The following is a 57,671-nucleotide window of genomic DNA, read 5'->3' as shown; positions in this document are numbered from 1 at the left end:
AGACGATTCCTAATGGGAATGGGCGTGTCGGCATAGGTGTTTCTATCGTTACGGAAAGAGAATTAGTGGTCGATCCGAAAGTGAAAATTAATTCTCATGAAATTGGTGGACCATCCGCAGGTTTAATGTTCACATTAGAAATATATAATCAACTTGTGGAAGAAGACTTAACGAAAGGACATGAAATAGCTGGAACAGGTACAATTAATGAAAAAGGAGAAGTGGGCCCAATTGGTGGTATAAATCAAAAAGTGGTGGCTGCTAGCGATGCCGGGGCTGAAGTGTTCTTTGCGCCAAATGAAAAAGGTGCGGAGAAATCGAACTATAAAGATGCACTTGAGACTGCAAAGGATATTAAAACAAAAATGAAAATTGTACCAGTAGATACGCTGGATGATGCGTTAACATATTTAGAAAAGATGGATAAGGAAAAAACCTCTCTGAAATAGAGAGGTTTTTTTATAGGAATTTTGTAGTTGTTTCATCATAGCGAACAGGATGGTGTGTTATATCCTGTTTTAATAGTTGTGTGCGTAACGGTTCGTGCATGATGGAGAAATATACAGAGTTTGCTTTTTTCTCTATATCTAAAGCGGCATGGTCGAATGTTTTTGTATGAGTAAGGATTGGAAGTTCGATTTTTTTCTTGTTTTTTGAAAGGTAAGTTTGTCCTTTTTGTGACATACCTAGCAGGCGAATATATGGTGCGTGTTGTTCTATATTTGCGCTACGTATTTCCTCTTTTGTTGTGTTTGTTAAAATGTGTGTACAAGCTCTTTGTAATCTAGTCCATGTATAACGTTTTGTTTTTAATGCTTCCATGAATGAATAGAAGGAGGAACTGTTTTGTATTTTTGATAAAATACGATGCTCTAAACCTTCTTCTATTTCATATATATGTCGTAAGTCCCCTGGAGACATCGTCATGAGTCTATATTTAAAAAATGAAAAGTATTGTTCCCAATTATGTAATATCCCGTAATTTTGTTTGTAATTTGCTAAAAGCGAAGTGGTTGCCTGTGGGAGAAAAGGTTCAATTGTTGTAAATGATCCTTCTTCGCTAAAGAGTTGTTTTCGGATGCTTGTCGCGCTTGCAATATGTTGGTCATTAAATGTTTCATCATGATAATGAGAGGCAAATCTTTTTATAGTTTGAGCTTGTATAGAGCTATTTTGTGACAGAATTGCTTTCATATATTGGAAGCCTAAAATATTATTTGGTTGTGACATATCTATGTTTTTTTCAGATGTTAAAATGTGTGAGAAAGCATCCGATGTTGCTTTTGCATAACTATTACCAGCGTCCATGAATTGTTTTACAAGGTAGTTAAAAGTCTCTTCTTCGTTTTTTTGTACGGAGATGGTATTATAAAAATTTTCGATTTGTCCATCCTCACTACCGAAACAAATTTCAGAAACACGTAGGGCATTTAAAATGGAAATAGCACCATTTGCGAAGGTTTCAGCCTTTTGTGTTGCAAAGATGTATGGAAGCTCTACAACAAGGTCTACGCCGTTTGCTAAGGCCATTTTAGTGCGATACCATTTGGAAATGAGTGCGGGCTCACCACGCTGTAAAAAAGGACCACTCATAACGGCAATTATTATATCAGATTGTGTTAACTTTTTTGTCTGTTGCACATGATAAAGATGACCGTTATGAAAAGGGTTATATTCAACAACAATACCACCAGCTTTTATGGTAATCTCTCCTTTCGATGTAGCATCTTTTTGAAAAACGTGATACTCTATATATTATTTACTATGATGACTTCATTATAGTGTAAAGAAAAAACATTGACAAATATAAAATGGCTAGCTATAATTTTGTTTGTTGCCTTGAGGTGATATGATATGAAATGGTCCATCCATCAATTGAATAAATTGAGAAATAAAGGATTGACATTGGATGAGATGGTAGATGTAAGTGAGCTAAAAGAGGTCGAGAAAGATATTCGTGAAATTAATCCTGTTCATGTAACGGGAAGAGTTGATTTTGGCTCCGGTAAGTTTACGTTTCATCTACATATAACTGGAAGCATGGTTTTACCATGTTCTCGCTCTTTAGTAGATGTGACATTACCATTTGACATTAAAACAACTGAGGTGTTCCAAACTTCACAAGAAGAATTTGAAACTGAAGCTGAAATTCATTCTTTAGAAGGAGAAGTACTTGACTTACTGCCCGTAATCAAGGAAAATATACTTTTGGAGATTCCAATGCAAATTTTCAGTGATGATGTTTCTGGTGGAGCACCGACGCAAGGTCAAGACTGGCAAGTGATTTCGGAAGAAGACAAAGAAAAGACTGTTGATCCAAGATTGGCAGGACTTGCAAAGTTTTTTGACAAATAATCGGAAGACTGGTTCAGGCCTTCATATGAAAATAACTATTTCTTTTAAGGAGGTGGGAAGAATGGCTGTACCTTTTAGAAGAACTTCTAAAACAGTAAAAAGAAAGCGTCGTACGCATTTCAAATTATCAGTACCTGGTATGGTAGAGTGCCCAAGCTGTGGTGAAGCGAAATTAGCTCACCGTGTATGTAAAGCATGCGGTACTTACAAAGGTAAAGAAGTAATCAGCAAGTAATTGCGGGAAAATAAACGCAGAAGATATCTTCTGCGTTTATTTTTTTTGTCTTAATCTTTAGTTGTTGTATTCTATCTTTTCTAGTAACTGCATATGCTTAATAAAAAATGCATAGGGAGGACTAGAGAGATGGCGACAACAAGACAAGATGCTTGGACTGATGATGAAGATTTGCTTCTGGCAGAAGTAGTACTCCGGCATATTCGAGAAGGTGGAACACAACTTTCTGCCTTTAAGGAAGTGGGGAAAAATTTATCTCGTACACCAGCAGCATGTGGGTTTAGATGGAATTCTTACGTAAGAAAGCAATATAAAGAACGTATTGAGGAAGCAAAGCAACTTCGTAAAGTAGAAAATTATGAAGTGAAAGAGACAAAGGTGTTAGAACCTACGTCAATTACGTTGAATGATGTTATTGATTTCTTGCAAAATTATAAAGATGAAAACTCTTTAACGGTGTTGCAACAACAAGTTGAATCATTACAAACAGAAAGAGAGCGTCTTCTGGAGCGATTATCAGTATATGAAGAAGAGTATAGAACACTACTTGATTATATCGATCAAAAAAGAAGTGTAATGGTAGCGGAAAGAAACAATGCTCGCTCGAATGAGAAGTTAGAGAAGCTTAAGAAATAAAAAACAGCTGTTATACAGCTGTTTTTTTATTTCTTAAGCCGATTCTTCGTTTGTAACCGTATTCAAATTTGCTTCTGGATGCCAAATATAAAAATCTCCATCAGTTACTGATACGGGGTTGAAATTTAATTTATCCCAAAAACCAGCTGAATGAATACGTGCTATCGTTTTAATAGGAAATTGCATTTGTTTCGCATGATTTACAAGCATTTGCCCGAATCCTTGTTTTTGAAAAGTTGGTAATACTTCAAGTTTATAAAGTTCTAGGTAGGGACCTGTAATTTCGAATGGTTCTCCGCCGTTTCTTTTCATATATAGACTCATACGTGCGATTAGTGATCCGCCATAATAAATACCGTAAAATGGAGATTCACTGTCGTTTTCAATAATGTTTGCTTGTAATTCTTCCAGCATAGATAGTTCCTGGGCTCCGCACCCTTTAAATTTTTTGAATTCATCTAACGTTTTATAATTGATGAGCAAGCGCTCAACTTTTGGGAATCCCATTACATCACATCCTTTTCTTGTCTCGTTGAATGCAGAAAAGTAAAAATATTTATAATAATAGTATAACTCATTTTTTTATTTTTATGAAGAAGATAGTATATTTCTTTTTTTATTTTTTTGAGGATTTGCTAAACTAAGAGTAGAAGCGTATTAATAGGTGGTACATACATAGTGAAAAATGAGAGTATATTTGTTGGGCAGAGGACAGCGGAATTATAGGGCGTGCTCAGGTGCTTTAAAAAGATATAAAGGGGGGAAGGCAAGGGCACTTAGTGTGAATTCCTTGTGTGAAAATGAAAATTGGAATTGTCGGACCAGGTGCTATTGGTCTATTGTATACATTTTATTTACAAAAAAATAACCAAGATGTTACGTTGTTTACAAGAACAGCTAAGCAAGCTGAAGAATTAAATGAAACAGGTGTAACTTGTATTAGAGATGGAAGATGTGAAACAGTATATCCATCTGTTTTACCGATAGAAAGTATGGTAGCGCAAAATTTAGATTATATATTTATTGCTGTGAAGCAATATCATATAGATGACGTACTACCGTTTGTGGAAGGGGCATCATCATTAATCTTTTTGCAAAACGGAATGTCGCATCTTCAAAAGATGCTGAACATAGGGAGTAAAAATATAGCTGTTGGTATTGTAGAACATGGTGCGAAAAAAGAGGGAGGGCATATCGTTCATCATACTGGGATAGGGGTAACAAAATTTGGAGTGGTTTGTGGTCAATCTATACATTTTAAAAAAATATTCAATTATTTTCCTGTTGCTTATTTTCCAGTTCAAATAGAAACGGATTGGGAAGAGATTATGCATAAAAAATTAGTAGTAAATGTATGTATCAATCCGTTGACAGCACTATTGGGAGTTAAGAATGGTGAATTAATCACGAATCGTTTTTTTTATCAAATGATGGAGCAAGTGTTTCAGGAGGCAGCATTTCTTATTAGAGGAGAAAAAGAAATGGTATGGCAAATGGTACGAAATGTGTGTGAAGGAACGTCTCGTAATACATCTTCTATGCTAGCGGATGTAAGAGCGAGTAGAAAGACGGAAATTAATGCGATTGTTGGATATGTATTAGAAGAAGCTAAGAAACAGCAACGACCAGTTCCGACACTTCAATTTTTGTTCGATGCAATAAAAGGTTTAGAAACAAGAGTATAAGTGTTATTCTTTGCTTTTACGTGAAACATTGACTACAATGTGGATTGGTGAGAGAACTGGATACGAAAGGAAGAATTATATGGAGATAAAAGAAATCTCTGTTCCGCAACAAGGTATTGTAGCGGACTATATGAACGGTAAAAAAGAGATACAGTCATGTTTTGATTATATGTTAACAGAAGATGCTTTTAAACAACGTTTACATGATTTGCGTGAAAGGGAGTTTTTCCGCCAAGATTTAGTAGCGCATTTATTAGAATATAATACAAAATTACAAGCGGGAGAATCTACACTTCAAAATGTAAAAGCGCTTGGAGATGAAAATACATATGTTGTTATAGCTGGACAACAAGCGGGGTTATTAACTGGACCGCTTTATACAATTCATAAAGTTATTTCAATTTTACAGCTTGCAAAGGAAAAGGAAGAAAGTTTAGGAGTTAAAGTTGTCCCTGTCTTCTGGATTGCGGGTGAAGACCATGATATGGATGAGATTAATCATACTTTTGTAGCGAAAAATAAAAAGATGAAAAAAACTATTTTTTATGACCGTAATCCGAAAAAGGCAAGTGCTTCTGAGTCTGAACTTTCTGTTGAAGATTGTAGAAATTGGATTGAAGAGATTTTTAAAACATACCCAGAAACAAATTTTACAAAAGATGTATTAAAATTTGTTGATGATGCTTTGAAAAAATCGAATACGTATGTAGATTTCTTTGCTCATCTTATTACGAAAATCTTTGCTAATTCTGGTTTAATCCTTGTTGATTCACATCATCCTGAATTAAGAAAGTTAGAAATTCCATTTTTCAAGCGAATTATAAGTAAGTATAAAGAGGTACAAGAGGGCCTTCGTAATCAGCAGGAAGTAATTAAAGAACTAGGATACAAACCGATTATTGAAACGAAGTCTCATGCAGTGCATATATTCATGGAAATAGATAATGAACGAGTATTGCTTGAAGAGCATCAAGGTAAGTTTGTTGGAAAGGATGGGGCGCATTCCTTTTCATACGAAGAGTTGATTGAAGAGATGGAGAGAAATCCGGCACGTTTTAGTAATAATGTTGTAACACGTCCTCTTATGCAAGAGTATGTATTTCCTACGCTCGCATTTATTGGAGGTCCAGGGGAATTAGCTTATTGGAGTGAATTACAACAAGTATTCCATACTGTCGGTTTTCAAATGCCACCTGTCGTTCCTCGTCTTACAATTACTTATGTGGAGAGAGATATAGCGACAGATTTATTCGATCTGCAATTGAGAGAAATTGATCCGTTTTTAAATGATGTCGATAAACTGCGTGAAAACTGGTTGTCTAATCAAATAGAGGAACCGATTGATGATCATTTTGAAAAGGCGAAAAAAGAAATTGCCGATATTCATACATCTTTACAGCAATTTGTAAAGAAAATAGAGCCAGGGTTAGGTGCGTTTGCAGGGAAAAACGAATTGAAAATTAATGAACAAATTGAACTGTTGGAAAGAATGTTGAAAAGAAATGTTGAGAAAAAGTATGAGGTTCAGCTAAATAAATTCCGCCGTATACAATTCGCACTTCGTCCATTAGGTGCGCCGCAAGAACGTGTGTGGAATGTATGTTATTATTTAAATCAGTTTGGTTTGGATTTCGTTGATCGTGTAATGGAAAACCCTTTTTCTTGGGACGGAAAACATCATGTTATAAAACTATAAAATCTTGCTCTTTGGAGCAGGATTTTATTTTTATTCCGTTGAATTTACTGTGAAGTGATTTTTTTTCTGAATTATCAATCAAAAAATGTTAGATATGGCAATTGTGTTGGATACTTAAATATATGACAAAATAGCACAAAATGTAAACGTATTATTCGCTTTTTCGACAGTTTTTTATTTAAATTCCCGCAAAAGATGATAAAATTTAGTATATAATAAAAGAAAATAGCGATTTGTATAGTATGTTGCCTTTGTTGGTAAGTTAAATGAGTCGTTCTTTCGTATTATTTCATTCTCTAAGCGTGAAATATGTGTTTAGAGGAAGGGATACATTCAACATAATTAATTGGAAAAAGAGTAGGTGCAACAATGTTTAAACACGTAACAGTGCTTTTAAAGGAAACAGTAGACGGCTTAGATATAAAGCCAGATGGTACATATGTAGATTGTACACTGGGGGGAGGAGGACATAGTTCTTATTTATTATCCCAATTAACTGAAGGTGGAAAATTAATAGCGTTTGATCAAGATGAGATAGCGATTCAAAACGCGAAAGAAAAGTTCTCTTCATACGGTGAACAGTTTATAACAGTAAAGAGTAACTTCCGTTATTTAGCTGAAAAACTGCAGGAAATAGGTATAACAGAAGTAGATGGTATTTTATTTGATTTAGGTGTTTCATCCCCACAATTAGATACACCAGAACGAGGCTTTAGTTATCATCATGATGCACCGCTAGATATGCGGATGGATCAAGATGCCCCATTAACAGCGTATGATGTTGTAAATAGCTGGTCATATGAACAACTTGTAAGGATTTTCTTCCAATACGGTGAAGAGAAATTTTCAAAACAAATTGCAAGAAAAATTGAAGCTTATCGTGAGAATAAAGCTATTGAAACGACAGGAGAATTAGTAGAGCTAATTAAAGAAGGTATTCCGGCTCCAGCTCGTAGAACGGGTGGGCATCCTGCTAAGCGAGTGTTTCAGGCAATTCGTATAGCTGTAAATGATGAATTAAAAGTATTTGAAGAAGCATTGGAATCTGCTATTGAGATGGTTAAGCCAGGTGGAAGAGTTAGTGTTATAACATTCCATTCATTAGAAGATCGTATTTGTAAAACAACGTTTAAGCGAAATAGTACAACGCCACAATTGCCGCCAGGATTACCGATTATTCCTGATGAATTTAAGCCGAAATTAAAGCTTATTACAAGAAAACCGATTTTACCTTCTGATATAGAGCTAGAAGAAAATAATCGTGCGCGTTCTGCGAAGTTGAGAATCGCTGAAAAACGATAAAAGGGAGAGAGAGGTATGACTAATTTAGCTGTAAAGTACAAACAACAAGCGCAAGAAGAGGTGCAAATTCAAACGCCCCCACAGCAGATGGCTAAGCCGAAGGTTAAAGCGAAAATTACAAGAATCGAAAAACTGTTGTATGTAGCGTTTATTGGCTTTTTATTGTATGCCTGTGTCGCGTTTATTGGAAATAAAGCAGGCCTTTATCAAGTTAATGTAGAAGCAGCGACGATAGAAGAAAAAATTGTACAGCAGCAAAAAGAAAATCAAGAATTACAAGCTGAAGTAGAGAAGTTAAGTCGCTATGAACGAATCGCTGAAGTTGCAAAAAAACACGGGCTAGAAATTAATGCGAATAATGTGAAAGGCCTCAAATAAGGCAATAGGTGTGAAGGAACGATGAAGAAGAATATGACTAAATTTCATACCAATAAGGGAGCAGGTTATTTTATGATATTTTTCCTCCTGCTCTTTTTGCTGTTATTAGCCCGATTTTTTTACATACAATCAACAGGAACAGTTCATAATCAGGATTTAGATGCACTTGCTAAACAAAAGCATAGTAAAAAAGGAGTTCTTGAAGCGAACCGAGGAACCATTTATGATCAAAACGGTCATGTGTTAGCGCAAGACGCAAACTCTTACAAAATGGTAGCTGCACTAAAAGGTGCTAACTCAGTTGAGAATAAAGAAGATACTGCAAAGAAAATTGCAGGAGTACTTGGAAAAGGCGAAGAGGATATTTTAGCGACGTTAAATAAAGATAAAAGTCAAGTGGAATTTGGGAAGATAGGTAAGGGCTTGACGAAAGAAAAGAAAGAACAAATAGAAGCATTGAAATTGCCAGGGGTTTCTTTTATTACGGAAAATGCGAGAGTTTATCCAAATGGTGATTTCGCATCTTATGTTATAGGGCATGCGAAACCGAATGAAGATGGAATTGCAGTAGGTCAATTTGGATTAGAAAAAAGTTTGGATAAATATTTAGGAGCTTCAAATGGAGAGGTAGCTTATACAGGTGATCGTAGGGGGGTATCTCTTGACGGTGGGAAAGTGAATGTGAAGGCACCTAAAAATGGAGATAATGTATATTTGACAATGGATCAACGTATTCAAAGTTATTTAGAAGACGCGATGAAATCGGCGAGTCAACATTATGAGCCGGAAAGTTTAATTGGAATTGTGGCGGATCCGAAAACGGGGAAAATATTAGCAATGTCTAGTAAACCTAGTTATGATCCGAACATAGAGAATAATAAATACTTTTATAATGACGCAATTGCCAATGCATTTGAACCTGGATCAACAATGAAAATTTTCACGTTAGCGGCAGCTATTAATGAAGGTGTGTACAAAGGCCAAGATTATTATCAGTCCGGGACATATCAAGTCGGAAATAGGAAAATAAAAGATCATAACGGTGGTGCTGGTTGGGGCTCTATCACGTTTGATGAAGGGGTAGAGCGTTCTTCAAACGTAGCGTTTGCAATTTTAGGAGATCAAAAACTTGGTCCAGAACGTTTCCGAAAATATATTCATAGTTTTGGATTAGATGAAAAAACGAACATTGATTTATCAGGTGAAGGATCGAATACAATTTTATTTGATCAGCAAATACAACAAGTGACAACAGCTTTTGGACAAGGTTCCACTGTAACACCAATTCAGCTTGTACAAGCTGCAACGGCCATTGCAAATGATGGGAAAATGATGAAACCTTATGCAATTGATAAAATTGTAGATCCGATAACAGACAAAGTAAAATTAGAACATAAGCCAGAAGAAGTAGGAAAACCTGTTACAAAGGAAACAGCAGCGCAAGTAAGACAATTATTAGAACGTGTTGTTACATCTCCGAAAGGTACAGGGACAGCTTATAAAATTGATGGATATTCAGTTGGTGGTAAAACAGGTACAGCGCAAATTCCGGATGGAAAAGGCGGCTATATGACAGGAAGACAGAATTATATATTCTCATTCTTAGGTATGGCACCAATGGACGATCCACAACTTGTTGTGTATGTAGCTGTTAAACAGCCTAAATTAAAAGATGATGAGAACGGTGCACAACCGTTAGCTGATATTTTTAAATATGTAACAAAAAATAGTTTAGAGTATTTAAAGATTAAGCCAAATGAAGTTAAAGATCCGAAAAAACATCTGAAAGAACAACAAACTACTGTTCCGGATGTAAATGGTAAAACGATGGCTGAAGCGGGGAAAGCGATTGATAAAGCAAAACTTCGTCCAATCGTGCTAGGTGAAGGGAAAGTACAGCAACAAGTACCAAAAGCGACTGAACAAACATTAAAAGGCGACCGAGTCTTCTTGGTAGGAGATAAGCCTACAATGCCAAATATACAAGGATGGGCACTGCGTGATGTTATGAATTTAGCGAAGACATTACAGCTTAACTTGAAACCTTCTGGTACAGGATACGTAACAGAACAAAGTGTGGCGGAAGGAACATTATTACAACCTGGTACAGAATTAGGTGTCACACTCGTACCGCCACTCGAACCACAGCAAGAAGCAGAAAAGCCGTAATGGTAAAAGAGAATAAGTTCTAATTAAATAAGTACAAGCATATATTGGAACAAGCTAGGCGTAAGGGAGGCTTGTTCCAATATGCGTGTATCAAATGTAACAGTTAGAAAACGACTTATTTTTATACTTATATCAGGTATACTTATTTTCACGATTATCGATATTCGTCTTGGATATGTGCAATTTTTTCTTGGGAATATGTTAACGGATCGTGCGAAAGATTCATGGAGTCGTAATATTACTTTCGAACCCGAACGTGGGAAAATTTTAGACCGAAATGGTGTGGAACTTGCCACGAATAAAAGTGCTCCAACTGTCTTTGTTGTACCGAGGCAAATTGAAAAACCAGCGGAGACTGCAGAGAAGTTAGCTGCAGTATTAGGTGTGGAAAAAGATGAGATTTATAAAAGGATTACAAAAAAAGAATCGATTGTAAGGTTAGATAAAGGCGGAAGGAAAATATCACATGACAAAGCGAAAGAAGTACGAGGATTAAGTCTGAAGGGCGTGTATATCGCAGAGGATTCTATCCGGTACTATCCATTTGGAAACTTTTTATCACATGTATTAGGTTTTGCAGGTAGCGATAACCAAGGTCTTATGGGACTAGAAAAATATTATGATAAAGAGCTAAATGGGGACAAAGGTCATGTGCGTTTTTTTGCAGATGCGAAAGGACAAAGGATGCCTAATGTTGGTGATGATTTCAAAAAGCCAGAAGCCGGTTTAAATTTAGGATTAACAATCGATGCGCGTATTACAAGGATTATGGAAAGAGAAATGAATATTGCGGAGTCAACTTATAATCCTGACGGTATGATTGCGATTGCAATGAACCCTAAAAATGGTGAAGTTTTAGGGATGTCTAGTCGACCGAGTTTTGACCCAGCGGATTTTCAAAGTGTCTCTCCAGAAGTGTATAACAGAAATCTACCTGTATGGAGTACGTATGAGCCTGGTTCAACATTTAAGATCATTACATTAGCTGCAGCATTGAATGAAAATTTAGTAGACTTAGAGAAGGATACGTTTTATGATGATGGAGCAGCTGAAGTAGGTGGAGCTAGATTGAAATGCTGGAAAGCAGGAGGTCATGGCAGTCAAACGTTTTTAGAAGTCGTTCAAAACTCATGTAACCCGGGATTTATTGAACTTGGTGATCGCCTTGGTAAAGACCGATTATTTAAATACATTCGTAATTTTGGTTTTGGGCAGAAGACTGGAATTGACTTGCAAGGTGAAGGCAGTGGGATTTTATTTAATTTAGATAAAGTTGGTCCAGTAGAGCAAGCAACAACTTCATTCGGCCAAGGAGTTTCTGTTACGCCGATTCAACAAGTAGCAGCTGTAGCGGCGGCTGTAAATGGTGGAACATTGTATCAGCCGTATATAGCTAAGGAGTTTATTGATCCGAAAAATAATCAAGTTGTTAGTAAAAAGACACCTGTTGAGAAAAGAAAAGTTATTTCCAAGGAAACTTCAGAAAAAGTTCGTTATGCATTAGAGAATGTTGTAGCGAAAGGTTCTGGTAAAGGTGCTTATATTGATGGATATCGCGTAGGTGGAAAAACGGGTACTGCTCAAAAGGTGAAGGATGGTAAATATTTAGAGAATAATTATATAGTATCTTTTATCGGATTTGCTCCAGCGGATGATCCAGAGATTGTTGTGTATGTAGCTGTTGATAATCCAAAAGGGGTTACACAGTTTGGTGGAGTGGTAGCAGCTCCGATTGTCGGGAATATCCTTCGAGATGCGCTTCCTGTTATGGGAGTGAAACCGAGAAAAGAACAAGTTGAGAAAGAATATAAATGGGGCGATACACCAACTGTGGAAGTTCCGAATTTAATTGGAATGAAAAAGAAAGACTTACAAACACAACTCGTCGATTTGAAGCTTGATATAAGTGGAGATGGAGAGAAAGTAATTAAACAATCACCAGAAGCGGGAGCTAAAGTAAAAGAAGGCTCAAAAATTAGAATTTACTTCGGGAATTAAAGGTAACATAGTACGTTTTATGGTACAATTGGTGGAAGTGAGTTCTTTATAGAACAGTTACTTAATTTGAGACAGTAAGTGTCTCATTCATAAATAGGTCAGTAGCACTTACCTCCTTATATAGGAGGTAATGTGTTGCTTACTGAAAAAAGATAAATAAACAATGTAGAGAGGGTTTAGTGAAATGAAGTTGCATACACTTGTATCATGTTTGCATGATTTTCCAGTTGTTCCAAAAGAAAATCCAGAAATCACATCTATAGAAGCTGATTCACGTAAAGTGAAAGAGGGAAGCTTATTTGTATGTATGAAAGGATATACGGTTGATAGCCATGATTTTGCTAAGCAAGCAGCGGCACAAGGAGCGGCTGCTATTGTTGCGGAAAGACCAATTGATGTTGACGTTCCAGTTGTACTTGTGAAAAATACTTTTCGTTCGTTAGCGGTTTTAGCTGATTATTTTTATGGTCAACCGACACACAAGTTACATTTAATCGGAATTACAGGTACAAATGGAAAGACAACAACATCGCATATTATGGATGAGATTATGCGAGCACATGGTCATAAAACAGGGCTAATTGGAACGATTAATATGAAAATCGGTGATGAAACATTTGAGGTGAAAAATACAACACCAGATGCACTAACACTTCAACAGACGTTTTCAAAAATGGTTGAACAAGGTGTGGACAGCACGGTAATGGAAGTTTCGTCACATGCGTTAGATCTTGGTCGTGTACACGGATGTGATTACGATGTAGCGGTGTTTACGAATTTAACACAAGATCATTTAGACTATCATAAAACGATGGAAGAATATAAACATGCAAAAGGGTTACTATTTGCACAGCTTGGCAATAGTTATAATCATAATCGTGAAAAGTACGCTGTGCTGAATAGCGATGATAATGTAACAGAAGAGTATATGAGAAGTACTGCAGCAACAGTTGTAACATATGGTATTGATACAACAAGTGACATTATGGCAAAAAATATCGTTATGACGAGTGGCGGGACTACATTTACGCTTGTCACACCATATGAAAGTGTAAATGTTACGATGAAATTAATAGGTAAATTTAATGTATATAACGTACTTGCAGCAACAGCAGCAGGACTTGTTTCGGGTGTGAAATTAGAAACAATCATTGCTGTTATAAAAGAACTAGCTGGGGTTCCAGGGCGTTTTGAAGTTGTTGATGGAGGACAAAATTATACAGTTATTGTTGATTACGCACATACGCCGGATAGTTTAGAAAATGTATTAAAAACTGCAAAACAATTTGCAAAAGGTGATGTGTATTGTATCGTTGGTTGTGGCGGCGATAGGGACCGAACGAAGAGACCGATAATGGCAAGTGTTGCAACAAAATATGCAACTCATGCAATTTACACATCAGATAATCCAAGAAGTGAAGATCCAGCGGCTATTTTAGATGATATGGTACATGGTGCAAGTGGGAAAAATTATGAAGTGATTATTGATAGAAAAGAAGCGATACACCATGCAATCACTAAAGCGAAAGCAGATGATATCATTATTATTGCTGGTAAGGGTCATGAAACGTATCAAATTATTGGTAAAGAAGTTCATCATTTTGATGATCGTGAAGTTGCTAAAGAAGCAATTAAAGGGCGTTTAAGCAACGAAGAGTAACAACGTGAGAGGAGGACTACATGTGCTTGAGCAAGGTTTATTAGTAACGGCTGGGGTAGCATTCTTAATTTCTGTTGCCCTTTCGCCATTGTTTATTCCATTTTTAAGAAAATTAAAGTTCGGACAGAGTATTCGTGATGAGGGACCAAAGTCACATCAAAAAAAATCAGGGACACCGACAATGGGTGGTATCGTCATATACGTATCTATGATGGTAACTTCACTTATTATGGCGATTAAGTTTAATTATTTAGGTGCAGAGGTTTCGTTATTACTATTAGTGACGTTTGGTTACGGCTTGATTGGATTTTTAGATGACTACATAAAGGTAGTTAAGAAGAGAAATCTTGGTTTAACATCAAAACAAAAATTAGTAGGTCAGCTTGTTATTGCTATTGCATTCTTTTTAATTGGAAAAGGGCAAGCGTTCCACACATACATCATGATTCCGGGAACGGATGTTAAGTTTGAATTAGGTTGGGCGTATTTCGTACTTGTACTATTTATGCTTATTGGTGGATCAAATGCAGTTAACTTAACTGACGGTTTAGATGGTTTATTATCAGGAACAGCTGCTATTGCATTTGGAGCATTTAGTATTATTGCTGTGGCACAAGAGCAATTTGGAGTGGCGATATTCTGTATGGCAGTTGTAGGAGCTGTACTTGGATTTTTAGTATTCAATGCGAATCCAGCAAAAGTGTTTATGGGAGATACAGGTTCATTAGCTTTAGGTGGAGCCATTGCAGCTGTAGCGATTTTATTAAAACAAGAATTGCTACTTGTAATTATCGGCGGAGTATTCGTAATGGAAACTTTATCGGTTATCATTCAGGTCATTTCATTTAAAACAACAGGAAAACGTGTCTTTAAAATGAGTCCATTACACCATCATTATGAATTATGTGGTTGGTCAGAGTGGCGTGTTGTTGTGACGTTTTGGTCTGCAGGATTTTTATTAGCTGTGTTAGGAATTTATATCGGGGTGTGGATGTAATTGAAAACTGTAACTGAATTTCAAAATAAGAATATTCTTGTATTAGGCATTGCAAAAAGTGGTTATGCAGCAGCTACATTGTTACAAAAGTTAGGGGCAAATGTTATTGTAAATGACGGAAAGCCTTTAGCAGAGAATGTACTTGCTGCAGAATTACAGGCAAAAGGAATGGACGTTGTATGCGGTGGTCATCCTTTAGAATTATTAGAGAGAAATATTTCTCTTGTAGTAAAAAATCCAGGAATCCCGTATTCTAATCCAATATTAGTTGCTGCGAAAGAAAAGCAAATTCCGATTGTTACGGAAGTTGAATTAGCATATCGTATTTCAGAAGCACCATTTGTTGGGATTACGGGGTCTAACGGTAAAACGACGACGACAATGCTGACATTTGAAATGCTAAAAGAAGGACAAAAGCATCCTGTAATTGCAGGGAACATTGGAACTGTAGCGTGTGAAGTAGCACAGGATGCAAAAGAAAATGAAGTTGTAGTTACAGAACTTTCATCGTTTCAATTGATGGGAGTAGAATTGTTCCAACCTAAAATTGCTGCGTTTTTAAATTTATTTGAGGCCCACTTAGATTATCATGGGACGAAGAAAGAATATGGTTTAGCGAAAGCAAATATTTTTAAAAACCAAACAGAAAATGATTATAGTGTAATAAATGCGGATGATGCAGATGTGATGGCTTTGTCTGCGTATTCTAAAGGTCAAAAAATCCTGTTTTCGACAACGAAAGAAATTGAAGATGGCGCGTGTATAAAAGATAACGCTCTTTATTTCAAAGGTGAAAAAGTTGTTGAAGTAAGCGATATCGTTTTACCTGGTCAACATAATCTAGAAAATATTTTAGCTGCGATGAGTATTGCGAAATTATTAGGTACTTCTAATGAAGCAATTACGGTCGTGTTAAAACGTTTTACGGGTGTAAAACATCGTTTAGAATATGTAACAACGATTAACAACCGTAAGTTTTATAACGATTCAAAAGCAACGAATATGTTAGCGACTGAGAAAGCACTATCTGCGTTTACACAACCGATTGTGTTACTAGCAGGTGGGCTTGATCGCGGAAATGAATTCGATGATTTAATTCCGTATTTCAAAAATGTAAAAGCGATTGTAACATTTGGACAAACAGCTCCCAAACTAGTAAGAGCGGCAGAAAAAGCGGGATTAGATATAATTGAAAGTGTCGATACTTTAGATGAAGCAGTGGTGAAGGCTTATGCTCATTCTAAAGATGGCGATGTCGTTCTTCTTTCTCCAGCGTGTGCAAGCTGGGATCAATTTAAAACATTTGAAGAAAGAGGAGACATTTTTATACAAGCTGTGCATAAACTTATATAAAGTAAATCAAAACATCAGTAGGCTAACACCTACTGATGTTTTGTTACATAGGGCAAAAGGTTCTGCCTAAAGAGGTGGTGTTTGTGGGTAATGAAGAAAACGCCTGATTTTATTCTCATCATCGTAACACTTTCATTGTTGACAATCGGAATGATTATGGTTTATAGTGCGAGTGCAGTTTGGGCCTCTTATAAAATGGGGGACTCATTCTTTTTTGCAAAAAGACAATTACTGTTTGCGGGTCTTGGTGTAGTAGCTATGTTTTTTATTATGAAAATTGATTATTGGGTGTGGCGTACGTATTCAAAAGTGATTTTGCTAGTTTGCTTCATTCTTCTTATTCTCGTTCTTATTCCTGGAGTAGGTCTTGTTCGAGGAGGAGCACGAAGTTGGATTGGAATCGGAGCATTTTCGATTCAACCGTCAGAATTTATGAAGTTTGCGATGATTATTTTCTTGGCAAAGTTTTTAGCAGAACGTCAAAAATTGATTACATCTTTTAAACGTGGTTTATTACCGGCTCTTAGTTTTGTTTTTCTTGCTTTTGGGATGATTATGTTACAGCCAGACCTTGGGACAGGAACGGTAATGGTTGGGACATGTATCATTATGATATTCATTTCGGGAGCGAGGGTCTTTCACTTTGCAATGTTTGGTTTGATTGGTGTAGCAGGATTTGTAGGGTTAATTGCATCAGCACCGTATCGAATGAAACGCATTACATCATATTTAGATCCGTGGTCAGATCCGCTCGGAAGTGGATTTCAAATTATCCAATCATTACTTGCAATTGGACCTGGTGGATTATTTGGGCTTGGACTTGGACAAAGTAGACAAAAATTTCTTTATTTACCTGAACCGCAAACTGACTTTATATTTGCGATCTTATCCGAGGAATTAGGTTTTATTGGTGGTTCATTTGTGTTATTATTATTTAGTCTATTATTATGGCGCGGGATTCGTATCGCATTAGGAGCGCCAGATTTATATGGTACGTTTTTAGCAGTAGGTATTGTGGCGATGATTGCGATTCAAGTAATGATTAATGTTGGTGTTGTAACAGGACTGATGCCTGTTACGGGTATTACCTTGCCGTTTTTAAGTTATGGTGGATCAAGTTTGACATTAATGTTAATGGCAGTAGGTGTATTATTAAATATAAGTCGCCATTCTCGCTACTAAACCCTGTTTATAAGACAGGGTTTTTCGTATGTGTGTAAAAATGCAATATGTATATAGAAATAAATATAATGGAAATAAGAAAAGAGAAGCGGAGGAGTTAGTAGTGCGTGTATTAGTGAGTGGTGGGGGTACTGGTGGTCATATTTATCCAGCTCTTGCTTTAATTAGAGAAATAAAAAAGTTAAATCCAGAAGCAAGATTTTTATATATTGGTACGGAAAATGGACTAGAGAGTACAATCGTTCCAAAAGCAGGTATACCATTTCAATCTATTGTTATAAGTGGATTTAAACGAAAAATATCATTAGATAATGTGAAAACAGTAATGCGTTTTCTAAAAGGTGTACAGGATAGTAAACGATATATTCGTCGTTTTAATCCGGATATTGTAATTGGAACGGGTGGATATGTATGTGGACCAGTTGTATACGCTGCAGCCAAATTAGGTATTCCAACTATTGTACATGAACAAAATAGTGTACCAGGTGTAACGAACAAGTTTTTAAGCCGTTATGTTGATAAAGTTGCTGTTTGTTTTGAAGCAGCTATAGAGCATTTTCCAGAGTCAAAAGTGGTAATGACAGGTAATCCACGAGCATCAGAGGTAATGGATCAAAATGGAATGAAGGGGAAACGTTCAGTTGGGCTTTCTCTTCCTAAAAAGTCTGTACTTATATTTGGTGGAAGTCGTGGGGCTAGACCGATTAACGATGCCTTCGTTGAAGCAATTGAACAGTTTGGGAACAAAAGCTACGAAATACTATATGTAACGGGTGAAGTACATTATGATAAAGTGATGGAAGCCGTGAAGCAAAAAGGGAACCCAAGCAATGTTATTATTAAGCCGTTCATTCATAATATGCCAGAGGTACTAACTGGTGTAGACCTTGTTGTTTCAAGGGCTGGGGCAACAACACTTGCAGAATTAACAGCGTTAGGAAAACCAAGTGTGTTAATACCGAGTCCATATGTAACAAATAATCATCAGGAAAAGAATGCACGTTCAGTTGTTGATAAAGGAGCGGCAAAAATGTTACTTGAAAAAGACTTAACAGCTGAAACGCTTATTCGTGATATTGATGAGATTTTATTGAATGCACAAACATTACAAAATATGAAGCTAGCGGCTAAGCAACTAGGTATTCCAGATGCAGCAAATAAGCTGTATGAAGTAATGAATAAGCTTGTAAAAAAATAAAGTGAGGCTCTAATCAGTGGGGAGTGATTCTCTCTCGTTGATTATTATCTTTCACTAATCGGATGTTTACTGACATCCTGATTCCGCCTAATTTCTTTGTTATCGCCGAATTTTGATTTAAGAGCTGTACTGCCCGTAAATAGCGGGATAACGTTAGATGAACGCCCTGCATATTATTGTCATAAGGAGACTTAATATGGGGGAGATTGTCTATGGAACAATTAGTAAATGAGCTTATAGAAGCAGACGTTGGTCGTGTTTTAGTTAACGAGCCGTTAGCACGTTATACAACTATGAAAATAGGTGGACCAGCGGACATTTTAATTGTGCCAAAGCATGTAGCCGGTATTGAAAAAACATTACAGTTAGTAAAGCAATACAAAACGAAGTGGACTGTAATTGGTCGCGGTTCAAACCTTCTTGTATCTGATCAAGGCATAGAAGGTGTTGTTATTCGTTTAGGAGAAGGATTAGATCACTTAGAGGTCGAAAAACATAAGGTAAGAGTTGGTAGTGGATATCCTCTTATTAAATTGTCAACTTTACTTAGTCGTCAAGGGTTAGCTGGATTGGAGTTTGCGAGCGGTATTCCAGGAAGTGTCGGTGGTGCAGTATATATGAATGCAGGTGCACATAAATCGGATATATCGAGTGTATTATCGAAGGCTCTCATTCTGTTTGAAGACGGTACAATTGCCTGGTTAACGAATAAAGAACTGGAGTTTTCTTATCGGTCATCTGTATTGCAAACGAAACGTCCTGGTATTGTTTTAGAAGCGGAGTTTCAATTACAGGCGGGAAAACGTGAAGAAATTGTACGTAGCATGCAAAATAATAAAGACTACCGCCGTGAAACGCAACCATGGAATCATCCGTGTGCAGGAAGTATATTTCGGAATCCAATCCCACATTTTGCAGGAGATTTAGTAGAAAAAGCAGGGCTTCGTGGTTATAGGATTGGTGGAGCTCAAATTTCTGAAATGCATGGCAATTTTATTGTTAATACCGGGGGAGCTTCAGCGCAAGATGTATTGTCTTTAATTGAATTAATAAAACATACAATTAAGGATAAATTTGATGTAGATATGCACACAGAAGTAGAAATCATTGGAAGATAACGGTTATTCGTTCCGCTCATTATCATTTATGTTATAATAAGAAGATAAGAACGGCATGAGGAACATGCCGTTCTTTATGTTACATAGGGGGATCGTACATGAATAATAGTAAAGTGATTAAACTACAAGATCGTGTACCAAAATTGAAAAATCAAAAGAAAAAAAACAAAAAAAATGTTAATCATCGATTGATTTTATACATATCAATTTTATTTTTATTAGTGCTCTTTTTAATTTATTTTCGGTCTCCGCTTAGTAATATAAAAAAGATTAGTGTGTTTGGAAATCACTATATGACGGATGAGCAAGTAATGAAGGATTCAGGCGTGACATATGATACAAGTTATTTCCGAGTGACAGCACATAAAGCTGAAGAAAACTTAACGAAGCGAAAAGAAATTAAAGCAGTAAATGTAAAAAAACGTTTTCCAAACAAGATTGATATTCATATCGAAGAATATTTAACGATTGGTTATATAAATAAAGAGGGAAAACTACAACCGTTATTAGAAAATGGAAAAACGCTTGATGTACTACCTAATGGAAAACTTCCTGTTGCAGCACCGATTTTCGAACCTTTTAAAGAAGAGAAAATGAAGGAGTTAATCGCTGAACTAGAAAAATTAACACCAGCTATTTTAAAATCTATTTCGGAGATTCGCTATTCACCAACGAATGCGAATGAAGATCATCTTACTTTATATATGAATGAAGGTTATGAAGTGAGCACTACGATTCAAAATTTCGCAAAACGTATGGAAGCCTATCCACTTATTTTAAAAACAATTGAGCCAGGTAAGAAGGTATTAATTGACTTAGAAGTAGGTGCATATACGAAAGAATTAGGTGCGGAAGACAAAAAAGAATAGAATGGTAGTTTTCGTTGCTTGTAGCAGAAAAAACGAAACGAATGTTCTATTATATGTATACGAATTTAGAAGAATGGTTCATTTGATGAAAAATATGTAAAAATTCTTAGATTCATACTAGTATTGGTACAAGTTTCACTTTTCTATGAGTACATCTTAGTGTAGACTTATACTTGGCGGTAAACTTTACACTGGAAATAGAATTATTTCAAGATAAGCAGTTATTCATAGTTTACTGCGATATTCTTAATTGAATGCTAAATAAAAATAAGAAAAATATAGGGTTAAAAAAGGGAAACGTATAAAGACGTTGAATATTTTTCTTATAAATAGTAAAGTTGCGATTGTTGTTCCATATATTGAGTTGTATGGTATAAATAAAGAAGGAGGTGCCAAAGAATGAACAGCAATGAAATATATGTTAGTCTTGACATCGGTACATCCAATGTTAAAGTCATCATTGGTGAAATGGTTAATGACAGCTTAAACATTATTGGTGTTGGAAATGTAAAATCAAATGGTTTAAAGAAGGGATCGATAGTTGATATAGACGAGACTGTTCGATCAATTAAAAAAGCAATTGAACAAGCTGAGCGCATGGTGGGAATCCACATTGAGCAAGTTGTAGTAGGTGTCAATGCAAACCAGGTACAGCTACTTCCTTGTCACGGAGTAGTCGCTGTTTCAAATGAAGATCGTGAAATCGGGAATGAAGATGTCTTACGCGTTCTAGATGCAGCACAAGTTGTGTCAATTGCTCCAGAGCGTGAGTTTATTGATGTGGTACCTCGACAGTTCATCGTAGACGGTCTTGACGAGATTAACGATCCACGCGGGATGATCGGTGTAAGATTAGAAATGGAAGGTACACTTATTACAGGCTCGAGAACTTTACTACATAACCTACTTCGTTGTGTAGAAAAAGCAGGTCTTGAAATTGTTGATATTTGTCTTCAACCTTTAGCGGCTGCAACAGTTGCTATATCTTCAGATGAAAAAAATAGAGGAGTAGCCCTTGTTGATATGGGGGGAGGATCTACAACTTTATCTATTTTTAAAGATGGAGAGTTACAAGCGACGAGCGTATTACCATTAGGTGGAGACCATATAACGAAAGATATTGCGATTGGGTTGAAAACTTCAACAGAAAATGCAGATCAAATTAAGTTGAAATATGGACATGCTTTTTATGATACAGCATCTGAAGAAGAGATGTTTACGGTTCCTATTATGGGAAGTGATCAAACAGAACAATATTCTCAGTTGGAATTATCGGATATAATAGAGGCTCGTGTAGAGGAAATTTTAATGTTTGTTCAAGATGAAGTGCGTAAGTTAGGAGTAAAGCAAGTGGCTTCTGGTTATGTACTAACTGGCGGAATTGCTTCTATGCCAGGTGTTCTTGATCTTGCATATGATATTTTACATGAAAATGTTCGTGTAGCAACTCCTGATTATATTGGTGTGCGTGAGCCCCAATATACAAGTGGAGTTGGATTAATTAAACATTCTTATCAAAAAGCTAAATTACGTGGGAAAAATGTGCAGGAAAAGCAAGAGCATTTTGAACCAGTACCAGCACCAGCACCAACGCCGGTACAACAGCAACCCGCGAAACAAAAAACTCGTAATCAAAACAATAATAATCAAAATGATGACCGCATGATGTCAAAAGTAAAACGTGTATTCCGTTATTTATGGGATTAAAATTGGACACGAAAAATGAGGTTCTAGGGGGATTTCGACATGTTAGAGTTTGATACTACTCAAGATCAATTAGCGAATATAAAAGTTATCGGTGTCGGCGGTGGCGGAAACAATGCTGTAAACCGTATGATTGAACACGGTGTACAAGGTGTAGACTTTATCGCTGTGAACACTGATGCACAAGCATTAAATCTATCAAAAGCTGAAACAAAAATGCAAATTGGTGGAAAATTAACGCGTGGACTTGGTGCAGGCGCAAACCCTGAAGTAGGGAAAAAAGCTGCAGAAGAAAGTAAAGAACAGATCCAAGAAGCACTTCGTGGTGCGGATATGGTCTTCGTAACTGCCGGTATGGGCGGTGGAACTGGAACTGGTGCAGCTCCAGTTGTTGCTCAAGTTGCAAAAGAATTAGGTGCTTTAACAGTTGGTGTTGTAACACGTCCATTTACTTTTGAAGGACGTAAGCGTGCGACGCAAGCAGCATCTGGTATTGCAGCATTTAAAGAAAATGTAGATACTCTTATTGTAATTCCAAACGATCGCTTATTAGAGATTGTTGATAAAAATACGCCAATGTTAGAAGCATTCCGTGAAGCTGATAACGTATTACGTCAAGGTGTTCAAGGTATTTCGGATTTAATTGCAACGCCAGGTTTAATTAACTTAGACTTTGCAGACGTAAAGACAATTATGTCTAATAGAGGTTCTGCTTTAATGGGTATTGGTTCTGGTAACGGGGAAAATCGTGCTGCAGAAGCTGCGAAAAAAGCGATTTCTAGTCCATTACTAGAAACATCTATTGATGGAGCTCAAGGTGTTATCATGAACATTACGGGTGGCGCTAACTTAAGCTTATATGAAGTACAAGAAGCGGCAGATATCGTAGCTTCAGCTTCAGATCCAGAAGTAAATATGATCTTCGGTTCTGTTATTAACGAAGGATTAAAAGATGATATCGTTGTAACTGTAATTGCAACTGGTTTTGATGATAGCATTGCAACTCAACCACCAAAACCAATTATTCGTCCGAATGCGAACCACACGCAACAACAGCAACAACCAGTAGCTCAACCTTCAAAACAACGTGAAGTAAAACGTGAAATGAAGCGTGAAGAGCCAGTTGTACATGAGCGTCATTCAGATTCAGATGATATCGATATTCCAGCATTTTTACGTAACCGTCGTAGACGATAAAAAAAGGAGCTTTCATGCTCCTTTTTTGTTTTTTAAATGGAATAGACCTGCTAAGCAGGTCTTTTTTTTTATTTGGTATATTTTGTTGGTGAAAATAAGAGTATATCATTCTATGAATTTGTACTTTTATTTTTTACCGACAGATTATGTCTAGAAATCACAAAATAACAAAAAAACACCTCCGCAAATTGACACACTTTCCTATTGGATATGCATTATACTAGTCTCAACTTGAAAAAAGAGGTGAATTGTTTGGTTGTTTACGCCGACGTTGTTTGGTTGTTAAACGCCTGCATTGATTTTCTTTTGCTTTTATTAACAGCTACCGTGTTAAAAAAGAAAATCAAAAAATGGAGGCTTGTGTTAGGGGCATTTATAGGTTCAACTATTGTTATTTTTGCCTTTACTCCTTTTGCTTCTATGATGACACATCCAATTATGAAACTACTGTACTCGTTACTTATTGTGTATGCAGCATTTGGGTTTACAACATTTGGAAATTATGCACAAACTGTTTTTACTTTTTACTTTGTAACCTTTATGGTTGGCGGAGGATTAATTGGAACTCATTTCTTTTTGCAAACGAATGAAATGGTAAATGGATTGGTTCAATCTCAGTCAATTTCTTACGGTGATCCAATTAGTTGGTTATTTGTTATTTTTGGTTTTCCAGTAATTTATTATTTTTCTAAAAAGCGTATTGAAAGCGTAGAGGTCACGAAAATACACTATGATCAAATTGTGAAAGTAAAAATTCAATTAGCAGAAGAAGAACTAGAACTGGCAGGTCTTATTGACAGTGGGAACCAACTTTATGACCCATTAACAAAAACACCCGTTATGATTATGCATGTTTCATCATTAGAACATTGCTTACCATCTTGGTTAACAGAACAAATTTATTCCAAAACAGAAATTCCTCAAATACCAGAAAATGATTCTGGTTGGGCGACAAAATTACGCTTAATTCCTTTCCGTGCAGTAGGAGTAGAGAGTCAACTTTTGTGGGCAATTAAGCCTGACAGTGTGCAAGTTGACCATGAAGGTAGTTCTATTGTTGTAAACAAAGTATTAATTGGATTAAATACACAACAGCTTTCTACTAATGGGGAGTATCAATGTATTGTGCATCCAAAAATGTTGATTTCGCAAAAAATGGTAATCGCTTAATAATGAGAGGCGGGATAATATGATGAAATTAAAATTTTATTTAGTATACCTTTGGTATAAAGTATTGCTGAAATTAGGAATTAAGACCGATGAAATTTATTATATTGGTGGAAGTGAAGCGTTGCCACCACCGTTAACAAAAGAAGAAGAGGAAGTTCTTTTGAATAAATTGCCAAAAGGAGATCAGGCAGCAAGGTCATTACTTATTGAACGTAACTTAAGGCTCGTTGTATATATAGCAAGAAAGTTTGAAAATACAGGGATAAATATTGAAGATTTGATTAGTATAGGAACAATCGGCCTTATTAAAGCGGTAAATACATTTAATCCAGAAAAGAAAATAAAATTAGCAACATATGCATCGCGTTGTATAGAAAATGAAATTTTAATGCATTTACGTCGAAATAACAAAAATCGTTCGGAAGTTTCTTTTGATGAACCACTAAACATTGATTGGGATGGGAATGAACTGTTATTGTCTGACGTGTTAGGTACAGATGATGATATTATTACAAAAGATTTAGAAGCTACTGTAGATCGTCACCTTTTAATGAAAGCATTACACCAATTAAATGATCGTGAAAAACAAATTATGGAACTTCGGTTTGGGCTTGCTGGAGGAGAGGAAAAGACGCAAAAAGATGTGGCTGATATGCTTGGGATTTCACAGTCATACATTTCGCGTTTAGAAAAAAGAATTATAAAAAGATTACGAAAAGAATTTAATAAAATGGTGTAAAGAATAAGACCAGCCGTTATGTAGGCTGGTCTTATTCTATTTAGTTGTATTAGGAAAGATAATTTAAATAACAAATCGTGAAAAAACCACATGCATAAAATCCCCTTCAAAGGAAATACTTTACACTGTACAGCAACTCCCGATAGGAGGGAACACTTTGACGAGAAACAAAGTAGAAATTTGCGGTGTTGATACAGCTAAACTTCCAGTATTAAAAAATGAAGAGATGCGTAAATTATTTCGTGAAATGCAAAGTGGAGAGATAAGCGCAAGAGAAAAATTAGTGAATGGAAACTTACGTCTTGTACTGAGCGTCATCCAAAGATTTAATAACAGAGGAGAATATGTTGACGATTTATTTCAAGTTGGTTGCATCGGACTTATGAAATCAATTGATAATTTTGATTTAGGCCAAAATGTAAAATTTTCAACGTATGCTGTGCCGATGATTATTGGGGAAATACGCAGATATTTGCGTGATAATAATCCGATTCGCGTATCGCGCTCATTGCGAGATATTGCGTATAAAGCTTTGCAAGTAAGAGAAAAGTTGATTGCAGAAAATTCAAAAGAACCAACAGCAATGGATATTGCAAAAGTGCTAGAAGTAACTCATGAAGAGATAGTATTTGCTTTAGATGCAATTCAAGATCCAGTTTCATTATTTGAACCGATTTATAATGATGGGGGAGATCCTATCTTTGTTATGGATCAGTTAAGTGATGAAAAACAAAAGGACGAGCAGTGGGTTGAAGAATTAGCATTGAAAGAAGGAATGAAGCGTTTAAATGATAGAGAGAAAATGATTATTAGAAAACGTTTCTTCCAAGGAAAGACACAGATGGAAGTTGCAGAAGAAATTGGGATTTCCCAAGCGCAAGTATCACGTTTAGAGAAGTCAGCCATTAAACAAATGAATAAAACGATTCAAGGATAAGGTCTCACCAATTATGGTGAGACCTTTTTATATGTAATATGGTTTGTGCTCATAGTAGGGGATTTGTGTTCATATAATGAAACTAGCATGGTGTTTCGTGTAGGTGGCTTCCTGTAAATATGAGAAACAGTTTCCAATTTGTCATATAAGGGAGAGGATAAAAATGGTGATACGAATTTCAGAGTTACAGATGAAGGATGTTATAAATATTTCAGATGGAAAAAGGATTGGGAATATTGGAGATATTGAAATTGATATGAACACAGGGAAAATTTGTTCTGTTATTATTTCCAAACAGACACGTATGCTAGGTATTTTTGGAAAAGATGTTGAGATTGTAATTCCTTGGAAGGAAATTGTGAAAATTGGGGAAGATGTCATACTTGTAAGAGTAAATCCTGTTAATTCTGTAACAGAATCAATACAAACACCGACAATTTCATAAAGAATATTACAAATTCCTCTTTTTTTTCTGTTAGGATTATGAAAAAATAAAAGTATGGTAAAATAGACAGGAAGTACCATGCTTTTTTCTGTTATTTTAATTAAAAGGAGCCGCTTTATTATGAGAGAACCATTTAAATATGTGGACGGTATACTGTATTTACAAGCGTGGAAAGAACTTGGAAACATTACTGCTGGATTTACGACAAAAGATGGTGGGATAAGTACGGGCTCCTTTCATGCGATGAATTTAGGATTACATGTGAATGATATCGTGGAGAACGTTCATGAAAACAGACGCATTTTAGCAAATAAGTTACAAAAACCATTAGAAAATTGGATTTGCTCTGAACAAGTTCATGCTCATCATGTTGAAAAAGTAGGGCAACAGGAAAAGGGAAGTGGTGTCTATTCATATGAGGACGGCATTTCAAAAACAGATGGCATTTATACGAGTAATGAAGATGTTCTGTTAACGTCTTGTTACGCGGATTGTGTTCCGCTCTATTTTTATGCACCATCACATGGTATGATAGGACTTGCGCATGCTGGATGGAAAGGCACTGTACAAGAGATTGCAAAGGAAATGATTCAAAAGTGGAATGCAGAAGGTATTTCAAGTGATGAAATTCATGTTGCAATTGGGCCGTCGATCGGATCTTGTTGTTATGTTGTGGATGATCGTGTATTAACAGCAGCACAGGAAGTAGTTAGGGGTGCTGTTCCTCATCAAAAAATTTCTGACGGGCAGTACGCAATTAATTTAAAAGAAATTAATCGTATATTATGTGTACAAGCAGGCATAAAAGAAGAGCATATTGTAATGTCATCTCTTTGTACAAGCTGTGAAGAGCAACTATTTTTCTCTCATCGTCGTGATCAAGGTAAGACAGGAAGAATGTTGAGTTTCATAGGTTTTAAGGAGGAAGAAAGCAAGTGACAGTACAAGAAAATTTAGTAATTGTAAACGAAGCTATTAAAGAATCTTGCGCTCGAGCTGGACGTTCGTTGCAAGATATTAAACTTGTTGCAGTTACAAAAACTGTAGGGATTGAAAAAACAAACGAAGTAATTGAAGCTGGAGTTATCGATTTAGGTGAAAATAGAAATGAAGGTTTCTTACAGAAATACGAGCATTTCTGTAAGAAAGTTAATTGGCACTTTATTGGCTCATTACAAACGAGAAAAGTAAAAGAAATCATTAATGAAATTGATTATTTACATTCGTTAGATCGTCTTTCACTGGCGAAAGAAATTCAGAAACGTGCTGATAAGAAAGTGAAATGCTTTATTCAAGTGAAAACCTCATCTGAAGAATCGAAGCAAGGATTGGCAATAGAAGAGGTTGTTTCTTTTATTCAAAGTTTGCAAGAATTCGATAAAATTGAAGTGGTTGGACTAATGACGATGGCTCCATTTACAGAAGAAGAGGAAGAAATCAGACGCTGTTTTAAGGAATTACGTATGCTGCAAACAGAGGTGCAGGAGCTAGAGTTATTACATGCGCCATGTAAAGAATTATCAATGGGAATGTCCAACGATTACAAGATTGCAATTGAAGAAGGGGCTACATATATTCGTTTGGGAACGATTTTAGTAGGAAAAGCGTAAAAGGAAGGAGAATCTTATTATGAGTTGGTCAAAAGTAAAATACTTCTTTTTTGATACACCGGAAGAAAAAGAAGCAGCTCAATATGGTTATGAAAAGGAGCAAACAGACATGAAAAAGCAGCAAGATCCACCAGAACAACAAGACGTTACGTTTCCGAAAGCGCAACCGAAGCAAAATGTTGTGAGTATTGAAACAGCAAAACAATCTTCAAAAGTTGTTTTATTAGAACCACGCACATATTCGGAAGCACAAGGGATTGCGGACCACTTAAAAGGTAGACGAGCTGTTGTAATTAATTTGCAGAGAATGTCTACTGATCAAGCGGTACGTATCGTTGACTTTTTAAGTGGTACTGTATACGCTATAGGCGGGGACATTCAAAAAATAGGGCCGAAAACATTTATGTGTACACCTGAAAATGTAGATATTGTTGGTGCGATTTCAGAGTTATTCGGTGAAGAAGAAGAAACAAATATAAAGAGGTGGTAATACGCCATGACAACAGTTTTTATAGTGTTAAGTTATGCTATCGAGATTTACTCGTGGGCACTTATTATTTACATTCTCCTATCATGGTTTCCTGGTGCAAAGGAATCATCTTTTGGAGAGTTCCTGGCACGTATTTGTGAACCGTATTTAGAACCATTCCGCCGCTTTATTCCGCCGCTTGGAATGATTGATATTTCTCCAATCGTTGCGATCTTTGCGTTGAAACTTGCTAAAACTGGTTTGTTCAGTTTATTAAGCTATTTCTTATAGTAAGAAGGTAAATACATGAGCATCTACGAACATTTTAGGCCTGATGAGGAGGTCTTTGTGGATAAAGTGCTAGAGTGGAAGCGAGCGGCGGAGTACCATCAAGTGAAGTTAACGGATTTTCTCGATCCTAGGCAACAACAAATTGTTTCTATGGTAATAGGACAAGGTGATGTTGCTGTGCAATTTGGTGGTGCAACGCCTAATGCAGAGCGTAAAAGAGCACTTATTTATCCAGACTATCTAGAATTAAATGAAGAAGAATTTCAAGTAGAAGTATTAGAAATTGACTATCCTTCCAAGTTTTATACGCTAGAACATAGGCAAATATTAGGTACATTTATGTCTCTTGGTTTAACAAGAGAAAAATGTGGTGATATTTTGCTGCAAGAAAATCGTGCCCAAATTGTAGTTGCGAAAGAAATTGTATCGTATATTGAGATGAACTTACAATCAATAGGGAAAGTAAAAGTCTCTTTAGCGTCAGTGCAAGGAGAACAAATTCTACAGATACATGAAACGTGGGGAGAGAAATCTGGAACGGTTTCTTCACTTCGTTTAGATGTTATGTTAGCTGAAATGTTACATTTATCTAGACAGAAAGTACAACCTTTCATAAAAAATGGTTTAGTAAAAGTCAATTGGAAAACAGTGGAGCAAACTTCTTATGAATGTTATCCAGGAGATGTTTTTTCTGTTAGAGGATATGGCCGAAGTAAATTATTTTCTGTAGAAGGTAGAACAAAACGCGACAAATGGAGAATTTTGTATGGTATACTAAAATGATTGGTTTTTTAGAAGGAAATCCTCCTATTTTGTCGAAGAAAAGATATAATTGAAAGAGGAAATTTAGATAACTACTTGGAGGTGGCGTTGTGCCGTTAACACCATTAGATATTCATAACAAAGAATTTGGTCGCGGATTCCGTGGCTATGATGAAGATCAAGTAAATGAGTTTCTTGATCAAATTATCAAAGATTATGAATTGGTCATTCGTGAGAAAAAAGCTTTAGAAGAAAAAGTTGCGCAGTTAGAAGGGAAGTTAGATCATTTCTCTAATATTGAAGATACGTTAAACAAATCTATCGTTGTTGCACAAGAAGCAGCGGAAGAAGTAAAACGTAATGCGCAAAAAGAAGCGAAATTAATTGTGCGTGAAGCTGAAAAGAATGCTGATCGTATTATTAACGAAGCATTAGTAAAATCAAGAAAAGTTGCTTTTGATATTGAAGAGCTAAAGAAACAAGCGAAAGTATTCCGAACTCGTTTCCGTATGTTATTAGAAACACAGCTTGAGATGTTAAACAACGATGATTGGGATAAACTAATTGAATTAGAAGACGAAGTAGATGAACTGTTGAAAAAAGAAGAAACAGTGTAAGCTTGACGTTTTTCTCATTATTACATATAATTTTAAACAACATATTTATTAAGAAAAACGAAGATAGGGATAAGTACCTTTTCAAACCTTATATAGCGAACTGAGGATGGTGTAAGCTCAGGATAAGGAGATAGTGGGAATATCACCCTGGAGTTCCGCGCTGAACAAATAGAGTAAGCGTAGGCGTGTATTCGCGTTAAGAATATAAAGAGGATTCTATACATATGTATATAATCTACTAGGGTGGTACCGCGGGAGACTTTCTCGTCCCTTTTGGGGATGAGAAGGTCTCTTTTTTATTCCGTTTTTTAAGTATTTCTTTTATACATGTAAGGAGGAATTGAGCATGGAGTACAAAAATACATTACTGATGCCAAAAACAGAGTTCCCAATGCGTGGGAATTTACCAAAACGTGAGCCTGCAATGCAAGAAAAATGGGCTGAAATGAATATTTACGAAAAAGTACAAGAACATACAAAAGGTCGTCCTTTATTTGTATTGCATGATGGACCTCCATATGCGAATGGTGACATTCATATGGGACATGCATTAAATAAAGTATTAAAAGACTTTATTGTTCGTTATAAATCAATGACTGGTTTTAGTGCGCCATATGTTCCGGGATGGGATACGCACGGTTTACCAATTGAACAAGCTTTAACAAATAAAGGTGTAAAACGTAAAGAAATGACAGTTGCTGAGTTCCGTAAGTTATGTGCAGAGTATGCATATGAACAAGTAGAACGTCAACGTGAACAATTTAAGCGTCTAGGTGTACGTGCAGATTGGGATAATCCATATATTACTTTAGAGCCAGCTTATGAAGCACAACAAATTAAAGTGTTTGGTGACATGGCGAAAAAAGGTTATATCTATAAAGGTCAAAAACCAGTTTACTGGTCTCCAACGAGTGAATCTGCTTTAGCGGAAGCTGAAATTGAATATCAAGATAAAAAATCAGCATCTATTTACGTAGCATTCCCTGTAAAAGATGGAAAGAACGTATTAGAAGGTGATGAAAAGTACATCATTTGGACAACAACACCTTGGACATTACCTGCAAACTTAGGTATTTCTGTTCATCCAGAGCTTGAATATAGCATTGTAAAAGTAAATGATGAGAAATATATCATTGCTTCTGAGCTGTTTGAGACAGTTGCAAAAACGTTAGAGTGGGAAAATGCTGAAGTTGTGAAAACAGTAAAAGGTAGCGAACTTGAGTATACAGTTGCAAAACATCCATTCTACGATCGTGATTCATTAGTTATGCTAGGAGATCACGTAACAACAGATGCAGGTACAGGTTGTGTTCATACAGCACCAGGACACGGGGAAGATGACTTCGTTGTTGGTAAAAAGTATGGATTAGAAGTACTTTGCCCAGTCGATGATAAAGGTGTATTAACAAATGAGGCACCTGGATTTGAAGGCTTATTCTATGATAAAGCTAACAAACCAATTACAGAAAAATTAGAAGAAGTAGGCGCGTTACTGAAACTAACATTCATTACACATTCATACCCACATGATTGGAGAACGAAAAAACCAATTATTTTCCGTGCGACAGCACAGTGGTTTGCATCTATTGAAGCATTCCGTAAAGAATTAATAGAAGCTGTAGCAGAAACAAAGTGGGTACCAGCATGGGGAGAAACTCGTCTTCATAATATGGTTCGTGACCGTGGTGACTGGTGTATTTCTCGTCAGCGTGCATGGGGTGTGCCAATTCCGGTATTCTATGCTGAGAATGGTGATCCAATTATTACGGATGAAACAATTAACCATGTAGCAGATTTATTCCGTGAACACGGTTCTAACGTATGGTTCGAGCGTGAAGCGAAAGATCTATTACCAGAAGGATTTACACATCCAGGTAGCCCAAATGGTGAATTCCGTAAAGAAACAGACATCATGGATGTATGGTTCGATTCAGGTTCTTCTCACCAAGCGGTATTAGAAGAGCGCGAAGATTTACAGCGTCCAGCTGATTTATATTTAGAAGGATCTGACCAGTATCGTGGTTGGTTTAACTCTTCATTATCAACAGCAGTTGCTGTAACAGGTAAAGCTCCATATAAAGGCGTACTAAGCCACGGTTTCGTACTAGATGGTGAAGGACGTAAAATGAGTAAGTCGATTGGAAACATCGTCGTACCGAAGAAAATCATGGATCAATTAGGCGGAGACATTTTACGCTTATGGGTATCTTCTGTTGACTATCAATCTGACGTACGTATTTCAGATGATATTTTAAAACAAGTAGCAGAAGTGTATCGTAAAATCCGTAACACATTCCGTTTCTTATTAGGAAACTTAGACGACTTTAAGCCAAGTGAAAATGCAGTAGCTGTAGCTGAACTTCGTGAAGTAGATCGTTACATGTTAGTAAAATTAAATGACTTAATTACAAAAGTTAAAGAAGCATATGAGACATACGATTTCGCTGCTGTGTATCATGCAATTCATAACTTCTGTACAATTGATTTAAGTTCATTCTACTTAGACTTTGCAAAAGACATCTTATACATTGAAGGTGCAAACCACGAAGATCGTCGTGCAATTCAAACTGTATTATATGATGTTCTTGTTGCGTTAACGAAACTTGTAACACCAATCTTACCGCACACAGCTGATGAAGTATGGCCATATATTCCAGGCGTAACAGAAGAAAGTGTACAATTAACTGATATGCCAGAAGCTGTACAATTAGATGACGCGGAAGCGTTAAAAACAAAATGGGATGCATTTATGACATTACGTGATGACGTGTTAAAAGCACTAGAAGTAGCTCGTAATGAAAAAGTAATCGGTAAGTCATTAAATGCAAGCATTACGCTATATCCAACTGCAGAAATGAAAGCTATGTTAGAGTCTATTAGCGAAGACTTAAAGCAATTATTCATCGTTTCTGAGTATAAACTTGGTGGTATGATGGATGAAGCGCCAGCAGATGCACCGAAGTATGAACATACAGCGGTTGTTGTTGTTCAAGCAACTGGTGAAACATGTGAACGTTGTTGGGTAGTTTCAGAAACAATTGGTAAAGATGCTGAACATGAAACATTATGTGAGCGTTGTGCAACAGTTGTTAAAGAAAACTATGTAAAATAATAAAAAACTGACTGCTATTGATGCGGTCAGTTTTTTTGTTGATGGTATATCAAGATCACTTTCAGACTCTTTCCTGTGAAGGAAAAATGTGTGTGAGGTAAGCAAATAAATTTCGGACACACTAACTGTACATTACAGCTAGGAGGAATGTACACGTGAATGAAATTTACATGGAAATAAAAGAAGAATTGCAATTGATGAGAAAAGAGTTGCAAGAGAGACTAGCTAAAGAAGTAATGCACAAATATGATGTCGAGTTCAGCCAAGAGCTTGGATATGAAATTAAGGAAGAGATAAAGAAAAAATTGCTATTACATGATATAAAAGAGGATTTAAAGGATGTAGAACGCGCATTATTTAAAATGGAAATAGACATGTATGGTATTTGTGAAGAGACGGGGAGATTAATTTCGACAAAGCAAATGAAGACAATGCCGACTGCCCGTACGATTCATGAATTCTTCTACGAAAAGGTAAATGTATGAATACGCACAACGATATTATATTACCTTTTTTTAATTTATTTTATTCTTCTATAAAGGTTCATTGTGAAAAGGTAGCAGCTATGCTAAAATTTTGAGGTACACTGTCTTTGTGGGGGAAATGAAAATGATATATTATGTAATAGCGTTATTCGTCATTGCTATCGATCAAATATCGAAGTGGTTAATTGTAAAGAACATGGAATTGGGTACGAGTATTCCGATTATCGACAATGTATTATACATAACATCACATCGAAATAGAGGCGCTGCTTGGGGTATTTTAGAAAATAAAATGTGGTTCTTCTACATTATTACAGTTGTTTTTGTAGTGTTTATTGTATTTTATATGAAAAAGTATGCGAAAACAGACAAGCTTCTAGGTATTTCGTTAAGCCTAATTTTGGGCGGGGCAATTGGTAACTTTATTGATCGTGTATTTAGACAAGAAGTAGTGGATTTCATTCACGTGTATATTTTCTCGTACAACTATCCAGTATTCAATATAGCTGATTCAGCATTATGTATTGGTGTTGTATTAATTATTATTCAAACATTATTAGAAGGCAAGAAAGCGAAGGAGTAATTGAATGAGTGAAGTAGTACAAGTAACAGTTGCAGCAGAGCAAAAAAACGAGCGAATTGATAAATTCGTTGCAGGGATAAATAACGAATGGTCACGTACGCAAGTGCAGCAATGGATTAAAGATGACGTTGTGACAGTAAACGGAAAAGCGGTAAAAGGGAATTATAAAGTAAAAGAAGAAGATGAAATTACAGTAACAATTCCTGAACCAGAAGAGTTAGATATTCAACCAGAGGATTTAAATTTAGAAATTTATTATGAAGATGCAGATGTGCTTGTTGTAAATAAGCCACGTGGTATGGTTGTACATCCAGCACCAGGGCATACAAGTGGTACACTTGTAAACGGCCTTATGCACCATTGTACAGACTTATCAGGCATTAACGGTGTAATGCGTCCAGGTATCGTGCATCGTATTGATAAAGATACATCTGGACTATTAATGGTTGCTAAAAATGATATGGCACATGAATCGCTTGTAAATCAGCTTGTAGCAAAAACAGTAACGAGACGTTACAAAGCGATTGTACACGGTGTGATTCCGCATGATAAGGGAACGATTGATGCTCCGATTGCTCGTGATAAGAAAGAGCGTCAAAGTATGACAGTTGATGAAAATGGTAAGAACGCTGTTACGCACTTCCAAGTGTTAGAACGCTTTAAAGACTTTACGCTTGTAGAATGTCGCTTAGAAACGGGACGTACGCACCAAATTCGTGTTCATATGAAATATATTGGCTATCCACTTGCAGGAGATCCGAAGTATGGTCCGAAGAAAACGTTAGATATGAATGGACAAGCACTTCATGCGGGTATTTTAGGCTTTGATCATCCTCGTACTGGTGAATATATTCAGTTTGAGGCACCGATTCCAGAAGTGTTTGAAGACGTATTAAATATTTTACGAAAATAGTATTGACAAATCATAAGAAAACTGAGATACTGACAACAGTTAAATAATGATCCTTTAACACAGCCCCGTGAGGTTGAGAAGGTAACGGTTTGAAATACTTAGGGTATGTTGTACCCTTTTTTCAAAAGTCCTCTCGCACACGCTGAGAGGACTTTTTTTATACCATTACTCTCACGCAAGAAAAAAGCTTGGAGGTGTAGAGCATGCAAGAGAAAGCTGTCGTTTTAGATGACCAAATGATTCGCCGCGCTTTAACACGAATTAGTCATGAAATCGTGGAACGAAATAAAGGTGTCGATAATTGTGTTCTTGTCGGAATTAAAACTCGTGGAATTTTTATTGCACAACGTTTGGCAGAACGAATTGGTCAAATTGAAGGAAAAGAAATGGAAGTTGGAGAGTTAGACATTACGTTATATCGTGATGATTTAACACTACAATCGAAAAATAAAGAACCACTTGTAAAAGGTTCTGATATCCCTGTAGATATTACGAAGAAGAAAGTTATCCTTGTGGATGACGTATTATATACAGGAAGAACAGTTCGAGCAGCAATGGATGCTCTTATGGATTTAGGTAGACCATCTCAAATCCAATTGGCGGTTCTTGTTGATAGAGGTCATCGCGAATTACCAATTCGCGCTGATTATGTAGGGAAGAACATTCCAACATCAAGTGAAGAGCGTATCGAAGTTGATTTGCAAGAGACAGATCAACAAGATCGAGTAAGCATATACGATAAGTAAAGCCCTTTTAAATGTAGTCCTGTGAGGCTGCCAAAGGGTCTTGGCTTTCATATGTCAAATTTGGCATACGAAAGTGTAGGACTCTTTGTGCACAGGCACAAAGAGTTTTTTTATTGCAAAGATTTAAACTGAAGGAGGATGTAACAATGGAACAAAAGCCAGTGTTAGACGTTAATGAAGTACCGAAACCGGGAAAATGGTTATTTTTAAGTATACAACATTTGTTCGCGATGTTTGGATCAACAGTGCTTGTTCCGTTTTTAACAGGATTGAATCCATCAGTAGCATTAATATCAAGTGGATTAGGAACGTTAGCGTTCCTTCTTATAACGAAAGGTCAAGTACCTGCCTATCTAGGATCATCATTCGCCTTTATCGCACCGATTATAACAGCGAAAACGGCAGGTGGACCGGGAGCAGCAATGCTTGGTGGTTTGCTAGCAGGACTTGTGTACATCTTAATCTCACTCGGAATTAAGAAATCAGGATCAGAGTGGATTATGAAATTACTACCACCAATCGTAGTTGGTCCAGTAGTAATGGTAATCGGTCTAGCTTTAGCACATACAGCAGTTAACATGGCGATGAACGGTGCGGATGGCAAATATAGCTTTACACACTTTTCAGTAGCATTAGTAACATTAGCAATTACCATTATATGCTCGATATTTGGAAGAGGATTTTTCAGTATAATACCAGTGTTACTTGGCATTATCGGCGGATATATCTTCGCTTACTTCCAAGGGCTAGTAGACTTAAAGCCGGTAGCTGAGGCAAAATGGTTTGTTGTACCAGATTTCACAGTACCATTTGTAACATATACACCAGAGTTTTCATGGAAGATTGTACTCTTGATGGTACCAGTTGCACTAGTAACAATATCAGAACATATCGGACATCAAATTGTTCTTGGAAATGTTATTAAAAGAGATTTAATTGAAAAACCAGGTTTACACCGTTCAATCTTCGGTGACGGAGTAGCAACATTAATTGCGTCACTAATCGGTGGGCCACCGAATACAACGTATGGTGAAAACATCGGTGTGCTAGCAATTACGAGAGCATACAGTGTATACTTATTCATCGGTTCAGCAGTATTCGCAATCATGTTCGGGTTTATCGGTAAGATTTCTGCACTGATTCATTCGATCCCAACACCAGTTATGGGTGGTGTATCAATCTTACTATTCGGTGTAATCGCATCAAGCGGATTACGCATGATGGTAGATGATAAAACAGATTTAAGTGACAAACGAAACTTAATGATTGCATCAGTAATATTAGTAATCGGTATTGGTGGAGCGGTACTTCACGTAGGAGAATCATTCCAAGTAGAAGGAATGGCACTAGCAGCAATTGTAGGTGTACTGTTAAATCTACTACTACCGGAAACGAAACAAATAAAACAATCTAAGCAGATTGCTTCATAATAACCTTTTAATTCAGTCCTGTGAGACCGGAAAGGGTGGCTTCTTTCTTGCACCCTAGTCTCACATGACTAGGGTATTTTTATGCAAAGGTTGTTATAAAAATTCAAAAGTGGTAACATAAAAATCAGAAAGATGAGGGATGACGATGAGCCATTTGTTAACGATGAGTGAATTATCGGAAGTAGAAATTTCAGAAATCCTAAAAGATGCAGAAGATTTTGCGAATGGAAAAGAGAGCAAAACGACAGAGCAAACTTTTGTTGCGAACTTGTTCTTTGAGAATAGTACGAGAACGAGACTTAGCTTTGAAGTTGCTGAGAAGAGATTAGGACTTGATGTTTTAAACTTTTCAGCTGATGCATCTAGCGTACAAAAAGGAGAAACTTTATACGATACGATAAGAACACTAGAATCAATCGGAACAAAAGCAGTGGTCATCCGCCACGAGCAAGATCGCTACTTCGATGAACTAAAAGATCAGGTGAATATTCCAATCTTAAACGCTGGAGATGGATGCGGAAACCACCCAACGCAGTGCCTACTCGATCTTCTTACAATTAAACAAGAGTTTGGAAGATTTGAAGGTTTGAAGATTGCAATAGTAGGAGATGTTCGTCATAGCCGAGTAGCACGTTCTAATGCAGAAGCATTAACGAAGCTTGGTGCAACAATTTACTTTGCAAGTCCAGAAGAGTGGAAAGATGAAGACAACACATTTGGAACATACAAACCATTAGATGAACTTGTTCCAGAAGTTGATGTAATGATGTTACTCCGTGTACAACATGAGCGTCATGATCATTATGAAACAGACATTATGAAAGAATATCATGAGAAACACGGATTAACAGTAGAAAGAGAAAAGCGTATGAAAGAAGGAAGCATTATTATGCATCCAGCTCCTGTAAACCGTGATGTTGAAATTGCAAGTGAACTTGTTGAGTGTGAGCGTTCACGCATATTTAAACAAATGGAAAATGGAGTTTACGTAAGAATGGCTGTACTAAAACGCGCCTTACCAAATGTATTAGGAGGAATGAAACATGAATTATTTGTTTAAAAATGGTCGTTATATGAATGAAGAAGGAAAAATCGTAGCAACGGATCTTCTCGTACAAGACGGTAAAATCGCTAAGGTAGCAGAAAATATTACGGCAGATAATGCTGAAGTAATCGATGTGAACGGAAAGTTAATCGCACCTGGATTAGTAGATGTACACGTACATCTTCGTGAACCAGGTGGTGAACATAAAGAAACAATTGAAACAGGTACACTAGCAGCGGCAAAAGGTGGATTCACTACAATTTGCGCAATGCCAAATACACGCCCGGTACCAGATTGCAGAGAACATATGGAAGACTTGCAAAAACGTATTGAAGAAAAAGCTCATGTTAACGTACTACCATACGGAGCAATTACAGTACGTCAAGCTGGTTCTGAAATGACAGATTTCGAAACATTAAAAGAACTTGGAGCATTTGCTTTCACAGATGACGGCGTAGGCGTACAAGATGCGAGCATGATGTTAGCGGCTATGAAACGTGCAGCAAAATTAGATATGGCAGTAGTTGCGCACTGTGAAGAGAATACGCTTATTAATAAAGGTTGTGTACATGAAGGGAAGTTTTCTGAGAAACACGGATTAAACGGTATCCCATCAGTATGTGAATCTGTACATATTGCAAGGGATATACTGCTTGCTGAAGCAGCAGATTGCCACTATCACGTATGTCATGTAAGTACGAAAGGTTCGGTACGTGTAATCCGTGATGCGAAACGCGCTGGAATTAAAGTAACAGCAGAAGTAACACCGCATCACCTAGTGTTATGTGAAGATGATATCCCATCAGCTGATCCTAACTTTAAAATGAACCCACCGCTTCGTGGAAAAGAAGACCATGCAGCATTAATTGAAGGTTTATTAGATGGAACGATCGATATGATTGCAACTGACCATGCACCGCATACAGCGGAAGAGAAAGCACAAGGAATTGAAAGAGCACCGTTTGGAATTACTGGTTTTGAAACAGCATTCCCGCTTCTATACACAAACCTTGTGAAAAAGGGAGTTATTACGCTAGAACAGTTAATTCAATTCTTAACAGAAAAGCCAGCTGATACATTCGGCTTAGAAGCAGGTCGCCTAAAAGAAGGTAGAGCAGCTGATATTACAATCATTGATTTAGAACAAGAAGAAGAGATTGACCCAACAACATTCTTATCAAAAGGAAAAAATACACCATTCGCAGGTTGGAAATGCCAAGGATGGCCGGTAATGACAATCGTTGGTGGTAAGATCGCATGGCAAAAGGAGAGTGCATTAGTATGAAAAGACAACTTATCTTAGAAGATGGAACAGTATTAATTGGAACAGGTTTCGGAGGCGAAATCGAAAAGTCAGGTGAGGTTGTATTTACAACAGGAATGACTGGATATCAAGAAACATTATCTGATCCATCATATTGCGGTCAAATCGTAACATTTACGTACCCATTAATCGGAAACTACGGCATTAACCGTGACGATTTTGAATCCATTCACCCATCTGTAAATGGTTTAATCGTAAACGAAATTTGTGATCATCCATCAAACTTCCGTAATGAAATTTCGTTAAATGATTACTTGAAAGAAAGAAATATCCCAGGATTAGCAGGGATTGATACGAGAAAATTAACGAGAAAAATTCGTCAATACGGTACATTACGCGGACGCCTTTGTAATATGGATGCAGATGTAGAGTACATTGTAAGTCAATTAAAAGCGACAGTATTTACAGATCATGTAAAACGCGTATCAACGAAAGATCCATACCCAAGCCCAGGTCGTGGTCACCGAGTTGTACTAGTAGACTTCGGTATGAAACATGGTATTTTACGAGAATTAAATAAGCGTGACTGTGATGTAATTGTAGTTCCTTACAACACAACAGCAGAAGAAATTTTACGCCTTAGCCCAGATGGAATTATGTTAAGTAATGGACCTGGAGATCCGAAAGATGTATCAGAAGCAATTGAAATGTTAAAAGACATTATCGGTAAAGTTCCTTTATTCGGAATTTGCCTAGGACATCAATTGTTCGCTCTAGCATCAGGTGCAAATACAAGTAAGTTGAAATTTGGTCACCGTGGTTTAAACCATCCAGTAAAAAATCTTGCAACTGGAAAAGTAGCAATTACATCTCAAAACCACGGATACGCAGTAGAAGAAGAATCAGTTGAAAATACAGATCTTGAAATTACACATGTTGCTTTAAACGATGGAACGGTAGAAGGTCTTCGTCATAAGAAGTTCCCAGCATTTACAGTACAATACCATCCAGAAGCTTCAGCGGGACCAGAAGATGCAAATGATTTATTCGAAGATTTCTTAACAATGATTGAAAACTTCAAGAAAGAAGGGGAAGAGTTATGCCAAAACGCCTAGACATTAACACAATTTTAGTAATCGGATCAGGACCAATTGTAATTGGGCAAGCAGCGGAGTTTGACTACTCTGGTACACAAGCTTGTCAATCTCTTAAAGAGGAAGGTTACAAAGTAATCCTTGTTAACTCTAACCCAGCAACAATTATGACGGATACTGCAACAGCAGATAAAGTATACATCGAGCCATTAACATTAGAATTCGTAAGCCGTATTATTCGTAAAGAACGTCCTGATGCAATCCTACCAACATTAGGTGGTCAAACAGGTTTAAACATGGCTGTTGAACTTGCAAAATCAGGCGTACTTGACGAGTGCGGAGTTGAAATTTTAGGAACAAAATTATCAGCAATCGAGCAAGCGGAAGATCGTGATTTATTCCGTACATTAATGCAAGATTTAAATGAACCAACACCACCAAGTGAAATTATTCATAACCTTGATGAAGCATATGGATTTGTAAATGAAATTGGTTATCCAGTAATCGTTCGACCAGCGTTCACATTAGGAGGAACGGGCGGCGGAATTTGCCATAACGAAGAAGAGCTAATTGAAATCGTAACAAGTGGTTTAAAACATAGTCCAGTAACACAATGTTTATTAGAGAAAAGTATTGCTGGCTGTAAGGAAATTGAATATGAAGTAATGCGTGATTCAAATGATAACGCGATTGTAGTATGTAACATGGAAAACATCGATCCAGTTGGTGTTCACACAGGTGATTCGATTGTAGTAGCACCGAGCCAAACGCTAAGCGACCGTGAATATCAAATGTTACGTAACACTTCATTACGAATTATTCGTGCACTAGGAATTGAAGGTGGATGTAACGTTCAGCTTGCGCTTGATCCATATAGCTTCCAATACTATGTAATCGAAGTAAATCCACGTGTAAGTCGTTCATCTGCACTAGCATCTAAAGCAACTGGATATCCAATTGCGAAATTAGCAGCAAAAATTGCAGTCGGCTTAACGTTAGATGAAATTGTAAACCCAGTAACACAAAAAACTTACGCTTGCTTCGAGCCAGCGTTAGACTATGTTGTTTCAAAAATTCCACGTTGGCCGTTTGATAAGTTTGAATCAGCGAACAGAACGCTTGGAACACAAATGAAAGCAACTGGTGAAGTTATGTCAATCGGACGTAACTTAGAAGAATCATTACTAAAAGCAGTTCGTTCTTTAGAGCTTGGCATTTATCACTTAGAATTAGACCACTTAAAAGAACTTGATAAAGAAACGATGAAAAAACGTATCATTAAAGCGGATGATGAACGACTGTTTATTGTAGCAGAAGCAATTCGCCAAGGTGTAACGAAAGAAGAAATCAATGAATGGTGTGAAATGGACTTCTTCTTCTTACAAAAAGTTGAAAACATCGTAAATATGGAACGTGAAGTAAAAGCGAATGTAGGAAATATAGAAGTACTACAAACTGCAAAAGAAATGGGCTTCAGCGATCACTACATTGCAGCAGCTTGGAACAAAACGGAGCGCGAAATTTACGATATGCGTAAAGAAAATAATATGATGCCAGTATTCAAAATGGTAGATACTTGTGCGGCAGAGTTTGAATCTGCAACGCCATATTACTACAGCACATATGCGGACGAAAATGAATCGATTGTAACAGATCGTAAGAGTGTAGTAGTTCTAGGATCTGGTCCGATCCGAATTGGTCAAGGTGTTGAGTTTGATTACGCAACAGTTCACTCAGTATGGGCAATTAAAGAAGCTGGATATGAAGCAATTATCATTAACAACAACCCAGAAACAGTTTCAACAGACTTCAGTATTTCTGACAAATTATACTTTGAACCATTAACGATTGAAGATGTAATGCACATTATCGATTTAGAAAAACCAGAAGGTGTTATCGTTCAGTTCGGTGGACAAACGGCAATTAACTTAGCAGCGAAACTAGAAGAACACGGTGTGAAAATTTTAGGAACATCACTTGAAGACTTAGACCGTGCAGAAGATCGTGATAAATTCGAAGCTGCTTTAACAAAACTTGGCATCCCGCAACCAGTTGGTAAAACAGCAACGACTGTAGAACAAGCGGTAGCAATCGCAGAAGAAATTGGTTACCCAGTATTAGTAAGACCATCTTACGTACTAGGTGGACGTGCAATGGAAATCGTATATCGTCAAGAAGAACTGCTGCACTACATGAAAAATGCAGTTAAAGTTCATGCAGATCACCCAGTATTAATCGACCGTTACATGGTTGGTAAAGAAATTGAAGTAGATGCAATTTCGGATGGTGAGAATGTATTCATTCCAGGTATTATGGAACATATTGAACGCGCTGGAGTTCACTCTGGTGACTCAATTGGAGTATATCCACCACAAAGTTTATCTGAAAAACTAAAAGAACAAATCATTGAACATACAATTGCACTTGGAAAAGGATTAAACATTGTTGGATTACTAAATATCCAGTTTGTAGTATTCAAAGATCAAGTGTACGTAATTGAAGTAAATCCACGTGCAAGCCGTACAGTACCGTTCTTAAGTAAAATTACAGGCGTACCGATGGCGAATGTTGCAACGAAAGTTATTTTAGGGCAAGACCTAGTAGAGCAAGGATACGGAACTGGCTATCACCCAGAAGAGAAAGAAGTATATGTAAAAGCTCCGGTATTCTCATTCGCGAAACTACGCTCAGTTGATACAACATTAGGACCTGAAATGAAATCAACAGGGGAAGTAATGGGTAAAGACTTAACGCTTGAAAAAGCATTATATAAAGGATTAGTTGCTTCTGGAATTAACATCCCAACGCACGGCTCAGTAATCATTACTGTAGCTGATAAAGATAAAGAAGAAGCGATGGAAATTGCAAAACGTTTCCACGAAATCGGCTATAACTTATTAGCAACAGCTGGAACAGCACAATCATTAGAAGAGCAAAATATCCCAGTACAAGTTGTAAACAAAATTGATTCTGAAGACTACAACTTACTAGATATTATCCGTCAAGGAAAAGCACAGTTTGTAATTAACACATTAACAAAAGGTAAACAACCAGCGCGTGATGGTTTCCGCATTCGCCGTGAATCAGTAGAAAATGGTGTGGCTTGCTTAACATCACTTGATACAACGAGAGCAATCTTACGAGTATTAGAATCTATGACATTCTCAGCTCATTCAATGAAAGAAATTACGCAAACAAAGCGTCACGAGGTGGTACATGCATGATGCAAAAGCAAAATATGATCGTCGTTAATCAAAAAGAAATCGCAAAAAATATTTACGAATTAGTGCTTCAAGGAACGTTAGTACAGCAAATGAACGAACCAGGGCAGTTTGTACACATTAAGGTAGCAGAGGGCATTGCGCCCCTTCTGCGCCGCCCAATTAGTATTTGTAATGTAGATCAAGAGAAGAACGAATTTACAATGCTATATCGTGCCGAAGGACAAGGGACAAAAACATTAGCAACTAGAAAACAAGGTGAAATGGTAGATGTACTAGGACCATTAGGACACGGTTTTCCTGTAGAAGAAGCAGAAGCTGGTCAAACAGCTTTACTAGTAGGCGGGGGAATTGGTGTACCACCACTTTATGAATTATCACAGCGCCTCGTTGCAAAAGGTGTACGTGTTATTCACATCTTAGGCTTTCAAACGAAAGATGTAGTTTTCTATGAAGAAAAATTTGCAGAACTTGGTGATACGTACGTTGCAACAGTAGACGGTACACACGGTACAAAAGGATTTGTCACAGATGTAATTGATAATTACGGAATTGACTTTGATATTCTTTATTCATGTGGTCCGTTAGCGATGCTTCGTGCATTAGAAGGACGTTACAAAGAGAAAAAAGCCTATATTTCATTAGAAGAACGTATGGGCTGTGGTATTGGAGCTTGTTTCGCATGTGTATGCCACTTACAAGAAGATCCAAGTGGACATTCTTACAAGAAGGTGTGTAGCGACGGACCAGTATTTCCAATCGGGGAGGTTGTACTATGAACAGATTGCAAGTTGAATTACCAGGATTATCATTAAAAAATCCAATTATACCGGCATCTGGATGCTTTGGGTTTGGTCGTGAATATGCACAGTTTTACGATTTAAGTGTATTAGGATCAATCATGATTAAAGCGACGACAGAACAACCACGTTATGGAAATCCGACGCCTCGTGTTGCTGAAACACCAGGCGGCATGCTAAATGCAATCGGACTTCAAAACCCGGGATTAGACAAAGTAATGAATTCGGAATTACCATGGTTAGAACAATTTGACCTTCCAATTATTGCAAACGTTGCAGGCTCACAAGCTGAGGATTACGTAGCGGTTGCGAAGGAAATTTCTAAAGCGCCTAATGTCCATGCACTAGAATTAAATATTTCTTGTCCGAACGTAAAAACAGGTGGTATCGCCTTTGGTACAAATCCTGAAATTGCTGCTGATTTAACGAAGCGAGTAAAAGAGGTTTCTGAAGTACCTGTATACGTGAAGTTGTCACCGAACGTGGCAAACATTGTGGAAATTGCAAAAGCGATTGAAAATGCAGGTGCAGATGGTTTAACGATGATTAATACATTGCTTGGTATGCGTCTAGATTTAAAAACAGCTAAACCAATTTTAGCAAACCGTACAGGTGGATTATCAGGTCCTGCGATTAAGCCAGTAGCAATTCGTATGGTACATGAAGTAAGCCAAGCGGTAAACATTCCGATTATCGGAATGGGTGGTATTGAGACAGCGGAAGATGTAATTGAATTCTTCTATGCTGGCGCAAGCGCAGTTGCAGTAGGTACAGCGAACTTTATTGATCCGTTCGTATGTCCGACAATTATTGAAGAGTTACCAGCATTACTAGATGAATTAGGATTTGATCACATTTCGGAATGTCAAGGAAGGAGCTGGAAGCAAACATGTCACAGTCGTTAATCGTTGCATTAGATTTTCCAGGGAAACAAGATGTAGAACAATTCTTGCGCCACTTTGAAGGGGAAGAGTTATTTGTCAAAGTTGGTATGGAGTTATTTTACAAAGAAGGCCCTGCGATTATTACGTACTTAAAAGAAAAAGGACATAAGATTTTTCTAGATTTAAAACTTCATGATATTCCGAATACAGTAAAAAGCGCTATGCGTAGCCTAGCTAGTCTAGATGTTGATATGGTAAATGTTCATGCTGCAGGGGGAAGCAGTATGATGAAAGCTGCGATTGAGGGATTAGAGGAAGGTAAGCAAGAAGGAAAAGAGAGACCGATTTGTATTGCAGTTACACAACTAACAAGCACTTCGGAAGCTATGATGAAAAAAGAGATCGGCATTGAGAAAACGTTAGAAGAAGCGGTTGCTCATTATGCAAAACTAACGAAAGAAAGTGGACTTGATGGCGTTGTTTGTTCAACACTTGAAGTTCCAAAATTACGTGAAGTATGCGGAAATGAATTTGTAACAGTAACACCGGGGATTCGTCTTGCAAGCGATGATGTAAATGACCAGGTGCGCGTAGCAACACCGAAACGTGCGAGGGAACTTGGCTCAAGCTACATCGTAGTTGGACGTAGTATTACAAAAGCAGAAAATCCGCTTGAAGCGTATAAAACAGTAAAACAACAGTGGGAAGGTGTAACAGTATGAAAAAAGAAATCGCATCGCATTTATTAGAAATTGGAGCAGTATTTTTACAACCGAACGATCCATTCACATGGTCTTCAGGTATGAAATCACCAATTTATTGTGATAACCGTTTAACTTTATCTTATCCAAAAGTACGTCAAGCGATTGCAGCTGGATTAGAAGAGTTGATTAAAGAGCACTTCCCAACTGTAGAAGTTATTGCAGGAACAGCAACTGCTGGTATTGCGCACGCTGCATGGGTAAGCGATCGTATGGATTTACCAATGTGCTACGTACGTAGTAAAGCAAAAGGTCACGGTAAAGGGAACCAAATCGAAGGAAAAGCTGAAAAAGGTCAAAAAGTAGTAGTAGTAGAGGACCTAATTTCAACTGGCGGTAGTGCAATTACATGTGTAGAAGCACTTCGCGAAGCTGGCTGTGAAGTATTAGGGATCGTATCAATCTTCACATACGAGCTAGAAGCAGGAAAAGAAAAGTTAGAAGCAGCGAACGTAGCATCATATTCTTTAAGTGATTACAGTGCATTAACTGAAGTTGCAGCAGAAAAAGGTATGATTGGACAAGCTGAAACGAAGAAATTACAAGAGTGGCGTAAAAATCCAGCTAACGAAGCTTGGATCACAGCGTAACACGAAAAAAGACGACCGCGGGGGAACGCGGTCGTTTTTTTATATCATTGTTATAATTTCATGTAACGAACAGATAGTAGGAATATCGTACTTGATTTGTGAGTTATCCCGATTCAACCATATCCCTTGCATCCCAGCTGCTGTACTACTAATCGCATCAGTCTCTAATCGATCGCCAATATAATAGCAATCTTTCATTTCAAGATTCGATTGTAATACACTTCTGTGAAAAATTTCAGGATCTGGTTTCGATATCCCAAGTTCACTAGAAGTAAATATATATTTGAAATATTGTAGAATGTTTAGAGTAGTTAACTTTTCGACTTGTTGCTCATATTCACCATTACTAATGATACCTAATGAGTACCCTTTTTCCTGCAAGGTCTGTAATGTATAGTTTACATCTTCAAATGCGGTCCAGTTGTTCTTATATAGTTCTATATATTGATTGAATTTATGCTGAGATTCCTCGGGGGATAAGTTTACTCCATATGCTTTAAATAAATGATACATTCGCATCCTTTGTTGTTCCTGAAAAGATAATTCTTTGGACAAAAATTTGTTGAAATATTCTTCTGATAATTCATGCCAGACTTTCGTTGCCTCTAATTCATTGCCTGAAAAAATAGTATTATATATTTGAAAAAAATCTATAATACCATTTCTTTCTGCAGCCTCATAATCAAGTAAAGTTCCATCAATATCAAAGAAAATCATATTACAATCTCCTTAACTACTTAGCGCTTTCTGCAAGCTCATATCCTCTTACAAACAATAAAGTCATATAAGAAACAATAAATGAGAAGATGCTGTACATGCCAACCCAAAAGAAAAATTTTGGAGTAAAGGCGATAACACCTATTATTAAAAAACTAGCAAACGTTACAATCGGCATTACGTAATACGTTTTCGTCTTGCGCGTTCCAATAACAGAAACGATAAAGATAAGTAATGGACAAATTAATAAGACGAAAATCAATTCATTCATAGGTATGTCCCCTTTTCTAATTGCAGTAATCTGTTTCTCGTAAACGTTTTGAAATAATTACTCTCCTAATATAATTTCGCTAAGTAATAACGAATCCCTCTTGAAAACTGATAATTCATGATGAATTTTACAAGCAAAAAACGTAAGCAAGAGAACACTTGCTTACGTTATAGAATAAACATCGCAACGATCGTGGTGACAATTAAACCGATAACAACCGGTAAAAAGTTTCGGCGTGCAAGTTCAAATGGATCGACTTTACAAATCGCAGCAGCAGGAATAAGTGCCCAAGGAATTAACGTCCCGCCCCCGGTCCATATAGCTGCAATTTGCCCGAGTGCTGTTAATGTAGCTGTTCCATGGCCAAGTGCTGTTCCAAAAAGATTGGCAATGGAACCAGCAAGTGATATACCTGAAAAACCTGATCCATCTAAGCCGGTAATGACACCAACGATGGTTAATGTCCCTGCCGATACATATTGATTTAAAGGAACAGTTTGAGATAAAGCGATGCCTAAGTCGTTAATGATTCCGTGTGAACCTTTCGGTAAATAGTCCCCGATAATTTTTACAAATCCACTATCTCCTAAATAAAAGAGTGCAGCGATAGGAATAACTGGTCCGAAAATTTTAAAGCCAAATTGGAGCCCTTCTATGAAATAATCGGTCGTTTTATTCAGTCCATTTCCTTTGTAGGCGATGAGGGAAATGATGATAATCATAATAACAGTCGTTCCGCCGATAAGTGCAGTTGCGTCGCTTCCTTGTAATTTAAATTGAATCATGCAAAGGATATCAATGATATATATGATAGGGATACAAATAGCGAGCCATTTTTTTATGCGAGAAGATAATGAAGTGAGCGTTTTAGAAGACTCAGTTGATGGAATAGCTTCTTGTATAGATAAGCCTGTATGAAACTCTTTTCGTAAGAAGAAAAAAGCGACAGAAGTTGTCACAATGCCCATAACGATAACGAGTGGAACACTTGCAGATACGATGCTGGAAACAGGGAGACCAGCCGCGTCTGCAGTTAATTTCGGTGCACCTTGAATAACGAAGTCTCCAGATAAGGCGATGCCGTGTCCAAATAAGTTCATAGCAATTGCAACCCCAATTGGAGGAAGGCCGACACGTACAGCAACCGGTAATAAAATAGCTCCCATTAAGGCGACAGCTGGAGAAGGCCAAAAGAAGAAAGAAATGGTCATCATTAAAAGGCCGATAATCCAGTAGGCGAGTGTAGGTGTACGAATCATTTTTGTAAATGGTGAAATCATCGTATCATTTATGCCAGTATGAACGAGTAAATTGCTCATTGATACGATAATGGAGATGATTAATATAGTTGGTAATAGCTCAGTAATGGCGTAAATGAAACTTTGAAAAATTCCGCTAATGGCAAGAGGGATAGAACTTGTTGCAGTTAATGCTAATAAAAAGATAAAAACGATACAAATGATAGTCGTATCTTTTCGGAGAATAAAAAAGGTAATAATAGTGAGTAAACAAATAATGTAGAGAGCGTGTAATAGCGTTAATTCAACTCCCATAACATTCACATCCTTTAGGCATTCGTGTAGTGTATTGTATGAAAGCAGTGAAAGTATGTGAGTATAGGAAAAAGAAAAAATGAAATTTCATGTACTGTAATGGTAAGAATGATAAATGGGTGTTACAATACAAAAAATCCTAAAAATGGAATTGAAGGAGAACTTATGTGCAAAAAAATTGGGTTTTGGGGATTTACCATATCTTGTAGTCTATTAATCACTTTAAATTTGTTTACAAACAATGAATGGATCAGTATCATACCTGTTTTCGGCTTTGTTTTTATACTGTTATATAACTGGGATGATATGAAACAATATAGTAAGAAAAGTATCGGAATTATGATAGGTGTCATTGTTGTTTGCTCATTTTTCGTAGGGTTTATTTTAATAGAAGGGCAGAAACAAATAGAGAAAACGTCTATTTTTCAAGAATGGATGTCGTCTGCAAAAGGTCTTTATATTGTAATTATAGCTGTTATTTTTCTAAGAATTATTATAAGCATAGCAAGTTACGTATTAAAGGAGAAGTAGAATGGGGGAGTACGAATGAGAGAGAAAATAGGATATTATGGTGTGCTCGTTTGTTTACTATTATCAGTTATTTCAGGACAATTCCTTAACAGTGACTGGGTACCAGCTATATTATGTATAGGAGTATTGATTTTTGCATCTATGTATCGTTGGAATGAATGGAAAGCATATAGCCGAAAAAAGAAATTTGTTTTCAGTATCGAGTTTGTCATTATTATTAGCACAAATCCGTTTTTGCTATTGAAAGGAAATGAGATAATAGATGGAATTGTAATGTTTTAAGGGTGGTTATTTATTGCGAAAATGCTGTATTTAATATGTATATTAATGTCGGTAGTGGTAATCGTTAAAAAAGTAAACGAAAAGTTATTCGTTAATGAATAAAAGAAAATGCCACCTTATTCGGTGGCATTTTTTTCTATGATTTCAACAAGGAATAACAATTAGTTCCCGATTTGATTTTGTAATAACTTCATAGCCTTCTTTTGTAATGACGATATCGTCTTCAATTCTACAACCGCCCCAGTTCGGTATGTAAATGCCCGGCTCAACTGTAACAACCATACCTTCTTGTAAAGTTACCTTACTTTCTTGGGATAGGCGAAGCGGTTCATGTATTTCTAACCCAAGACCGTGCCCAGTAGAGTGGCCAAAGTATTGACCGTATCCATGTTCTGTAATGTAATCCCTCGTTATATCATCGATACTTTTCGCAGTTTCTCCAGGCTTAATCGCTTCAGTCCCACGTTTTAACGCTTCTCGTACAACATTGTATATTTTTTTGAATTCTTCCGATGGTTCCCCTATTGCTACAGTACGTGTTATATCGGAACAATATCCGTCGTAAAGTGCACCGAAGTCTAATGTAACGATATCCCCTCGTTCGATTATTTTATTTGATGCAACTCCATGGGGAAGTGAAGAACGAACGCCTGAGGCTACAATAATTTGGAATGAAGAAGATGTAGCCCCTTTTTTTCGCATGAAAAATTCTAATTCATCTCGTACAGCATTTTCACTTATTCCTGGTTTTAGAAACGTAAGAATGTGGTGAAATGCTTCGTCCGCGATATTAGCTGCAATTTTCATTGTTTCTATTTCAGGCGTGTCTTTAATGATACGAATATTTTCGATAATTTCGCACACTTGAATCATTTCCGCCTGTACGTATTTTTGCAAGTTTTTATATTGTTGCAATGTCATGTTGTTTTCTTCAATTCCAAGTTTTTGAATGTTTAATTTCGATACTTGATGTGCAATTTCTTTTTCTAAATTTCTTTTATGCATAATAATTTCAGCATCTTTTATTTGTGATTTCGCTTGATCTACATAGCGGAAATCAGTGATAAAAACAGCTTGATCGGCAGAGATTAAGACGACGCCAGCGCTACCTGTAAAGCCTGTTGCGTATTGACGGTTTTCTTTCTTTGTAATAAGTAACCCGTCGATTCCGTAATTATGTAGTTGTTTTTGGATGTTAGTTATTCTTATATTCATTTTAATTCCTCCTTTTTACATTAATAAAGCAAGAATTGTGCCAATATATTTATTTAGAATAAAAGAGAAGAGGGTAGCTGTGTGTCAAAAAAACTAGACGGATGTAAAATAAATATATATAAAATTTTTACAGTAAGTTTTTATGTGAATGAACAATAATGTAAACTTGCAAACAAAATCTTTTTAATTTAAATATTATATTTTTTGTATAAATAAATTAAAAAATTGGTATAATAAGGGATTGTTACGTTTTTTGTAGGTAAAGAGATGTAACGAAAAAATTGGGTTAAGGAATGTGAATGTATGAAGAAATTAAGTAAAGTAATGTCATTTTGTTTGGCCGCTAGTATGCTTGTTATAACGGGGTGTGAAACAAGTGAAAACAAAGTTCAAGTGAATAAAATGATTGACCAGCTTGATGAAGCGCCAGAAGTGACAGAAAAAGAAGCAAAAAAGATTGTAAGAAAGAGTGTAGATGGAATAGCAAACGCGTTTAGTGAGATGGAAAAAGAAAATGGATGGAGCCGAAATAATCCTGGGGATTTAGAGACAGTTAAAAAAGGAGTTAAGGGATTAGTTTCAAAAAAGTTTGTAGAGAATCAGCTTCCTGAATTGCTTAATAACTTTAATAGATCGAGAGAGACTGATATGTTACCATTCCCAAATTATTTTCAATCTGAAATAAGATTTTCTTCTTCACAAGATAAAGAAAATTTAACGGTACATACATTAAGTTTAGAAGATGAAATAGGTCATGCGGCCCAAGAATGGGAATTTCATTTGGTGTATAAAGAAGGGGAATGGTTAATGGATAAATGGTCATTCGTTTTTCCTGAAGATTTAAAACTTACAAAAGAAGAAGCAAATAGAATTTTACAAATGCCAGACGATAAGAATGTGTCATTTGTAAGTGAAGAAAATAGTGGCGATAAGAAATATATATTCAAAGATAGTAACGGATTAATTACTGTAAATGCGAAAACATCTCTTATTTCATACAATGTAGATGAAAATAGGTATGAAAAAGTAACGAAAGAAATATTCAAGAAACAGAACAAGTAAAGAGAAAGGATTCCAGTGCGTATACAGGCTCAAAAGACGAGAAACAATCGCAAAAAGAATCTTCTTCAAAGATAGATAGAGCAAATGTTTTAAGCGAATTAGCTGCTATAGATAAACAAGAAAAACATACGAATGCTATGTCAACCAATGATATAGTAAATGAAATAGAAGGAAATTATGAACTGTGGGATAATAAACTAAATGAAATTTACAGTACATTAAAAAGTACGATGTCAGCTGATGCGTTCCAGTCGTTAAAAACGAAACAAATTGCGTGGGTTAAAGAAAAAGAAAGTAAAGTTAAAGCAATTGGTACTGATACAAATAACGGAACGATGAGGCGTATCGAAGCCTCAGAAGAGAAATATAAGATGACAAAAGCAAGGTGTTATGAATTAGTAAATGGGTATATGAATTAGTGTGAACGAATATAAAAAAATGCGTTGCTTATAAGCAACGCATTTTTTATTTACGCTTTTAATTTCATTACAATATCAGCATCTGGTGTTACATATACGGTTTGCTGATTGTCGTACGTAACAAAACCAAGTTTTGCACCACTCGGTTTTTTGACATGGCGTATTTTGGTGAAATCAACAGGTACAGAGCTAGACTCTTTCGCTTTACTGTAATAGGCAGCAATTTTGGCAGCTTCTAGTAAAGTTTCTTCAGCAGGCTCTAAAGAACGAATGACAACGTGAGAGCCAGGTATGTCTTTCGTATGTAACCAAATTTCATCACGGCGGGCAAACTTCGTTGTTAAATAATCATTTTGTTTATTGTTTTTACCAACGAAAATCTCTGTGCCATCACTTGCTACATATTTATCTAATACTGGTTTAGTAGGCTTTTTCTTTGCGTTTTTCGTTTTGCGATTGCGCACATAACCTTCTTCAGCTAATTCCTCACGAATTTCTTCAATATCTTTTGAAGAAGCAGCTTCCATTTGTTGAAGTAAGCTATCAAAATAAAGAATTTCTTCATTTGTTTTTTCGATTTGTTCTTCTACAACAACAACTGAATTTTTTGCTTTTTGATACTTTTGGAAATAGCGTTGTGCATTTTCAGATGGTGTTTTTAAAGGATCTAATGTAATTTTTACAGTTCCACCATTCTCATCGTAATAATTAACGACCTCAATATCTTTATCGCCCTTTTTTAAAGCGTACATATTGGCTGTAAGTAGCTCTCCAAATAGTTGATATTTATCTGCTTTTCCAGCATCTTGCAGTGTTTTTTCGAGTTTAATGAGTTTTTTCTCGTTTTTATTTTTTTCGTTTTGCATAAAGCGTTCTAAATCATGAGCTTGTTGTTTTACACGATCACGTTCTGCTTTGCCAAAGAAGAAACGATCTAACAATTCGCTCACTGATGAGAATGTTTTTTCTTCTCCTTGCAAGTGTGTAAGAGGGAAAAGATAAAAGAATTCTTTTCCATTTGCAGTAATCATTGTAGGTGTATATGCATGAGATAGTAATGGTGTTTGTATAGAGAAAAATGCTTCTGATAATGCTTTCTCGTTTGCCATACCGGCTTTCTTTACTACTTCTTTTGCAAATAATGGGGATATTCCCATGAAAGCACCGACGAGTTGTTTATCCATATTTCCAGATAGAAAGTCTAGCGGTCTAATAAAATCATCTGCGGTTTCAATTTGCAGAGGATTGATTTTATGTTGGGCTGGTGGCGCGACGTACTCAGCACCAGCATATACAGTTCGGTGACGGTTTACGGCTAATGAAACGTGTTTTAAGCTATCTAAAATCACGTTTGTTTTCGTATCTAATAAGATAATGTTACTATGTCGTCCCATTATTTCAATTACTAATGTTTTTAATGATTCGTCTCCGATTTCATTACGACTGCGAACTGTAATTTGAATAATGCGTTCTAAGTCGATTTGTTCAATTTTTTCAATAAATCCACCTTCTAAATGTTTGCGAAGAAGCATACAGAACATCGGCGGTATTGCTGGCGAATCGTAGTTTTGATTCGTTAAGTGCATACGCGCATATGTAGGATGAGATGAAAGAATTAGTTTTTGGTTCTTTCCATTCGCTCGAATATGTAATAAAATCTCGTATTTTGAAGGTTGATATATTTTGGAAATTCTTCCTGTGTAAAGAGAATTTTCAATTTCATGTGTAATCGCTCTTGTAAATAATCCATCGAATGCCATAAATGAACACTCCTTTCTAACTAAATGTTAATTATAGCATTTTTTTGGACGAGGCTGAATAAGCTTTCAATAGAGTATGTCTGGAATCAGGAGGTCGATAGCAGGATGAACTGGTATGGAATGCGAGCACATGAAGTGGAAGAAAGAACGAATACGAATGTAAAGGTTGGACTTACAGAGAAAGAAGCAGAAGGGCGAGTAAAGAAATTTGGTACTAATGAATTAGAAGAAGCAAAAAGGCCTTCTGCACTAATGGTATTTTTAGCACAGTTTAAAGATTTCATGGTACTCGTTTTGTTTGGAGCAACAATTGTTTCTGCGTTTTTAGGTGAATACATTGATTCTATTGCTATTGTTGCCATTGTTATTATCAATGGTATTCTCGGCTTTTTTCAAGAAAGAAAAGCTGAAAAATCATTGGAAGCTTTAAAGGAACTAGCCGCTCCGCAAGTTACTGTAATGCGGAATGGAAAGTGGGTAAAAGCACCATCTAAAGCACTTGTTTTAGGGGATATTATTAAGTTTTCCAGTGGTGATCGTATTGGGGCTGATGTGCGTCTTGTTGAGGCATCAAGTTTATATATTGAAGAGTCTGCTTTGACAGGGGAGTCCGTACCTGTACAAAAGAAGGTAGAAGCATTGCAAGGGCAAGATGTTGCAATTGGGGATCAAAAAAATATGGCTTTTATGGGGACAATGATTACGCGAGGGTCTGGTACAGGAGTTGTTGTAGCAACTGGTATGAATACAGCGATGGGGCAAATTGCAAATATGTTGCAAAATGCAGAGCAAATGGAAACGCCACTGCAAAGAAGGTTAGAACAGCTCGGAAAAATATTAATTATTGTAGCTCTTATTTTGACAGCGCTCGTTGTATTGGCTGGTGTGTATCAAGGGAATGAAGTATATCATATGTTTTTAGCTGGCGTATCGCTAGCTGTTGCGGCTATTCCAGAAGGATTGCCAGCAATTGTTACAGTAGCTTTATCACTTGGTGTACAGCGTATGATAAAAAAGAGAGCAATTGTAAGGAAGTTACCGGCCGTAGAAACGTTAGGCTGCGCTTCTGTTATATGCTCTGATAAAACGGGAACAATGACGCAAAACAAAATGATGGTAACACATATGTGGTCAGGCGGAGAATTGTGGAAAGTGACAGGGCAAGGATATGAACCTAATGGCTCTTTTATGAAAGGTGAAAAAGAAGTGAATCCAGCTAAGACAAAATCACTTTATCAGCTACTTACATTTGGTTCACTATGTAACAATGCAAATATTATTCAAAAGAAAAAGGCGTACGTATTAGATGGAGATCCGACAGAGGGAGCGCTTGTAGCTGCAGCAATGAAAGCTGGGATAACACGTGAGGCATTAAAAGGGAAATTTGAAATTATTCGTGAATTCCCCTTTGATTCAACTCGAAAAATGATGAGTGTTATTGTACGAGATCGAGAGGGGAAAAAGTTTATTGTTACGAAAGGAGCACCGGATGTTCTTTTGCAACTGAGTCAAACAATCTTATGGGGGGATAAGCAGCAGCCGTTAAGTGAGCTATATAGAAAAGAAGTACAGGCGGCTATTCATAGCTTAGGTAGTCAAGCGCTTCGAACAATTGCAGTTGCGTTTAAACCTTTAAAAGTCACGGATTCTATTGAACATGAAAGAGACGTTGAAAAAGATTTTATGTTGGTTGGAATACAAGGTATGATTGACCCGCCAAGGCCAGAAGTGGCGCAGGCGGTAAAAGAGTGTAAAGAAGCTGGTATTCGAACAGTAATGATTACAGGTGATCATAAAGTGACAGCAATGGCGATTGCTGAACAATTAGGAGTTTTACCACCAGATGGACGCGTTGTTGAAGGAGTAGAACTCGCGAATATGGATGTGGAGGAATTAGAAAATGTTGTAGAAGATACGTATGTATTCGCTCGTGTATCACCTGAGCATAAATTGAAAATTGTTAAGGCACTGCAAAATCAAGGACATATAGTAGCGATGACAGGTGATGGAGTGAACGATGCTCCAGCGATAAAAACAGCGGATATTGGGATAGCGATGGGAATTACAGGGACAGATGTTGCGAAAGAAGCCTCTTCACTTGTTTTACTAGACGATAATTTTGCTACAATTAAATCAGCAATTAAAGAAGGAAGAAATATAT

General features: G+C 36.7%; 52 protein-coding genes, 2 pseudogenes and 1 other annotated feature (2 of these 55 only partly in view). Of the genes and pseudogenes, 47 read left to right on the top strand and 7 right to left on the bottom strand.

The features are described from left to right. Positions 1 to 449 carry the end of a SepM family pheromone-processing serine protease gene (locus QO049_RS11425; protein ID WP_000476280.1) on the top strand. It extends 589 nt beyond the left edge of the window, so 449 of the gene's 1,038 nt are visible here — the last part of the coding sequence; the start codon falls outside the window, past its left edge; the stop codon is at positions 447 to 449. A 10-nt stretch (positions 450 to 459) separates the two neighbouring features. On the opposite strand, the gene QO049_RS11420 is transcribed toward QO049_RS11425, so the two are convergent. Next, a complete protein-coding gene (locus QO049_RS11420; protein WP_002103536.1) occupies positions 460 to 1,641 on the bottom strand; it encodes a nucleotidyltransferase in 1,182 nt (393 codons plus the stop codon). A gap of 213 nt (positions 1,642 to 1,854) precedes the next feature. Between QO049_RS11420 and QO049_RS11415 the strand changes: the two genes are divergently transcribed. From QO049_RS11415 to QO049_RS11405, 3 genes are all read left to right on the top strand, one after another. Continuing rightward, complete coding sequence (locus tag QO049_RS11415) at positions 1,855 to 2,355, top strand: YceD family protein (RefSeq protein ID WP_000872149.1); 501 nt, start codon at positions 1,855 to 1,857, stop codon at positions 2,353 to 2,355. Positions 2,356 to 2,416: 61 nt separating this feature from the next. Beyond that, a complete protein-coding gene (gene rpmF, locus QO049_RS11410) occupies positions 2,417 to 2,590 on the top strand; it encodes a 50S ribosomal protein L32 (RefSeq protein ID WP_001984764.1) in 174 nt (57 codons plus the stop codon). Positions 2,591 to 2,719: 129 nt separating this feature from the next. After that, on the top strand, positions 2,720 to 3,226 hold the full coding sequence (locus QO049_RS11405; protein ID WP_000246468.1) for an RsfA family transcriptional regulator: 507 nt from the start codon (positions 2,720 to 2,722) through the stop codon (positions 3,224 to 3,226). A gap of 33 nt (positions 3,227 to 3,259) precedes the next feature. Here the strand turns inward: QO049_RS11405 and QO049_RS11400 are convergent, their stop codons facing one another. Then, positions 3,260 to 3,733: an N-acetyltransferase gene (locus tag QO049_RS11400; RefSeq protein ID WP_098762659.1), complete on the bottom strand. Its 474-nt coding sequence runs from the start codon at positions 3,731 to 3,733 to the stop codon at positions 3,260 to 3,262. Positions 3,734 to 4,026: 293 nt separating this feature from the next. On the opposite strand from QO049_RS11400, the gene panE reads away from it, so the two are divergent. The 39 genes from panE to pyrE all read left to right on the top strand — a co-directional run bounded on the left by panE (position 4,027) and on the right by pyrE (position 47,700). Beyond that, the gene (panE, locus tag QO049_RS11395) at positions 4,027 to 4,911 is read left to right on the top strand and encodes a 2-dehydropantoate 2-reductase (protein ID WP_002101275.1); all 885 of its coding nucleotides are present in this window, start codon (positions 4,027 to 4,029) and stop codon (positions 4,909 to 4,911) included. A 79-nt stretch (positions 4,912 to 4,990) separates the two neighbouring features. After that, positions 4,991 to 6,607: a bacillithiol biosynthesis cysteine-adding enzyme BshC gene (gene bshC, locus QO049_RS11390; RefSeq protein WP_000403027.1), complete on the top strand. Its 1,617-nt coding sequence runs from the start codon at positions 4,991 to 4,993 to the stop codon at positions 6,605 to 6,607. A 369-nt stretch (positions 6,608 to 6,976) separates the two neighbouring features. Continuing rightward, positions 6,977 to 7,909: a 16S rRNA (cytosine(1402)-N(4))-methyltransferase RsmH gene (gene rsmH, locus QO049_RS11385; RefSeq protein ID WP_000472508.1), complete on the top strand. Its 933-nt coding sequence runs from the start codon at positions 6,977 to 6,979 to the stop codon at positions 7,907 to 7,909. A 15-nt stretch (positions 7,910 to 7,924) separates the two neighbouring features. Continuing rightward, the gene (ftsL, locus tag QO049_RS11380) at positions 7,925 to 8,287 is read left to right on the top strand and encodes a cell division protein FtsL (RefSeq protein ID WP_000182804.1); all 363 of its coding nucleotides are present in this window, start codon (positions 7,925 to 7,927) and stop codon (positions 8,285 to 8,287) included. Between the two features lie 21 nt (positions 8,288 to 8,308). Next, complete coding sequence (locus tag QO049_RS11375; protein WP_000739961.1) at positions 8,309 to 10,456, top strand: penicillin-binding protein; 2,148 nt, start codon at positions 8,309 to 8,311, stop codon at positions 10,454 to 10,456. Positions 10,457 to 10,537: 81 nt separating this feature from the next. Beyond that, positions 10,538 to 12,454, top strand: coding sequence for a stage V sporulation protein D (locus QO049_RS11370; RefSeq protein ID WP_001266237.1), 1,917 nt, complete (start codon positions 10,538 to 10,540; stop codon positions 12,452 to 12,454). 184 nt (positions 12,455 to 12,638) lie between these two features. Further along, positions 12,639 to 14,114: a UDP-N-acetylmuramoyl-L-alanyl-D-glutamate--2,6-diaminopimelate ligase gene (murE, locus tag QO049_RS11365; RefSeq protein ID WP_000766316.1), complete on the top strand. Its 1,476-nt coding sequence runs from the start codon at positions 12,639 to 12,641 to the stop codon at positions 14,112 to 14,114. A 22-nt stretch (positions 14,115 to 14,136) separates the two neighbouring features. Further along, positions 14,137 to 15,111: a phospho-N-acetylmuramoyl-pentapeptide-transferase gene (gene mraY / locus QO049_RS11360; protein WP_000893060.1), complete on the top strand. Its 975-nt coding sequence runs from the start codon at positions 14,137 to 14,139 to the stop codon at positions 15,109 to 15,111. Beyond that, entirely contained in the window at positions 15,112 to 16,464 is a 1,353-nt protein-coding gene (gene murD, locus QO049_RS11355) for a UDP-N-acetylmuramoyl-L-alanine--D-glutamate ligase (RefSeq protein ID WP_000860116.1), read from the top strand. It begins immediately after the preceding gene. 90 nt (positions 16,465 to 16,554) lie between these two features. Further along, positions 16,555 to 17,646 carry a stage V sporulation protein E gene (gene spoVE, locus QO049_RS11350; RefSeq protein ID WP_000753520.1) on the top strand — a complete coding sequence of 364 codons (1,092 nt, stop codon included), beginning with the start codon at positions 16,555 to 16,557 and terminating at the stop codon, positions 17,644 to 17,646. 103 nt (positions 17,647 to 17,749) lie between these two features. Continuing rightward, the gene (murG, locus tag QO049_RS11345; protein WP_021728036.1) at positions 17,750 to 18,844 is read left to right on the top strand and encodes an undecaprenyldiphospho-muramoylpentapeptide beta-N-acetylglucosaminyltransferase; all 1,095 of its coding nucleotides are present in this window, start codon (positions 17,750 to 17,752) and stop codon (positions 18,842 to 18,844) included. A gap of 212 nt (positions 18,845 to 19,056) precedes the next feature. Then, positions 19,057 to 19,962 carry a UDP-N-acetylmuramate dehydrogenase gene (gene murB, locus QO049_RS11340; RefSeq protein ID WP_000437021.1) on the top strand — a complete coding sequence of 302 codons (906 nt, stop codon included), beginning with the start codon at positions 19,057 to 19,059 and terminating at the stop codon, positions 19,960 to 19,962. A gap of 98 nt (positions 19,963 to 20,060) precedes the next feature. Continuing rightward, complete coding sequence (gene divIB / locus QO049_RS11335) at positions 20,061 to 20,831, top strand: cell division protein DivIB (protein ID WP_001065788.1); 771 nt, start codon at positions 20,061 to 20,063, stop codon at positions 20,829 to 20,831. A 399-nt stretch (positions 20,832 to 21,230) separates the two neighbouring features. Beyond that, the gene (ftsA, locus tag QO049_RS11330; protein ID WP_001087557.1) at positions 21,231 to 22,538 is read left to right on the top strand and encodes a cell division protein FtsA; all 1,308 of its coding nucleotides are present in this window, start codon (positions 21,231 to 21,233) and stop codon (positions 22,536 to 22,538) included. 39 nt (positions 22,539 to 22,577) lie between these two features. After that, a complete protein-coding gene (ftsZ, locus tag QO049_RS11325) occupies positions 22,578 to 23,732 on the top strand; it encodes a cell division protein FtsZ (RefSeq protein WP_000888984.1) in 1,155 nt (384 codons plus the stop codon). Between the two features lie 252 nt (positions 23,733 to 23,984). After that, positions 23,985 to 24,902, top strand: a complete 918-nt coding sequence (spoIIGA, locus tag QO049_RS11320; RefSeq protein ID WP_246961041.1) for a sigma-E processing peptidase SpoIIGA — start codon at positions 23,985 to 23,987, stop codon at positions 24,900 to 24,902. 19 nt (positions 24,903 to 24,921) lie between these two features. Continuing rightward, a complete protein-coding gene (sigE, locus tag QO049_RS11315) occupies positions 24,922 to 25,641 on the top strand; it encodes an RNA polymerase sporulation sigma factor SigE (protein ID WP_000976948.1) in 720 nt (239 codons plus the stop codon). A 157-nt stretch (positions 25,642 to 25,798) separates the two neighbouring features. Continuing rightward, positions 25,799 to 26,578 (top strand): RNA polymerase sporulation sigma factor SigG, encoded by a 780-nt coding sequence (gene sigG, locus QO049_RS11310; protein WP_000197755.1) that lies wholly within the window; start codon positions 25,799 to 25,801, stop codon positions 26,576 to 26,578. A 163-nt stretch (positions 26,579 to 26,741) separates the two neighbouring features. After that, a complete protein-coding gene (locus QO049_RS11305; protein ID WP_000236745.1) occupies positions 26,742 to 27,023 on the top strand; it encodes a YlmC/YmxH family sporulation protein in 282 nt (93 codons plus the stop codon). A 120-nt stretch (positions 27,024 to 27,143) separates the two neighbouring features. Then, positions 27,144 to 27,962, top strand: a complete 819-nt coding sequence (gene pgeF, locus QO049_RS11300; RefSeq protein ID WP_001209006.1) for a peptidoglycan editing factor PgeF — start codon at positions 27,144 to 27,146, stop codon at positions 27,960 to 27,962. Continuing rightward, positions 27,959 to 28,633 (top strand): YggS family pyridoxal phosphate-dependent enzyme, encoded by a 675-nt coding sequence (locus QO049_RS11295; protein WP_000218006.1) that lies wholly within the window; start codon positions 27,959 to 27,961, stop codon positions 28,631 to 28,633. The genes pgeF and QO049_RS11295 overlap by 4 nt, the downstream gene beginning before the upstream one ends. 19 nt (positions 28,634 to 28,652) lie before the next feature. Then, positions 28,653 to 29,123, top strand: a complete 471-nt coding sequence (locus tag QO049_RS11290; RefSeq protein ID WP_000119129.1) for a cell division protein SepF — start codon at positions 28,653 to 28,655, stop codon at positions 29,121 to 29,123. Between the two features lie 6 nt (positions 29,124 to 29,129). Next, the gene (locus tag QO049_RS11285) at positions 29,130 to 29,393 is read left to right on the top strand and encodes a YggT family protein (protein ID WP_000214233.1); all 264 of its coding nucleotides are present in this window, start codon (positions 29,130 to 29,132) and stop codon (positions 29,391 to 29,393) included. A gap of 15 nt (positions 29,394 to 29,408) precedes the next feature. Beyond that, on the top strand, positions 29,409 to 30,176 hold the full coding sequence (locus QO049_RS11280; RefSeq protein ID WP_002098127.1) for a YlmH family RNA-binding protein: 768 nt from the start codon (positions 29,409 to 29,411) through the stop codon (positions 30,174 to 30,176). A gap of 89 nt (positions 30,177 to 30,265) precedes the next feature. Further along, positions 30,266 to 30,772: a septum site-determining protein DivIVA gene (gene divIVA, locus QO049_RS11275; protein ID WP_001131611.1), complete on the top strand. Its 507-nt coding sequence runs from the start codon at positions 30,266 to 30,268 to the stop codon at positions 30,770 to 30,772. A 51-nt stretch (positions 30,773 to 30,823) separates the two neighbouring features. After that, positions 30,824 to 31,047, top strand: a binding site (T-box leader). 71 nt (positions 31,048 to 31,118) lie between these two features. Continuing rightward, complete coding sequence (ileS2, locus tag QO049_RS11270; protein WP_000455952.1) at positions 31,119 to 33,884, top strand: isoleucine--tRNA ligase; 2,766 nt, start codon at positions 31,119 to 31,121, stop codon at positions 33,882 to 33,884. A 155-nt stretch (positions 33,885 to 34,039) separates the two neighbouring features. Further along, positions 34,040 to 34,369, top strand: coding sequence for a TraR/DksA C4-type zinc finger protein (locus QO049_RS11265; RefSeq protein ID WP_001002956.1), 330 nt, complete (start codon positions 34,040 to 34,042; stop codon positions 34,367 to 34,369). Positions 34,370 to 34,493: 124 nt separating this feature from the next. After that, a complete protein-coding gene (gene lspA, locus QO049_RS11260; RefSeq protein WP_000642184.1) occupies positions 34,494 to 34,952 on the top strand; it encodes a lipoprotein signal peptidase LspA in 459 nt (152 codons plus the stop codon). A gap of 4 nt (positions 34,953 to 34,956) precedes the next feature. Then, positions 34,957 to 35,865 (top strand): RluA family pseudouridine synthase, encoded by a 909-nt coding sequence (locus tag QO049_RS11255; RefSeq protein WP_000005830.1) that lies wholly within the window; start codon positions 34,957 to 34,959, stop codon positions 35,863 to 35,865. Positions 35,866 to 36,068: 203 nt separating this feature from the next. Next, entirely contained in the window at positions 36,069 to 36,611 is a 543-nt protein-coding gene (gene pyrR / locus QO049_RS11250; RefSeq protein WP_001156491.1) for a bifunctional pyrimidine operon transcriptional regulator/uracil phosphoribosyltransferase, read from the top strand. A 146-nt stretch (positions 36,612 to 36,757) separates the two neighbouring features. Further along, complete coding sequence (uraA, locus tag QO049_RS11245) at positions 36,758 to 38,041, top strand: uracil permease (RefSeq protein WP_000435928.1); 1,284 nt, start codon at positions 36,758 to 36,760, stop codon at positions 38,039 to 38,041. Between the two features lie 145 nt (positions 38,042 to 38,186). Continuing rightward, a complete protein-coding gene (pyrB, locus tag QO049_RS11240) occupies positions 38,187 to 39,101 on the top strand; it encodes an aspartate carbamoyltransferase (protein ID WP_246961034.1) in 915 nt (304 codons plus the stop codon). Continuing rightward, positions 39,085 to 40,371, top strand: a complete 1,287-nt coding sequence (gene pyrC / locus QO049_RS11235) for a dihydroorotase (RefSeq protein ID WP_001108367.1) — start codon at positions 39,085 to 39,087, stop codon at positions 40,369 to 40,371. The genes pyrB and pyrC overlap by 17 nt, the downstream gene beginning before the upstream one ends. Further along, a complete protein-coding gene (locus QO049_RS11230) occupies positions 40,368 to 41,465 on the top strand; it encodes a carbamoyl phosphate synthase small subunit (protein ID WP_000828684.1) in 1,098 nt (365 codons plus the stop codon). The genes pyrC and QO049_RS11230 overlap by 4 nt, the downstream gene beginning before the upstream one ends. Next, complete coding sequence (carB, locus tag QO049_RS11225; protein ID WP_001126097.1) at positions 41,450 to 44,668, top strand: carbamoyl-phosphate synthase large subunit; 3,219 nt, start codon at positions 41,450 to 41,452, stop codon at positions 44,666 to 44,668. Before QO049_RS11230 ends, carB begins: the two co-directional genes overlap by 16 nt. Next, on the top strand, positions 44,665 to 45,444 hold the full coding sequence (gene pyrK, locus QO049_RS11220) for a dihydroorotate oxidase B electron transfer subunit (RefSeq protein ID WP_000983359.1): 780 nt from the start codon (positions 44,665 to 44,667) through the stop codon (positions 45,442 to 45,444). Before carB ends, pyrK begins: the two co-directional genes overlap by 4 nt. Then, entirely contained in the window at positions 45,441 to 46,370 is a 930-nt protein-coding gene (gene pyrD, locus QO049_RS11215) for a dihydroorotate oxidase B catalytic subunit (protein WP_001081049.1), read from the top strand. The genes pyrK and pyrD overlap by 4 nt, the downstream gene beginning before the upstream one ends. Beyond that, entirely contained in the window at positions 46,355 to 47,071 is a 717-nt protein-coding gene (gene pyrF / locus QO049_RS11210; RefSeq protein WP_000083496.1) for an orotidine-5'-phosphate decarboxylase, read from the top strand. Before pyrD ends, pyrF begins: the two co-directional genes overlap by 16 nt. Beyond that, on the top strand, positions 47,068 to 47,700 hold the full coding sequence (gene pyrE / locus QO049_RS11205) for an orotate phosphoribosyltransferase (protein ID WP_000711449.1): 633 nt from the start codon (positions 47,068 to 47,070) through the stop codon (positions 47,698 to 47,700). Before pyrF ends, pyrE begins: the two co-directional genes overlap by 4 nt. Before the next feature lie 39 nt (positions 47,701 to 47,739). On the opposite strand, the gene QO049_RS11200 is transcribed toward pyrE, so the two are convergent. From QO049_RS11200 to QO049_RS11190, 3 genes are all read right to left on the bottom strand, one after another. Continuing rightward, positions 47,740 to 48,417, bottom strand: coding sequence for an HAD family hydrolase (locus QO049_RS11200; RefSeq protein ID WP_000575795.1), 678 nt, complete (start codon positions 48,415 to 48,417; stop codon positions 47,740 to 47,742). A gap of 16 nt (positions 48,418 to 48,433) precedes the next feature. Continuing rightward, positions 48,434 to 48,688 carry a YbeF family protein gene (locus QO049_RS11195; protein ID WP_001003933.1) on the bottom strand — a complete coding sequence of 85 codons (255 nt, stop codon included), beginning with the start codon at positions 48,686 to 48,688 and terminating at the stop codon, positions 48,434 to 48,436. A 167-nt stretch (positions 48,689 to 48,855) separates the two neighbouring features. Then, positions 48,856 to 50,241: a hypothetical protein gene (locus QO049_RS11190; protein ID WP_000537865.1), complete on the bottom strand. Its 1,386-nt coding sequence runs from the start codon at positions 50,239 to 50,241 to the stop codon at positions 48,856 to 48,858. 165 nt (positions 50,242 to 50,406) lie between these two features. Between QO049_RS11190 and QO049_RS11185 the strand changes: the two genes are divergently transcribed. After that, complete coding sequence (locus QO049_RS11185; RefSeq protein WP_246961031.1) at positions 50,407 to 50,772, top strand: YoqO family protein; 366 nt, start codon at positions 50,407 to 50,409, stop codon at positions 50,770 to 50,772. Positions 50,773 to 50,787: 15 nt separating this feature from the next. After that, positions 50,788 to 51,156: pseudogene (locus QO049_RS11180) on the top strand (YoqO family protein). Positions 51,157 to 51,198: 42 nt separating this feature from the next. On the opposite strand, the gene QO049_RS11175 reads toward QO049_RS11180, so the two are convergent. Continuing rightward, complete coding sequence (locus QO049_RS11175) at positions 51,199 to 52,269, bottom strand: M24 family metallopeptidase (protein WP_284489275.1); 1,071 nt, start codon at positions 52,267 to 52,269, stop codon at positions 51,199 to 51,201. 303 nt (positions 52,270 to 52,572) lie between these two features. On the opposite strand from QO049_RS11175, the pseudogene QO049_RS11170 reads away from it, so the two are divergent. Then, positions 52,573 to 53,750: pseudogene (locus QO049_RS11170) on the top strand (lysozyme inhibitor LprI family protein). Positions 53,751 to 53,800: 50 nt separating this feature from the next. On the opposite strand, the gene QO049_RS11165 reads toward QO049_RS11170, so the two are convergent. Then, positions 53,801 to 55,510, bottom strand: coding sequence for an Rqc2 family fibronectin-binding protein (locus QO049_RS11165; RefSeq protein ID WP_000863279.1), 1,710 nt, complete (start codon positions 55,508 to 55,510; stop codon positions 53,801 to 53,803). Positions 55,511 to 55,615: 105 nt separating this feature from the next. Here QO049_RS11165 and QO049_RS11160 point away from each other — a divergent pair, with 105 nt between their 5' ends. After that, positions 55,616 to 57,671, top strand: the 5' portion of a protein-coding gene (locus tag QO049_RS11160) for a calcium-translocating P-type ATPase, SERCA-type (RefSeq protein ID WP_001104775.1). 668 nt of this gene lie beyond the right edge of the window; the window shows 2,056 of its 2,724 coding nt (coding positions 1-2,056); the start codon lies at positions 55,616 to 55,618; its stop codon lies off the right edge, out of view.

This window comes from Bacillus sp. RB3 (genome assembly GCF_030164735.1).
Lineage (GTDB): Bacteria > Bacillota > Bacilli > Bacillales > Bacillaceae_G > Bacillus_A > Bacillus_A cereus.
Note: the sequence above shows the minus strand (reverse complement) of the source record. Positions and strands in the feature narration are given on the sequence as shown.

Coding starts and splice junctions, on each gene's coding strand:
- murB (WP_000437021.1), top strand. CDS start 19,057: ATGGAACAATTAGTAAATGAGCTTATAGAAGCAGACGTTGGTCGTGTT.
- pgeF (WP_001209006.1), top strand. CDS start 27,144: ATGAGAGAACCATTTAAATATGTGGACGGTATACTGTATTTACAAGCG.
- pyrR (WP_001156491.1), top strand. CDS start 36,069: ATGCAAGAGAAAGCTGTCGTTTTAGATGACCAAATGATTCGCCGCGCT.
- uraA (WP_000435928.1), top strand. CDS start 36,758: ATGGAACAAAAGCCAGTGTTAGACGTTAATGAAGTACCGAAACCGGGA.
- QO049_RS11280 (WP_002098127.1), top strand. CDS start 29,409: ATGAGCATCTACGAACATTTTAGGCCTGATGAGGAGGTCTTTGTGGAT.
- carB (WP_001126097.1), top strand. CDS start 41,450: ATGCCAAAACGCCTAGACATTAACACAATTTTAGTAATCGGATCAGGA.
- QO049_RS11175 (WP_284489275.1), bottom strand. CDS start 52,269: ATGAATATAAGAATAACTAACATCCAAAAACAACTACATAATTACGGA.
- QO049_RS11415 (WP_000872149.1), top strand. CDS start 1,855: ATGAAATGGTCCATCCATCAATTGAATAAATTGAGAAATAAAGGATTG.
- ftsA (WP_001087557.1), top strand. CDS start 21,231: ATGAACAGCAATGAAATATATGTTAGTCTTGACATCGGTACATCCAAT.
- murE (WP_000766316.1), top strand. CDS start 12,639: ATGAAGTTGCATACACTTGTATCATGTTTGCATGATTTTCCAGTTGTT.
- bshC (WP_000403027.1), top strand. CDS start 4,991: ATGGAGATAAAAGAAATCTCTGTTCCGCAACAAGGTATTGTAGCGGAC.
- ileS2 (WP_000455952.1), top strand. CDS start 31,119: ATGGAGTACAAAAATACATTACTGATGCCAAAAACAGAGTTCCCAATG.
- QO049_RS11290 (WP_000119129.1), top strand. CDS start 28,653: ATGAGTTGGTCAAAAGTAAAATACTTCTTTTTTGATACACCGGAAGAA.
- QO049_RS11165 (WP_000863279.1), bottom strand. CDS start 55,510: ATGGCATTCGATGGATTATTTACAAGAGCGATTACACATGAAATTGAA.
- pyrK (WP_000983359.1), top strand. CDS start 44,665: ATGATGCAAAAGCAAAATATGATCGTCGTTAATCAAAAAGAAATCGCA.
- QO049_RS11370 (WP_001266237.1), top strand. CDS start 10,538: ATGCGTGTATCAAATGTAACAGTTAGAAAACGACTTATTTTTATACTT.
- ftsL (WP_000182804.1), top strand. CDS start 7,925: ATGACTAATTTAGCTGTAAAGTACAAACAACAAGCGCAAGAAGAGGTG.
- rsmH (WP_000472508.1), top strand. CDS start 6,977: ATGTTTAAACACGTAACAGTGCTTTTAAAGGAAACAGTAGACGGCTTA.
- pyrE (WP_000711449.1), top strand. CDS start 47,068: ATGAAAAAAGAAATCGCATCGCATTTATTAGAAATTGGAGCAGTATTT.
- sigE (WP_000976948.1), top strand. CDS start 24,922: ATGATGAAATTAAAATTTTATTTAGTATACCTTTGGTATAAAGTATTG.
- QO049_RS11255 (WP_000005830.1), top strand. CDS start 34,957: ATGAGTGAAGTAGTACAAGTAACAGTTGCAGCAGAGCAAAAAAACGAG.
- QO049_RS11195 (WP_001003933.1), bottom strand. CDS start 48,688: ATGAATGAATTGATTTTCGTCTTATTAATTTGTCCATTACTTATCTTT.
- QO049_RS11405 (WP_000246468.1), top strand. CDS start 2,720: ATGGCGACAACAAGACAAGATGCTTGGACTGATGATGAAGATTTGCTT.
- ftsZ (WP_000888984.1), top strand. CDS start 22,578: ATGTTAGAGTTTGATACTACTCAAGATCAATTAGCGAATATAAAAGTT.
- QO049_RS11200 (WP_000575795.1), bottom strand. CDS start 48,417: ATGATTTTCTTTGATATTGATGGAACTTTACTTGATTATGAGGCTGCA.
- QO049_RS11230 (WP_000828684.1), top strand. CDS start 40,368: ATGAAAAGACAACTTATCTTAGAAGATGGAACAGTATTAATTGGAACA.
- pyrF (WP_000083496.1), top strand. CDS start 46,355: ATGTCACAGTCGTTAATCGTTGCATTAGATTTTCCAGGGAAACAAGAT.
- panE (WP_002101275.1), top strand. CDS start 4,027: ATGAAAATTGGAATTGTCGGACCAGGTGCTATTGGTCTATTGTATACA.
- QO049_RS11185 (WP_246961031.1), top strand. CDS start 50,407: ATGTGCAAAAAAATTGGGTTTTGGGGATTTACCATATCTTGTAGTCTA.
- QO049_RS11190 (WP_000537865.1), bottom strand. CDS start 50,241: ATGGGAGTTGAATTAACGCTATTACACGCTCTCTACATTATTTGTTTA.
- lspA (WP_000642184.1), top strand. CDS start 34,494: ATGATATATTATGTAATAGCGTTATTCGTCATTGCTATCGATCAAATA.
- QO049_RS11305 (WP_000236745.1), top strand. CDS start 26,742: ATGGTGATACGAATTTCAGAGTTACAGATGAAGGATGTTATAAATATT.
- pyrD (WP_001081049.1), top strand. CDS start 45,441: ATGAACAGATTGCAAGTTGAATTACCAGGATTATCATTAAAAAATCCA.
- pyrC (WP_001108367.1), top strand. CDS start 39,085: ATGAATTATTTGTTTAAAAATGGTCGTTATATGAATGAAGAAGGAAAA.
- spoVE (WP_000753520.1), top strand. CDS start 16,555: ATGAAGAAAACGCCTGATTTTATTCTCATCATCGTAACACTTTCATTG.
- divIB (WP_001065788.1), top strand. CDS start 20,061: ATGAATAATAGTAAAGTGATTAAACTACAAGATCGTGTACCAAAATTG.
- QO049_RS11285 (WP_000214233.1), top strand. CDS start 29,130: ATGACAACAGTTTTTATAGTGTTAAGTTATGCTATCGAGATTTACTCG.
- QO049_RS11400 (WP_098762659.1), bottom strand. CDS start 3,733: ATGGGATTCCCAAAAGTTGAGCGCTTGCTCATCAATTATAAAACGTTA.
- pyrB (WP_246961034.1), top strand. CDS start 38,187: ATGAGCCATTTGTTAACGATGAGTGAATTATCGGAAGTAGAAATTTCA.
- rpmF (WP_001984764.1), top strand. CDS start 2,417: ATGGCTGTACCTTTTAGAAGAACTTCTAAAACAGTAAAAAGAAAGCGT.
- QO049_RS11375 (WP_000739961.1), top strand. CDS start 8,309: ATGAAGAAGAATATGACTAAATTTCATACCAATAAGGGAGCAGGTTAT.